The organism is Acetobacter sp. (assembly GCF_052102375.1).
Lineage (GTDB): Bacteria > Pseudomonadota > Alphaproteobacteria > Acetobacterales > Acetobacteraceae > Acetobacter.
Window position 1 is genome coordinate 1 of sequence record NZ_JBQDXI010000016.1, and the last position, 57,671, is coordinate 57,671.

The window sequence follows — 57,671 nt, forward strand, 5'->3', positions numbered from 1 at the left end:
TGGGAAGCCTCATGCTACGCCGAAACGCTCATCCGTGAATTTCCAAAAGGGCTCTTAGCGGTCGAGTGTGGCTGCGGGTGCTTCCGTTGTATCCTGCTGCATGGAGGCATCCATTTTGTGGCAGACCTCCAACTGACTTCTGGCTTTCGCATCCAGTTTTTTGTTCTGTTGCTCTGCCTGTTTCAGGCTTTCACACACTGCCATTTGCTGGTCCATGCTTAATCCAGCCATTGGGTCTGTTGTGGTTGTCTGTTTTTGCCCCTGTGCTGCGTAGACAGGAGATGCCGCCAGAAGAAGCGTAAAAACACAGACAGAATAATGCATTTTCATTCTTTTTCCCCTATTTTTCATGATCAGAACCAGCTTCTCACCCCAAGTGTAAAGCGAACAGAACCCGTATCTTCTCCTTGAGCGTGGGCAATATGACGCGCCTGAGCAAGGTATCCCGCGTATGTCACAGCTACATAGGGAGCAAATTTGCGCCACAACTCGTACCGTAGCCGCAAACCTGTATCAATTTCCGACACACCAGCCCCAACCTGTCGCCCTGCATCAGACTTGGTGTAAAAATTGAGCTCTGCCTGCGGCTGAAGAATAAGACGGTTGGTCAGCAAAAAATCGTAAGACCCTTCGGCCCGCGCAGCAAAGCGCCCGCGATCGCTGACATATGCAGTAGCCTGTACTTCAAACTGATAAAGCGCCAAGCCCTGTATGCCCAACGCGCCCCATGTTCGTGTTGGCCCGTCATCCAGATCAACCCGCACACCAGCCTGCACGTCAAAATAGGTGGAAACGGCACGGCTATAAAGTGCCTCATGCTGACCATCGGTTAAACGGCCGCGTTCCAGCGTGCCTTCACTTTTAAGCCACAGCTTATTGTAGTCTGTGCCGTACCAGCCTTCACCATCCCACCTCAGGTCTGTTCCCGTGCTGTTATATCGCCCTTCCAACGCATTCAGAATGCCATGAAAATACGTACCTTGATCCATAACCGGCTGCATGGAGCCCATAATGACCGCAGGTTTGCCCGTTGGCGCATCCGCTGCATGATATATGGGAGAGGCTGACTGGGACTGGGACTGGGACTGGGCTTGCGCTGGCACCGCCAGCACGCAGCCCACGGCACTGAGTGCTGCAAAAAACGCCTTCATTCCACAATCACCGTACGAAACATGCCCAGATCCATGTGGAGCATGAGATGACAATGGTAGGCCCAGTTTCCCGGCACATCTGCCGTAACCAGATAGCTAAGGCGAGATCCCGGCTGCGAAATGATAGTATGCTTATAGGGACGATAATCTCCCTGCCCGTTTTCCAACTCACTCCATAACCCGTGCAGATGAATGGGGTGCTCCATCATCGTATCGTTAATGAGGGTAAAACGGACGCGCTCTCCCTTTTTAAGGCGTATCGGTCCGGACTCTGAATATTTGCGCCCATTAAAACCCCAGATATAGCGCTCCATATTGCCGGTAAGATGCATAATAATCTCACGCGATGGTGGACGTAAGTCGGCCCCTTTTCTGGTAGCACGAAGCTGTTTGTAGGTCAGCACACGGCGGCCATTATTTTCCAGACCATCGCCGGGGCTGCCCAACCGATCAATCGGCATGACTGCGATATTCTGATTTTCAACATTAAGGCGTGGTGGCCCGGGGTCATCAACCTCTAACGCAGGCTTGCTCATGCTGGCATGCATATGCGCCATACTGTGCCCGGCCATTCCCGGCATTTCCGCCATATCATGCTCCGACCCTGCCATCATGCTATGGTCGTGAGGCATGGCCATATGGTCCATAGACTCACCCGGCTTCATGTCACCCATCCCCATATCCACCATAGTCCGCACGGGCCGTGGGTCCATGGGCGGGACAGGCGCTGACAGCCCTTCCCGCGGGGTTAGCGTACCGCGAGCAAACCCTGTTCTGTCCTCACTTTGTGCAAAAATGGTGTAGGCTTTGTCCTCTTTGGGTTGCACGATCACATCATATGTTTCGGCGACACCAATCCGGAATTCATCAATCGGCACAGGCTCCACATCATTGCCATCCGCTTGCACCACCAGCATTTCAAGGCCGGGAATACGTACGTCAAACAACGTCATGGAAGACGCATTGATAAACCGCAGACGTACTTTTTCACCGGGGGTAAACAAACCGCTCCAGTTCATGCCCGGAGAGTTACCGTTAAGAAGGTAGGTATAAATAATACCTGTGACATCAGAAATATCTGTCGCGGCCATACGCATACGGGACCAGGTAAGCCGGTCTTTCAGGGCTTTGAGGGCGCTACCTGCCTGCCTAGCTTCCTTGGGAAAAGACGCCGCAGTTCTCTGCTTGAACACATAATAATCTGATTGCATCTTCAGATTGCTGATCATGTCCGTGGGGGACACATCCGTCCATTCAGACAGCAGAATAACGTAATCCCGCGCACAGGCATTAGGATCTGGGCTAAGCGGGTCAACCACAATAGCACCGTAAAATCCCTGAGCTTCCTGCATGCCTGAGTGACTATGGTACCAGTAAGTCCCGCTCTGATGCAGCCGGAAACGATACGTAAACTGGCCGCCCGGTGGAATGCCTGAAAAGCTTAACCCCGGCACACCGTCCATATCGGACGGGAGCCGAATGCCGTGCCAGTGGATGGAGGTGGCTTCATCTTTTAAGGTATTGGTAACCGTCACCTCTACCACATCACCTTGCCGCCACCGTAAAATAGGGCCAGGCACCGAGCCCTCAACACAGGGGGCGTGCAGAACTTTGGAGTCAATTTCGGTCCGTTTGCGGCCAACAGTCAGGTTCCACACAGCGGAAGAAGACTGAGGCACAACACCTGAAGGCGGTGCAGCCGCATACCCCGGACGAGTATGAGACGCCCAAGCGCCCAAAGCACCTGCACCCGCCACAAAATGTCGACGCGTGAGGCCGCCTCGGACAAGAGACGAACTGGTCATGTAAAATATCCAAACGTGCTGAGCGTTACGGGGTGCGCCTTATAGGGGCATCACCCTCACAAAATTATGCGCTTAGACGGTTTGGAGTCTGGGCGGCCTGAGCAACGGCGAGCGGGCAGCCCCCCGAAGGCCAAAATCCGACACGAAAAAAAACAGACGCGCCCCAATGCCTAACGAAGGCACCTCCTGCTGCGCCACCGGCTGGACTGCGCTGTCTGACAATAACTGATGGATGTGACAGCAGGCATCACCTTGTGGCCCTGCGGCCCCATGTGATGAATGTTGGTGTGCTGGATGCCTCTTTACATTATTCAGCGTACTGCAAAGCTCATGCTGCACGGCCGAGCGAGTGTGAGAAAGGCCAAGCATAGGGGCGTGCTGAGCCCGTGCAGGAACGATGGCCATAAAAAGCCCAACCTGCATAAACATACAGGCTATCAGACCTATCCATTTTCTGGCCGAACGCTGTGGCATCACACCCTGCATTTCCGAATGAGCAACTCTTTGATCACGGCGCAAAATATACCCCCAGGGGGGATATAGCGCAAAGTCTTTTTTTCTTGAGCCACCGGCCCAGCACTACAAAATAATCATCATTTTTTGCAAATGAGAGTCGTTATTATTTAAGATGGCATTATTGTTATAACGTGCCATAAAGCTGAAGAACACAGCCTTACGTCAGGAGACCGCCAATGATTATCTCTGCCCCAACCGATTACCGGGAAGCCGCACGCCGCAAGCTACCGCCTTTTCTATTTCACTATATCGATGGTGGGGCGTACGCAGAACGGACCATGCAGCGCAATGTGTCTGATCTGGCTGATTTGGCGTTACGGCAGCTTATTTTGCGGAATGTCTCCAACCTTCGCACGGATACAGAACTGTTTGGCCGCAAGTTCGCTTTTCCCGCCGCACTGGCACCCGTTGGTTTGACTGGCATGTATGCACGGCGGGGTGAAGTACAGGCCGCACGCGCCGCCGCAAAAACGGGCATACCCTTCACGTTATCCACAGTATCAGTGTGCCCCATTGAGGAAGTGCAAAAACGATCTTCCGCCCCCATCTGGTTTCAGCTTTATGTGCTCAAAGACCGTGGGTTTATGAAAAACGTTCTGGAACGCGCCAAAGCTGCGGGCATTACAACGCTGGTCTTTACCGTAGATATGCCCACACCGGGTGCCAGATACCGGGATGCCCATTCTGGCATGTCTGGCCCTTATGCGTCCCTCCGGCGCTATGCGCAGGCTATAACACACCCTCAATGGGCGTGGGATGTCGGGCTGCTGGGCCGCCCGCATGATCTGGGCAATATTTCCGTCTATCGGGGCAGCCCCACCAAGCTGGAAGATTACATCGGTTGGTTGGCTGGCAACTTTGACCCATCCATTGGTTGGAAAGACCTTGAATGGATCAGAGAGTTCTGGAACGGCCCCATGATCATAAAAGGCATTCTGGACCCACAAGATGCCAAGGATGCCGTTACCTTTGGTGCCGATGGCATTGTTGTCTCCAATCACGGTGGCCGACAATTGGATGGTGTGCTGTCCAGTTGCCGCGCGCTTCCCCCCATCACCAAAGCGGTCAAAGGCAAACTGAAAATTCTGGCAGACTCCGGCATTCGGTCCGGGTTGGATATTGCCCGCATGATTGCTTTAGGCGCTGATGCCGTTCTGCTGGGCCGCGCGTTTGTCTATGCTTTGGCCGCTGACGGCCAGAAGGGTGTGGAAAATGTTTTGTCCCTGATGGAAAAAGAGCTTCGGGTTGCCATGACGCTGATGGGAGCCAGCACTATTGCCGATATCACGCCCGATAGCGTTGCCAGACTTGATGCAACAGAAGTCTAAACGCCTTACCAACCCCTGACCGGCACAGGAAGGGTAACCGAGCTGTCGGTCATGAGGGATGGAAAGAGTTTCTTCCTTATTTCTTCCACGTACTGGATTTTCTCTGGCGGTAGGGCCTTATCCTGCTCCAGCTTCTGGAGAAAGTCCTGCCAGTGCGCAACTGTCAGCCAACTTTGTCCCTCCAACCCGTATGCAGGGACAAATGTAAGCCGTGCAGACCACGCCAGATGCAAGCCGCGCCACTGGCCAGTGATGCTCTGCACCAGAACATCTGGCGCTCTCTGTGCATCCGGCAACACATCACCCTGCTTTGGGCTGCCCGTATCGTCCAATCCTGCATTGCTGAGCAGGTGCGACCATAGAACACTCCGGTCAGCAACGGTGCCGGGCACAGAAACCACCACCGCAACATTTGATAGGCTTTGGGACAACGGCATGAGCGCCGCCTGATCTGCCGTTATGGCTACCCCCAGAAGACTGGCCTGAGCATCTGCCTGAGCGTTCCATCGCAGCGTACCAGCAAGGTGAGTCAGGACCAGACTGTAGGGGGCCAACCGCCCCTCTGCCGCGGAAACTTTGATAAAATCAGCCCAGAAGCCAACCTTCTGCCCAACACTGCGCGACCACAGCGGCAATGAAACCGTAAAAGGCGCGCCCCCTGCGTGGAGCACAGTCCGGTTCCGAGTGCCCAACGCAAGCCCACCCATCACCTGAAGATGCAGGGAGAGCGGATGCCACGCAGCAAGTTCCACCTCACCCTGCGCCAAAGAAATTTGAGAGAGCGGTATTGCTCCTGCGGAGCAGGTTAAAACCGCGCCTGTGTAAACCTGCCGCACAGCCCAAAGAGTATAGTGCCATTTCTGGCTGGCAGACGTAAGAGTGCACCCAGACCGCACTTGTAATGACGCGGATAGATGGGATGCATACACGGCAGCACTCCCCCACCAAGCTGCATACAGCAGGAGGGAGCCCGTTACTGCACACCATAAGCGCCGTGGCATTCTCACTGGTTTTTTCGTCTTCCTAAAAGCATGTTTCCTACTCACTCTGTTTAAGAGTGGTCGTTTTATCCACACATATTCGCCAGAGCGGGATGTTAAGATCCAACATGTTTAAGAAAATATTCATTATACATACACGATCAAACTCACCCAATGAAAAACTTAACAACTCTTTATTTTTAAATGACTTTTGAGGAAGGCGGAAAAGCACACCCCAACCCAAAACCAAGCTGTTTTATGTCATTTTTATGTAATTGTTACAAAAGACATCAATCAGAACAGTAACGACACAAATAAAGAGACACGAGATCCACATACTTATCCACACCCCACGCACGAAGACACCGCCCCCTTAATGCGTAACATGCTTATCAGCCTATCTGCTTTTCCAAGGTGCGCCATGCAGCTTCAATTTGAGGAAGCAGCACTTTACGGCTTGCGGGGGCCAATGGCTCCCCAATAACCACGTGCAGGACACCTGACCTTTTGAAAAAAGCATTCCGGCCCCAGAAACGGCCGGAGTTGGTAGCAACCGGCACAACTGGCAGGCTCGTATGGGCGGCCATGGCAGCAATGCCCGGTTTAAGGGACACATGCTCCCCGGGCGCTGCGCGTGTGCCTTCCGGGAAAATAATGATCTGTTTGCCAGCCTGTGCTGCCTTCTCCGTCTCCTGCAACAAAGCACGGAGAGCCTTTGCACCATCGGCTCTTTCAATGGGCATCATGCCTGCCAGAATAAGCATAGGCCCCAGAAGCGGAATACGCCGCAACTCACCTTTCATGACGTAAGATGGGCGAGGCACCAGCAGCATCCAGATAAGGGTATCAAAGGCCGACTGATGCTGAGAAGCGATGAGGAATGGTCCGTTAAGTTTGGCAAGCCTCTCCTGCCCGCTAATCTGCACCCGCACACCGCAAACCGTGCTGAAAAGCTGGATCATCAACCGTGACCAGAGCTTGGCGTATGCCAGAGCTTGCCCGCGGGCAAACCAGCGGATGGGGAACGCCCCTATGCCCATGACGACCGTGAGAGCGAATGCCAGAATATTGAACAGAAATGAGCGAATAACAGCCATGACCGCGCCTTATGACCTTTCTGCAGCATGCTTTGGAGGCCTTTTGCAGACCAGAAAATACCTTACCATGCAAGCCGCAGCCCGTATTAAACACGAAACAGACCGGTTATAGCTGGCCTGTACGCCGCTCACACTGTATAGAAACGCACCATTACGACCTATAAGATACAGGACAGACATGACTGACTATAAGGTAAAAGACCTTTCCCTGGCAGAATGGGGCCGCAAGGAAATTTCCATTGCCGAAGGCGAAATGCCCGGCCTGATGGCTCTGCGCGAAGAATATGGTGCAAGCCAGCCCCTTAAGGGTGCGCGCATTGCAGGCTGCCTGCACATGACCATTCAGACTGCTGTTCTGATTGAAACATTGACCGCTCTGGGTGCTACGGTTCGCTGGTCTTCCTGCAACATTTTCTCCACGCAGGACCATGCTGCGGCTGCCATTGCTGCTGCTGGTATTCCCGTATTTGCGTGGAAAGGCCTGACGGAAGAAGAGTTCAACTGGTGCATTGAACAGACCATTAAAGGTCCGGACGGCTGGACCCCCAACATGATTCTGGACGATGGTGGTGACCTGACGGTCATGATGCACGACCAGTACCCAGAACTGCTGGCTGACGTAAAAGGCCTTTCTGAAGAAACCACAACAGGTGTACATCGCCTGTGGGAAATGCAGAAAAAAGGCACGCTGAAGGTTCCTGCCATCAACGTGAACGACAGCGTTACCAAATCCAAATTTGATAACCTGTATGGCTGCCGTGAAAGCCTTGTTGACGCCATCCGTCGTGGCACGGACGTCATGATGGCTGGTAAGGTTGCCGTTGTTGCTGGTTATGGTGACGTGGGCAAAGGCTCTGCCGCTTCCTTGCGTAATGCTGGTTGCCGCGTTCTGGTCACCGAAGTTGACCCGATCTGTGCCCTTCAGGCCGCCATGGAAGGCTATGAAGTTGTGACCATGGAAGATGCAGCCCCACGCGGCGATATCTTCGTGACAGCAACAGGCAATGTGGATGTCATTACGGTTGACCACATGCGCGCCATGAAAAACCGCGCCATTGTGTGCAACATCGGCCATTTTGACTCTGAAATTCAGATTGGCGGCCTGCGTAACTTCACATGGGACAACATCAAACCGCAGGTTGATGAAGTTGTTTTCCCTGATGGCAAGCGCCTGATTGTTCTGTCAGAAGGCCGTCTGGTGAACCTTGGCAATGCTACAGGCCACCCGTCCTTCGTGATGTCTGCTTCCTTCACCAACCAGACGCTGGCACAGATCGAACTGTGGACAGCACCTGCTGGCAAGTATGACGTTAAAGTCTACACTCTGCCGAAGAAGCTGGACGAAAAAGTAGCAGCCCTGCACCTTGCAAAAGTTGGCGCACAACTGAGCAAAATGAGCCAGACACAGGCTGACTACATTGACGTGCCAGTAAACGGCCCGTTCAAACACGAAGAATACCGCTACTAAAAAACATCCGGCACGGCCTGCTTTTGCACCGTGCTGGATAAGAACGCAGGGCGTCATGCCCTGCGTTTTTTATGATGCAGATTCAAAATAAACTGCATGTATTGATAGAATGCATATAACTGTGTTGTTCAGAAATACAAAAAACAGATAAGAACCAAAAAGCTTATTTGATTAACCAAAGTTAATTTAAACTTTTATTTCTCATCCTATGCAACCCTAGGCGGTGTTATATACTTGAACCCGCACAAGCCCTGACGTCATTACGCCATATTTTTTGGCCACTATGTTGGGGTACTATTAGCAAGGAGAACTTGAGCATGAGCATTTTTGGCTCCATTCTGTCTTCCATTTTCCACCATGCAAAAGCAGCTACACCTGACAGCACAACAGGCGCAGCAGCAGTAGCCTCTGCTGCTGTCCCTACCGATGCATCCGCTGGCGCCGCAGCAACCCCACCAGCTGGCACACCAGTAAACATTGATGCCGTTCTGGCTGACATGGCTGCGAAAAACGGCCAGAACCTGAACTGGAAAGAGTCCATCGTTGACCTGCTGAAACTGCTGGGCCTCGATAGCTCCCTCGACTCTCGTAAAAAGCTGGCTGGTGAACTGGGTTACACCGGTGACACCAATGATTCTGCAACCATGAATATCTGGCTGATCAAACAGGTTCGTCAGAAACTGGTTGAAAACGGCGGCAAGGTTCCTGCTGGCCTGTAAAACCTGACTGTTTCTACTGTCTTTCGCTTACTGAAAAAGTAGAAATACTCTGAGTATAAAAAAGCGTGCAAGGCTTTCGCTTTGCACGCTTTTTTTATGCTGCCGCATCCCCGCCCCAAAACTAAGGAGCGGGAAGAAATGCTTAAACGCTTTCCGCGACCCAGTTGCGCTTTTTGGTTGCCTGCCCAATGCCGGGATTAAAGCAGTTGCATGGGTCCAGTGTACGATAGTGCGCCAGCATGTCTTCTGGGGCCTCGTACAAATGCCCCACATTATGTTCCGCAGGGTAACGGGCTCCGCGCTGGTCAAGCCCCGGCAGCATGCTGTGCTCAACAGCAACGGCGTTATAACCTTTTTTAATGACGTAATCCTGATGCATGACGTGGCACAGGAAATGACCGTAATAGAGTTTGACGATAATCTTGTCTTCAATCTCCTGCGGCAATGTTTCAAACCACTCACGGTCATTCCGCCGTAGAGCCACATCCAACGCCACAATATCTTCCGCCTCACGGTGATGTACGGCACGATACCGCACAGCCGCCCCGGCCGCTGCAAAGCGATGCAGGAATGCGCGGCTCCCTTCATCGGCCGTACATTCAAAATATGCGCCAGACACGTTGCCAAAATAGTCAGCCAGATAGGTGCGCATGGCAGGAGCAAGCGTTTCCGTCACTTTAAGCATCAGGTGATGCTCGTACTTATCACGGTAGTCGAGCATCCGTTCTGGCAGCTGGTTAGGAATGAAGGCACTGAACGCCTGCATAATACGATCACTGAGGTTTTCAGGCAGAAACCCAAATTTTTTCGTAAAAATATCCAACCGGGATTTCATGGCAAACATTTTGGGCAGGAAAGCCGTGCCAAATTTGCGAATAATCGCAAAGGTATCCTTGCCGTATTTCTCCGCAATATTAAACGCATCACGGTGCATATACTCGCCAGCAATCGGCAGTTCATCAAACGCTGTCAGAACATGCCGACGCAGATCCTCCAGTTCATCTGTGCTGTTGGTGCCAATATAGAAAACGCCGGCGTTCTTGTTGGCAGGAAACGTATCCAGACGTACGGCAAACACCACCAGCTTGCCTGCACAGCCTGCGGCCTCGTGCCAACGTGCCGGGTCAGCGTTGTAGCGTGCCGGTGTATCGGCATCTACATCACGCACGTGGGTAATATAATGGCCATCATGGCCATGCCCCGCATCCCACTGGATATCGGCATCACTGAAAGTACCAGCCTGCAATTTTGCAAGAATACTTTCCGGGTCATTGCCCAGATCAATGCCCAGATGGTTGACCAGACGGAGCTGCCCATCTTCCCCCACCTGCCCAAAAACCGCCATCTCGGTATAGGCCGGACCACGCTGTACCAGTGCGCCGCCAGAGTTATTGCTGATCCCCCCAAGCACCGAAGCCCCAATGCAGGATGACCCGATAACAGAGTGGGGTTCACGCCCTATGGCGGCCAGCTTGCTTTCAAGCTCATACAAGGTTGCACCGGGCAAGCAGACAACCTGTTTGCCCTCACCAATCAGATGGCTCCCTGTCAGCCTGAGTGTGCTGATCAACACAATCTCACGGTCATAGTTGTTGCCATCAGGCGTTGAACCACCGGTAAGCCCTGTGTTGGCCGCCTGCATAATGATAATTTTATCTGCCTGAACGCAGGCCTGCGCCACGCGCCATAGCTCAATCAAAGAGCCGGGCTGCACAACCGCCAGAACATTCCCGGAGCCAAACCGAAAACCATGCCGGAAGCGATACGTCTCAGCCTCTCCCGTCAGCACATGATGGCTGCCAACAATGGCGTTAAGGCTGCTGAGTAAAGACTGGTCAGCCTGAGGCTGGATCTGGGTCATGGAAGCGGGAACTCCGGTAAGGGAAAGTACTCTAAACGCGTGCTGTTACAACACCTGCTTACCGTTATACCACTCTCCTTACGGGATGCCTGCCTCTCACTGCCTGTTGAGCTTTAAATATCCGTTCACATTTCTGAAAAAAACCGGCCCCGCACGTGGGGGAGCCCGGCCTCAAGACTGTTAACCTCTTGAAGCCGCACCATGCGGTTTGGTCGTGGCCTTGGCATCTGCTGTATTCACACTCATAACCTCTGGCATATCTGCGGTATCCACCACGACGACAGTAGCCCCAGCCAGCGGAGATGGCGTGCGGTCAGGCCGCAGGAGCGCCTTGAAGCGCTCATCGATCGCTGACATGCGCTCATATTCCGCATCAATCAGGCCATGCTTATCAAAAAATACATTGAGAGCTGCCGGAATACGAATGCAGCCTTCTGACGCCGTGTGCCCTAACCGGCTTTCCAAATAAACGGGGTCTGTCGCGTGCATCTCCAGCCGGATCTGCCCTTTTTCACGGCTGGGTAGCCAGCCTTTTTCGGCCCATTGCCACCCGAAGTCCCACACGCGCATACCCTTGATGCCGTTGCCCATAATACCATTTTCATTCTTGGTGCCCAAAGCACGATAACCAAGAATATCAGCAGTATTCTGGAAAACACCCGTAGGCGTAATGTAATAAAATTTCCGGCCTGTTGTGCCTGTAGAGACCTTTGTACTGCCTATGACCTGCCAGTCAGAACTATGCGGCAACGCTAGAAAAATGCACAGCCGCTGCACAGCCGGGTTACGATCAACCCCAACGACAACCTGAGGCCGGTCAAGCGGATAGCCGGATTCCGTCAACTCCTTCTGGGCAAGGGCAACCCATGCCTCTTTCCGCACAGTTGGCACCTTAACGGCAGCAGGTACTTCATGCCTGAAGGCGTGGTTGAGCACTGTGGCTTCCACACGCGCCTGCTCCTCCGTCAAAATCGGAAGGGATGGAATTTGCAGCGCAGGCGCTGCCTCTGTAACCGATTCGGGAATAATAACGGGAGAGGGTGCCCCCTCCCTGTCTGCTGCGGCCCCTTGGTGCCCAGCAGTATCGGCAACAGGTGGCAGAACCTTAGAGGTATCCTGCTCCTGCGCCTGAGTGAGTTCTGGCACAAGGAGCAAACTGCCCGCCAGAAAAAGCAAGATCGGACCTTTTGCTCCGTGCACGCCATATACTCCTGTCATTCATGCCAGAAGACTATGGCACCCCTTCCCCTAAGAAGGAAATCTTCAAATATTCAGTGACCGGCCATCAGCCCCCAAAGCGGCTTCTTTCACGGCTTCGCTCAAGGTTGGATGCGCGTGGCATACGCGGCCAATATCTTCAGCAGAAGCGCCAAATTCTATCGCCATAGTGGCCTCTGCAATCAATTCACCCGCTGCGGGGCCAATGATATGCACGCCCAGTACACGGTCTGTTTTCTTACAGGCCAGAACCTTCACAAATCCGTCTGTCATGCCCAGCGCCCGAGCACGCCCGTTTGCCATGAAAGGGAATTTACCGGTTTTGTACTCGGTCCCTTTTTCCTTCAGTTGCTCTTCTGTCAGACCGACTGATGCAACTTCCGGCCATGTATAAATAACGCCGGGGATGGCGTCATAATTAACATGCCCAGCCTGCCCTGCCAGAATTTCAGCCAGAGCAACGCCTTCTTCTTCTGCTTTATGGGCCAGCATGGGGCCTGCAATCACATCCCCAATGGCGTAAATGCCGGGTACATTGGTTGCAAAATGGGCATCTGTAACAATGCGGCCCCGCTTATCCAGCTCAATACCGGCTTCTTCAAGGCCCATATTTTTGCTGGCGGCCGTGCGGCCCACTGCCACCAGAACAATGTCAGCTTCAAGCGTTTCGGCCTGCCCACCGGCTGATGGCTCAACCGTCAGGGTAACGCCAGTCTTGGTTTTTTCGGCTTTGGTCACTTTATGACCCAGCTTCATTTTGAAACCCTGTTTCACCAGAAGTTTCTGGAACTGGGTAGCAACTTCCTTGTCAGTACCGGGGACCAGACGGTCAAGAAACTCAACAACCGTCACCTCTGCTCCAAGGCGGCCCCACACGCTCCCAAGTTCAAGGCCAATCACACCGCCGCCAATAACCACCAGCCGCTTTGGTACGGCTGAAAGCTCAAGCGCACCTGTGGAGGTAACAATAACCTTCTCATCAATTTCAATACCGGGAAGGTTGGCACTGTCACTGCCGGACGCAATGATAATGTGTTTTGCCGTAACGGGCTTGCCATCAACCGTGATCCGGCCTGTGCCTTCAACCTTACCGTGGCCTTTAAGCCATGTGATGCCGTTTTTCTTGAAAAGATATTCAACACCTTTGGTGTTGGCTTCCACAATATCACTTTTGCGGGCCTGCATTTTTGCAAGGTCCAGCTTCACGCTATCAATCACAACGCCATGGGCTGCAAAATCATGGCCGGCTGCATGGTAGTTTTCAGAAGACTGCAAGAGTGCCTTGGAGGGAATGCAACCCACGTTCAAGCATGTGCCACCAAGGGTTGCGCGTTTTTCAACGCAAGCCACCTTGAAGCCAAGCTGCGCGGCACGAATGGCGCCAACATACCCACCGGGGCCAGACCCGATAACAATAACGTCGTAGTCCGTCTCTTTCGGAGCTTCTGCTGCGGGTGCAGCTTTGGCTTGGGGTTCTGCTGGCTTTGCGTCCGTTTTAGCAGGAGCAGCCTGTGCTGCCGGTTTTGCGCCTGCCGCGTTTCCGGCTGCACCTTTTTCCAACACAGCAAGAACTGCGCCTACATCAACCTCATCGCCTTCCGCAACGGCGTGGCTTTCCAGTCGGCCATCGGCAGGGGATGGTACTTCTACACTGACCTTGTCTGTTTCCAGTTCTACCAGTGGCTCATCTGCCTTGACCGCATCACCAGGCTGTTTCAGCCATTTCCCGACCGTGGCTGTGGTCACGCTTTCCCCAAGGGAAGGTACTTTAATTTCGATTGGCATGAATCTCGTCTCGCTTGCGTTCAGGGTCAGATAAGAGAAAACAGGCGGGGCCATGATCACCCCCGCCTGTCACCGGCTCTCAGACGTCGATCAGAAGGCGGCGTGGGTCTTCCACGTTCTGTTTAATACGAACTAGGAAGCTGACTGCTTCTTTCCCGTCCACAATGCGGTGGTCATAAGACAGCGCAATATACATCATCGGACGGATAACAACCTGCCCTTTTACGGCTACAGGGCGTTCCTGAATGGAGTGCATGCCCAGAATACCGGACTGCGGCGCATTCAGGATTGGTGTGGACAGCAGAGACCCATAGATACCACCGTTGGTAATGGAGAAGGTGCCGCCGGAAAGGTCATCAATCTTCAATGTCCCTTCACGTGCTGCCTTACCAAAACCGCCAATGGCTTTTTCAATCTGTGCAAAACCAAGTTTGTCAGCATCACGGATGACTGGAACCACCAACCCGTTTGGTCCGCCAACGGCGATACCAAGGTTGACATAGTCACGGTAGATCACGTCCTCGCCGTCAATTTCCGCGTTGATGGCAGGAAACTCTTTCAACGCAGCAATAACAGCGCGGGAGAAAATGGACATAAAGCCCAGCTTCACGCCGTGTTTTTTCACGAATGAGTCCTGATATTCTGCCCGTAGTTCCATAGCGGCGGACAGGTCAACCTCGTTAAAGGTTGTCAGAATAGCAGCAGTGTTCTGAGCGTCTTTCAGGCGGCGGGCGATGGTCCGGCGCAGGCGCGTCATCTTCACGCGCTCTTCACGTGGGTCATCATTACGTGGGGGTTTGGGTGCCGCCTGTTGCTGGGCTACCGGAGGCTGAGACAGGAAGCTTTGCACATCACCCTTCGTGATGCGCCCGTTCAGGCCTGAGCCCTGACCAACCTGATCTGCGCTCAGGTTGTTTTCCGTCATAAGTTTACGTGCTGCGGGGAGAGCGGCAGCGGCATCTATTGCCGGAGCTGCTTTTTTGTCGGCTGGCGCAGCGGCAGGGGCCGGTGCTGCTGGAGCAGCCTGTTTTTCAGCCGTTTTTTCAGCAGGCGCTGGCTGTGCTGAAGGCTTGTTGCCACCGGCACCGGGTTCAAGGGTTGTCAGCACCGCACCAACTTCCACTTCATCCCCTTCCTTAACGGCTGCCGTGCCGAGCACACCAGCTTGCGGGGCAGACACTTCAACGCTGACCTTGTCTGTTTCAAGCTCAACAATCGGTTCATCCGCGGCTACGGCATCACCGGCTTTTTTCAGCCATTTAGCAATGGTTGCAGTGGTAACGCTTTCACCTAGTGTCGGCACCTTGATCTCGACTGACATCTCTATCCCCATTTTCTTCAAACATGCACCGGTGGGGTTTTATACACCAGACCCCACCTGTCGTTTCTCACCCGTTTTCCAAGCATGGATGACCTGCTTAGATAGTTTCGTATTTCAGTCTGTTTTCTTCACGCCCAACGCTCTGGCAATAAGGTCAGCCTGCTCCGCAGCATGAATACGGGCAAGGCCCGTTGCAGGGCTGGCGGCCGCAGCACGACCCACATAAGCTGGACGACCTGCTTTATGTTTGGCAGCAACAAGCGCTTTTTCGATACGTCTGTCAGCAAAGTGCCAAGCTCCGCCGTTTTCCGTTTCTTCCTGACACCACACAACCTGTGCGTTCGGGTAGCGCTTCAGTTCAGCAGCCAAGGCGGCTTCAGGGAACGGATAAAGCTGCTCAAGACGCAGGATGGCTACCTTGTTCAGCTCTTTCTCGCGCCGTTCTGCCAGCAGGTCATAATAGACCTTGCCAGAACACAGCACGACACGTTCAATCTCGGCATCCGCAGCCAAAGCGTCAATTTCTCCCAGCACGGGCTGGAAGCGCGTACCAGGCCCAAAGTCCGTCAGAGCAGAGACTGCCAGCTTATGACGCAGCAGGGACTTTGGCTCCATAAGGATCAAAGGCTTACGATAATCCAGCTTCAACTGGCGGCGCAGGGCATGGAAGTAGTTTGCTGGCGTTGTAATGTTGCAGACAAACATGTTGTCTTCCGCACACAACTGCAAATAGCGTTCCAGACGCGCAGAAGAATGTTCCGGCCCCTGCCCTTCGTACCCGTGTGGCAACAGCATGACCAAGCCAGACATACGCAGCCATTTGGTCTCACCCGAGGCTATGAACTGGTCAATAATAACCTGTGCACAGTTGGAGAAGTCACCAAATTGAGCTTCCCACAACACGAGGGTTTGCGGGTTACGGAGCGAGTATCCGTATTCAAACCCGAGCACCCCGTACTCTGAAAGAAACGAGTTCCAGATTTCAATTTTTGCCTGCTCAGGCTGAATATGATTGAGTGGCGTGTACTGGGACTGGTTGGTCTGATCAATCAGTGTGGCATGGCGTTGGCTGAATGTGCCACGCTGGCAGTCCTCACCAGACAGACGCACACGGTGGTTTTCCAGCAGCAGGGAACCAAAACCCAGCGCTTCACCCGTGGCCCAGTCAAACCCTTCGCCAGTCTCAAACATAGCCGCTTTGGCTTTAAGCTGACGGGCAATTTTTGAGTTCAGGTCAAAATCATCAGGAACAGTGGCCAGCGCTGCCCCAATGGTTTTCAGTTTATCCTGTGCAATCCCTGTTTCCGGGTAGGCGCTTTCCACCTTGCCGGTTGGCGCTGTCAGGCCGGACCAGCCGCCCTCCAGCCAGTCTGCCTTGTTCACTTTATAGGACTGTGCAGCTTTATAATCCGCATCCAGCCGTTCAAAGAAGGCATCCCACTGGGCTTTTACATCATCTTCCGTCACCACACCTGCGGCAATAAGACGCTTGGAATATAGTGCGTGGGGCGTTTCATGCTCGGCAATGGCTTTATACATAACCGGCTGTGTAAAAGCTGGTTCGTCCGTCTCATTGTGCCCGTGGCGACGATAGCAGACGATATCCAGCACGATGTCACTGGCAAATGCCTGCCGGTAATCTTCTGCCAGACGGGAGGCGCAAATTACCGCCTCTGCGTCATCACCATTCACATGCAGCACAGGCGCTTCAATGGCTTTGGCAACATCTGTTCCGTAAACGCCGGAATGACCGTTTTCCGGGTTGGTTGTAAACCCAACCTGATTGTTCACCACCATGTGAATGGTGCCACCCGTACGGTACCCTTTGAGCTGAGACATGGAGAATGTCTCATACACAATGCCCTGACCGGCAAAAGCTGCGTCGCCATGGATTACGATACCCATGTGCGCTGAGCGGTTTTCCGTATCGCCCGTGTCATCCTGAATGGCGCGCACTTTGCCGCACACAACCGGGTCAACCGCTTCAAGGTGAGACGGGTTGGGCTGGAGAGAAATATGAACGGAGTGGCCGCCCACTTCTACATCAGTTGAGGAACCCAGATGATATTTCACATCGCCTGAGCCTGCGACATCATCCGGTTTGAAAGACCCGCCAGCAAATTCATTAAAAATGGCCACATAGGGCTTGCGAACCACATTGACCAAGGTGTTCAGGCGGCCACGATGCGCCATGCCAATGGTCACAGACCGGACGCCCTGACTGGCCCCCTGATCAATAATGGCGTGAAGAGATGGAATGGAAATTTCCCCCCCTTCAAGCCCAAACCGTTTGGCACCTACATACCGTTTCTGACAGAAGGACTCAAAGCCCTCGGCTTCGGTCAGGTTCTTCAGAATGGCTTTCTGCTCTTCGGGTGTAACAGCCTTCTGCCAGTTATCGCCTTCAAGACGTTGGCGGAACCACTCACGCTGCTCCTCGTTGCGGGCATAGAGATATTCCGCGCCGATTGTATGGCAATAAACCCCGCGCAAGGCAGCAACAACGTCCTTGATCTTGGCGGATGGCCCCTTAAGCAGAGGTTGAAGCAGCGAGCCTATATAGACCTCGCGATTCTGGTCCTTATCGCCAAAACCATAGGTGGCGAGCGCAAGCTCCTTACGGGGCTGAGGCACTTTAAGGCCAAGCGGGTCCAGGGTGGCTTCAAGGTGCCCATATTCCCGGTAAGCCCGCACAAGGCGCGCAATTGCCAAGCTGTCTTCAGCAGCCAAACCACCTGCGGCACTGGCTTTAGCCCCTTTTGCGGGGGACTCTGGCTCGTCACCCGTAATAATGGAAGCACGGGGTGCCCATGAAGGCCCCACAGCGTCTTTCAGGACGGCGGCTTCTTCCTCTTCCAGAGAACTGAACAGTTCATCAAAAGAGGGATCTACTGTTTTGTGATCTTTGGCCCACTGGGCATACAGATCAGCAAGATAGGCAATATTGGCCCCATTAAGCGCCGTTGCCAGTACATCTGAAGCTGCCATGTCAGACTCCTTCCCGTTGCGGGGCCAGCCCGAACTGGTGGCCTTGCATTGTGTCATTCCCGAACAAAACCCGGACCATGTTTTCCTTCATCCCACATATCAGTGCAGGATGCCCTGCCTTGCCCTGTCGTGACGAAAAGGTGCCGGTTATAGCGCTACACATGCTGCCCCTGCATCCTTCCTGCACTCATGCATTCGTTCTTCCGGCCAAAGGCGCTGTGCCTCTGGCCACTCTGTGATTTTGCTAGACCGCTGCTGCATCGGGAACAAGAGAGCGGCCTGTCACGCTCTTGAGAGGCCATGTGCGGCCTGCGCGGCCTTGGCACCCTGTGCCAGCCAGCTCTCGCTCCCCATCTCAGCAAGACGTGATGCGGTACGGGCAAAAGCATCCGCGCCGTCACCGGTGGTAAAGAGCTGGTCAGGGGTAGCTTCCGCCGTGGCAAACAGCAGATTCCCGTTGTCATACAAGGCATCAATCAGGGTAATGAAGCGCCGTGCGAGGTTGGCATCATCCTGTCCCATTTTGGGAATGTCATCTATGACCAAAACGGTGAACTGCTTTGCGAGGGCCAGATAGTCGTTTGGCCCACGGGGCTTTCCACACAAAGAGTTGAAATCAAACCGGGCCACGGGGCCTGCGGCCTGATCCACTTCAAAGCTGCGGCCACTGAACTCCAGCGTAACAGACTTGGGCTTTTCCTGCCCGGCATAACGGGCAAAAATCTCGTCCAGCCTTTGTTTGCCGCGCTTGTCTGCGGGCACGAGCCATGTCTCCCGGTCCTGCTGCCGCCCGCGCCGGTAATCCCGTTGCGAATCAAGCTCCACTGTGTCCAGTTCTCGCTTGATGATGGCGATAAACGGCTTGAAGGCATCCGCCCCCGGCTTGTTCTGAAACAGCTCACCCGGGTCTGTATTGGATGTGGCGACAATAATAACATTGGCAGCAAAAAGAGCTTCAAACAGCCGCCCCAAAATCATGGCGTCTGCGATGTCATTCACCTGAAATTCATCAAAGCATAAAAGCTGTGCTCGACCCGCAATGGTTTTAGCCAACGGCGGGATAGGGTCTGTCATGCCGGGGTTGGCCGCCTTGAGGGCATGAAGCTTCTGATGCACGTCCTGCATGAAGCGCAGAAAATGAATACGCTCCTTCCGTTGCACCGGCGCACAGGCAAAGAACAGATCCATCACCATGGTTTTGCCGCGTCCAACGCGGCCTACAATATACAAGCCACGCGGGTGCTGGGGTGGCGCTGGCGTTTTAATGCGCCGTACAAGCCCGGCCAGCAGCCCTTTGGCCTGTGGCTGGGGAACTGGCATGTGATCCAGCTCCTGCCAAAGCTGGTCCAGCCGCTCAATTACCCGTTTCTGGTCTGGGTCACTCGTAAGGTCGCCTGACGCAATGCGCGCCTGATAAACCGCCATAGGCCCTTGCTGTGCCACCGTGTGTGCCTCGTTCTTGTTATTCTCGCTCATACCTTACGCCGATAGCGGGGAGCCACCCCACTGAGCAAGGGGCCTGAACCTCTCCTAACCGTGTCGTGACAGGCCATGATGCTTTCTGCTGCATTCTAGAGGGTTTTTGTTCACAAAAACAGGACACAGCACATGACTGACTGGAATGCCTACCGTACGCACCTGAGCCAGAACGTAAAAGTACTGGCCAAACTGTCCCCCAATACCCTCAAAGGGTTACAGACCCTCGAAACCCCGGAACCAGACAAAAAACATCTGGACGACAAAACGCGGGAGCTGATTTCTCTGGCAGTGGCGGTTACCACACGCTGCGATGGGTGCATTGCAGTTCATACCGTTGGTGCCAAAAAAGCAGGCGCAACAAAGGAGGAAATAGCCGAAGCTCTGGGCGTGGCAGTAGCGCTCAACGCCGGTGCAGCCCTTGTGTATTCAAGCCGAGCGCTGGATGCGTTCGACACTGTGAAGGACTAAACTATAGCCAAACTGCCAGCAGGGCGTTTTCTCACAATAGCGTGTTGCTCAAGCAGCATCACGTTGTCCTGCTGGTGGTAAAAAGAGTGGCTAGATTCTGTTAAGTTTTTTATTCCGGCTGCGCCAAAGGCAAATTAGGCACCCCATGCCCTCCGGGTTTTAAGACCCATGGTCGCGCCCCCTGCCATGCCCGGTCTGTCTTAAGATCAAGTGCTTTTGCGGTCACAAACACAGCCTGCGCACCGTTTCGCCATGCAGAAAAACGATCCAGCCGCAAAGGCACATCCGGGCAGGACTGGCGTAAGGGCGCAGAACTGATAATGGCATCCACGCCCCTACAAGCGCTATCAGGCAAGTTTTGCATACCATCTGACCTGTCATGCAACCTTAACAAAAAGACCTTGTTAGCAGACGAGAAAAAACACAGCCCTGCTTCCCCGTCATTATCGCAGCTTAACGCGCCATCCAGCGCCTCACCCCGCACGGGAAACGGCTTGATGGTTTGCGCGGCAACGGCCTGCTGCCATGCAGCACTTAGCCACGCCCCGTCTCGCGACTGACCGCCTATCCACAGTGTTTTTTGCTGATACAGCCCGACCATTCCTCCATCCGGGCTAATCATCATGGTCGGGCGCAAGACCAGAAACGGCACCAGCAAACCAACACCTATTGGCGCAAAGCCCCAGAAACGCCACCTTTGCCGCCATAGGCACAGCCAACACAGCCCCAACACAATAAGCCCCAAAGCCCATGACGGCATTGCGGGCACCATAATGCGGGCAGCAGGCCACTGCGCCACCGCATGGGCTGAAGCAATAATCAGCCGTACACCCCATCCCATAGGAATAAGAGCCAATGCCTCACCATGAAACGGCATCAGAACAAGGACCATCAGCCCTAGCGGCATCACCCAGAGCGCCATTACAGGCACGACAAGCAGGTTAGCGATAATAAAGAAGGGTTGTATCTGGCCAAAATGCGCCATCACAACAGGCAGAGTTGATAAACCAGCCAAAAGGCTCGTCAGACCCAAAACCAGACTATGGTGTGCAGCCTTGTGGGCAAGTTTTAGCCAGGCTGATTTAAAAACGAGGGTTCGAAAAGCGGTAAGTTTGGGCCCGGCAACTTCATAGCCCGCAGCAAGCGCCATCACTGCCACAAAGGACATCTGAAAAGCCGCACTCAGCACATACTCAGGGTGCCACACCAGCATACCCAGTGCTGCCAGTGCCAACCTTCGCAACGACACGCTCCGCCGCCCGATAGACACCCCAACAACGACCACCGTTGCCATGACCAAACTGCGGATAACAGGCAGATGCAAACCGGTAAGAGCTGCGTAACCAACCCCTCCGCCCAGCGCAACAAAAGCAGAAAGCGCTTTGCACGGCCAACGCAAACTTGCCCATTCCCATCTGGCAAAGGCCAGTCTGGCCGCAACCATAATTACGGTCATGACAAGACCCAGATGCAGCCCGGCAACTGCAAGCACATGAGCCAATCCAGAAACCGCAAATTCCTGACGGATATTTTGCGGAATGGTGGCGGCTTCTCCTGTCAGCAAAGTAGTAGCCACAGCTCCTACAGCGCCAGGCAATACGGCACGAATACGCTGATCAAGTGCTTCCCGCATAGGCTCAAGCCGGAATGTCAGCCCAACACTTGGCTGCGTGGCTGTAGTCAGGCGCTCAACGGGGTCCAGCACGCGGCCATATCCAGCAAGGTCTGCAAACCATGCATCGCGTTGCATGTCCCGCCCTCCCGGATATGCCGGAAAAGGCGGGGGTGTCAGCATGGCTCGTAGCCACACCGTGTCCCCGGGAAAGAGGGGCTGGGTGTCATCCGGTCGTAATTTCAGGCGAAGACTGCGCGAAAGAGGTGCCATTCCCGAATCGAGAGGGGTTTCAAACTGTGCCGCCACCACTTCGATAGTGCGGGTTGCAATCCCTGTTTTTGGCGCCACTCCTTGCGTCACACTCCTGACCGTGCCGCTCAGTTCAATCGCGCGGCGGGGGAGTTCCGGCATGGGGGCATGGCGATGCGCTGCCCCCCATGCCGCTGCAAACCCAATAGCCACAGCAGCACACCCTGTGCCCAGAACACGCCCCCAAACCGCGCCCCGCCACATCCACAGCACAACACTGCTGCCGCAGGCCACACCAAGAGGAAGAACCAGACCGCAGAGTGCTGAAGGCTCGGTTTGAAGAGCGAAGTACCACACACTCCCCATCGCCACCGCCACGGGTACCCACAATACCAGACGTCTATATTCAGCCAGCAGGCGAAGTGTCATGCGGTCAAACACAGGCAACACGGCCACCGCCTGTGCACAGATGGGCAGCCGTTACCCCGCCACAGCGTATGGCTACCCGCGCCCGTGCGTGATATGGGTGCGCCTTATGACGACCATCCGTACACGCTTCGCTCCGAGTCCGACCGGCCTTTTGCACATTGGCAATGCCCGCGCGGCCCTGTTCAATTTTCTTTTTGCCCGTCATCACGGCGGCGAGTTCCTCCTGCGCATTGAGGATACCGACCGTGAGCGTTCCACCCAACAGGCAGTAGACGTTATTTTTGACGGTCTGGCCTGGATGGGCATTACGGCAGATGAAGAGCCTGTTTTTCAAAGCACGCGACAGGCACGCCATGCTGAAGTAGCGCTGGAACTGCTGGCAAAAGGTCTGGCTTACAAGTGCTACTGCACACAAGAAGAACTGAAGCAGATGCGGGAAGACGCCATGAAAAATGGCCAGCCCCCTCGCTATAACGGCATGTGGCGCGACCGTGACCCCTCTGAAGCGCCTGAAGGGGCTCCCTACGCCATTCGTATCAAAGCCCCGCGTGAGGGCGAAACTGTTCTAAACGACCTTGTGCAGGGCGAAGTCCGCGTGGCCAACGCGGAAATGGATGACATGATCATCCTCCGCTCTGACGGCACGCCCACGTACCAGCACGCGGTTGTGGTGGATGACCATGATATGGCCATTACCCACGTTATTCGTGGGGATGACCACCTGACCAACACATTCCGTCAGGCCATGATCTACCGTGCCATGGGGTGGGATCTGCCCCGCTTTGGGCACCTGCCGCTTATCCACGGCCCGGATGGCGCCAAACTGTCCAAACGTCATGGCGCACAATCTGTGGTGGAATTCCGGGAACAGGGTTATCTGCCCGAAGCCCTGTGCAACTACCTGCTGCGTCTGGGCTGGGGCCATGGGGATGCTGAAATCCTGTCCCGTGAAGAACAGATCAAACTGTTCGACATTGACGGCGTTGGCCGCTCCCCTTCCCGCATGGACTACGCCAAGCTGCTTCATATCAATGCCGTGTGGCTGCGTCAGGCAGATGATACCCGCCTGACCGATGATGTAATGAACCGCCTGAAGGCCCTTGAGGGTGTGCAGACGGATGAGACAGTACGCGCCCGTGTTCTGGCTCTGATGCCCGGCTTGAAAGAGCGTGCCCGCACCTTGGTGGAGCTGACGGAAAGTGCAGCCTTCCTTGGCCGCCATGTGCCGTTGACCTTCAATGATAAAGCCAAGAAAATTCTGACCCCGGAAGCCCGGACCATTCTGGACGGTCTGGCGCGTGAACTGGCAGCAGTAGAAGACTTCACACCAGAAGCCATTGACGCTGCTCTGCGCCGCTTTGCCGAGCGTGAAGGCCATAAACTGGGTCAGGTGGCCCAGCCTGTACGCGCTGCCGTAACCGGGTCCAACACGTCCCCCGGCATTGATGCCACGCTCTTTGCCTTGGGTAAGGACGAAACTCTGGCCCGTATTGGAGCAGCCCTGCATGCCTAGCTTTCCCGGCCGGCACACCCAGCATCTGCTTGGCCTGCAAGGCATGACGCCGGACCAGATTGAGCCGCTGCTTGATCTGGCCGAAAGCTATGCCCTGCTCAACCGGTCCCGCAAGGTCTCGCGGGACGTGTTGCGGGGCCGCACCCTGATAAACCTGTTTTTTGAAGACAGTACCCGCACCCGTACCTCGTTTGAGCTGGCGGGCAAGCGGTTGGGGGCAGACGTTATCAACATGTCTGTCGCCCAGTCTTCCGTAAACAAGGGTGAGACACTGCTGGACACGGCAGCAACCCTCAACGCCATGCAGGCTGACCTGCTGGTCGTACGCCATGCTCAGTCCGGTGCACCCGCCTTGCTGGCACAAAAAGTAGAAGCCTGCGTGGTGAATGCCGGGGACGGCACACATGAGCACCCAACTCAGGCTCTGCTGGATGCCCTGACCATTCGCCGCCATTGCGGCCATCTGGCTGGCCTGACCGTTGCCATCTGCGGAGATGTTGCCCATTCCCGCGTAGCGCGGTCAGACATTCACCTCCTCACCACCATGGGCAGCCGCGTGCGAGTTGTCGGGCCACCCACTCTGGTGCCAAACGCCCTTCGGCATTTGGGAGTGGAGGTTTTCCATACAATGGAAGAAGGCCTGAAGGACGTAGATGTCGTCATCATGCTCCGTCTGCAACGCGAGCGTATGTCCGCAGGTCTTATTCCCAGTGCGCGTGAGTACTTCCGCTTTTATGGTCTGGACAACCGCAGGCTTGCGCTGGCCAAACCCAATGCCTTGGTAATGCACCCCGGCCCCATGAACCGTGGTGTGGAAATTGACAGTCAGGTCGCGGATTCTGACCAGAGCGTGATTCAGGAACAGGTGGAAATGGGCGTTGCCGTGCGCATGGCCGTGCTGGACCGCCTGACACGCAGCAGGCACTCAGCATGAGCACTCTTCTTTTTGAAAATGTCCGGCTTCTGGACCCGTCCGCAGAACTGGACCAACCGGGCCGTCTGCTGGTCCGCAACGGGGTTATTGAAGCCACGGACAAAGCCGGTGCTGAAGGCAAGCCTGAAGACGCACAAATTATCGACGGTCAGGGAGCGGTCCTGTGCCCCGGCCTTGTGGATATGCGCGTTGAAATTGGTGAGCCGGGGCACGAATACCGTGAGACCATAGCCTCCGCAGCACGTGCGGCCTCCGCCGGTGGCATCACAACCATTGCCGTACTGCCAACCTGCGAACCCGCCATTGATAACCCTGCCCTCGTGCGGCTGCTGCGTGGCCGTGGTGAGGAAACTGGGGCTATTTCCATTCTGCCCTACGGCGCTTTGACCAAAGGCTGCAAAGGTCAGGAACTGGCGGAAATAGGCCTGCTGAACGAAGCCGGGGCCGTTGCCTTTACAGATGGTGCCCGCGCCATAGATCCAGCCCGCCTTATGCGTCAGGCCCTGACCTATGCCAGCGGCTTTAACGCCATGGTTGTCCAACACCCTGAAGAACCATCCCTCGCCGGGTCTGGCTGCGCAACTGCGGGTGAGCTTGCCACCCGCATGGGGCTGGCGGGCATTCCAACTGTTGCAGAATCCATCATGATTGCGCGGGATATAAGACTTGCGGAACTTACAGGTGGCCGCCTGCATTTCGGGCATGTTTCAACCGGTGAAGGGGTTGAACTCATCCGTCAGGCCAAGGCGCGTGGTGTCCCTGTAACCTGCGATACCGCGCCCCACTATATTGACCTGAACGAAAACGCGATTGGTGACTTCCGTACTTACGCCAAGTTCTCGCCGCCGCTCCGGTCCGAAGCTGATCGTTTGGCAGTGTGTGCTGGGTTGGCCGATGGCACAATTGACGCCATAGCCTCCGACCACCTGCCACGCGATGCTGACGACAAGCGCCTCCCTTTCGCGCAGGCCGCAACAGGCGGTACGGGGATGGTCACGTTGTTAGGTGTGACATTGGGCCGTGTGCACGATGGCACTTTAACCCTGCCACAGGCCATTGCCCTGCTGACGCATAAACCCGCAGGTCTGCTGCGGTCAAAAGCGGGCACTCTCGCCAAGGGTGCCGCAGCAGACCTTTGCCTGTTTGCACCGGAACGCAGTTGGCTGGTTGAAGCGGGCGCTTTGCCGGGTCGTGCACAGAATACACCTTTTGATGGCCGTGCGCTGGAAGGCAAAGTGCTGGGCACATGGAAAGCGGGCCGTCCTGTCTATGGAGCGACAGCGGCATGACGGAAAACCTGCCTACCTACGCGCTCTGGCTCATGGCTGCCATGGCCTTCCTTGGTTACTGCCTAGGCAGCGTACCTTTTGGCCTTATTCTGACTAATCTGGCTGGCGCGGGAGACCTGCGCAAAATTGGCTCTGGCAACATTGGTGCTACCAATGTGCTGCGGACAGGCCGCAAAGACCTTGCCGCAGCCACGCTGGCATTAGACGCGGCCAAGGGCTTTCTGGCTGTCGTGATTGCATGGATCATGACACCGCCGGATTTTGCCGCGCCTATTACCGCCGTTACAGCGCTGGCGGTGGTTTTTGGGCATTGTTTCCCAATTTTTCTTGGGTTCCGCGGCGGCAAAGGGGTTGCAACAGGGCTTGGGGCCTTACTAGCACTCTCTCCTCTCACTGGGCTGGTGGGATGTGCCGCATGGCTGGGCTTTGCCAAACTGACCCGCATTTCTTCAGCGGGGGCCATTGCTGCATTTGTTATCATGCCTGTGGTCATGCTGGCCCTGCATGATTTCAGCTTCCAGACTTCACCCAAACCAATGGCAACACTGCTCATCAGCTTGCTGGTGCTCGCCCGCCACCACGCTAATATTGGCCGCCTCCTAAACGGGACGGAACCTCGGGTTGAACGCAAGGTAAAATGAGACAGCCTGCGTGACAGATCTTCTGGCATGCCTGCGCCTTGCCCGGACGGACGGTATCGGGCCGGGGCGTTGGCGGCAGATGATAGAACGCTACCATACGCCCCAAGCGGCCGTTGAAGCCCTACCCCATGTGCGTATCAAGGGCCGGGCACCTTTCGCTCTCCCCTCCGTTGACCACATAACGCATGAAATTGAACAGACCCTGAAACTGGGCGGCCAGTTTCTTACCGTGCTGGACCCTGCTTACCCCCCGCAACTAAGAGCCTGCCCAGACGCACCTCCCGTGTTGTCTGTTTTGGGAGACTGTACCGCACTGAGCAAAGCGGGCGTTGGTCTGGTGGGGGCACGCAATGCGTCCGTGCATGGTGTCCGGCTAGCAGAAAGTCTGGCAACGGATCTGGTCAAAGCAGGACTGACAGTCATTTCAGGGTTGGCACGTGGCATTGACCGAGCCGCCCACATGGGCGCGCTACACCGTAAAGGCGTGACAATAGCGGCCATTGCGGGCGGGCTGGACCGTCCGTACCCGCCAGAAAATGTACGCCTTCAGGCAGAAATTGCAGAAAAGGGCGTGGTTGTAACGGAAGCGCCGCTTGGCACCATTCCAACCGCGCGCCATTTCCCGCGCCGTAACCGCCTTATCGCCGGATTAGGATTGGGGTGCGTGGTGGTGGAAGCCGCCTTGCATTCCGGCACCCTTATTACCGCACGGCTGGCGCTGGACTATGGGCGAGATCTTTTTGCCGTTCCCGGCACGCCACTGGACCCACGCAGCCGAGGTAGCAATGACCTGCTTCGGCATGGGGCCATTCTGACAGAAAGCGCGGCGGACATTCTGGCACATCTGCCGCCCCTCTCCCGCTTCGCTTCCTTCCCGGTCAGCGCGCTGACACAAGAAAATACGAGTCAGCGCGTTTTTTACTCTCCTCCTGCTGAAACCCTGTTTACGTCACTTCCCGCCTCAGGCCAGCCTCACCATATTTCGGGCCAAAAACCGCCTAAATCTGCTGAATTTCAGTCACTCCCTTCCGCTGATCCTGTGCAAAGTCCCCCTCCTGCACAGCCCATCACCGTGCAGGAAAAATTACTTGATCTGCTCTCCTTTACGCCCATACCGGTTGACGATCTGGTTAGGCACTGTCAGTTCTCAGCTTCCGCCGTCTTGACTGCGCTGACAGAACTTGAGTTGACTGAGCGCATTACGCTCCTTCCCGGAGGGCGCGTTGCCTTGGCAAATGAGGCAGGCAAGAGGGCTGATTGAAGTGCTGCTTCCGGCAGGTCGGAGAGACTATGACTGACGTTGTGGTGGTCGAATCGCCAGCAAAGGCGAAAACGATCAACAAATATCTTGGTGATGGCTACACGGTACTGGCTTCCTTTGGCCATGTCCGGGATTTACCACCCAAAGACGGATCCGTACGGCCGGATGAAGGCTTTGCCATGTCCTGGCAGGCAGATGAGCGCGGTACCAAACAGGTTGCCGCCATCATCAAGGCTTTGCGCGGGGCCAAGACACTGTATCTGGCCACTGACCCGGACCGTGAAGGTGAGGCCATTTCCTGGCACGTCCGGTCCATGCTGGAAGAAAAGAAGGTCCTTAAAGGCGTTGATGTTCAACGTGTGACCTTTAACGAAATTACCAAAAGCGCCATTAAACACGCCATGGCGCACCCGCGTGAGCTCGATTTCCCACTGATCGAAGCCTATCTGGCACGCCGCGCGCTGGACTATCTGGTGGGTTTCACGCTCTCTCCTGTGCTGTGGCGCAAACTGCCTGGCTCTAAAAGTGCTGGTCGTGTGCAGTCTGTAGCGCTGCGCCTGATTTGTGAGCGGGAAGCGGAAATTGAGGTTTTTCAGCCACGCGAATACTGGACCGTAGCCGCCGCCCTGACCACACCCGCCGGTGCCCCGTTTACCGCACGCCTGACCCACTTAAACGGCAAGAAGCTCGACCAGTTTGACCTGAATACGGCGGATTTAGCCGAGGCTGCCCGGAAAACGGTTGAGGGCGAAACGCTCTCCGTGTCCTCTGTTGAGCGGCGCAAGGTCAAACGCAACCCGCAGCCACCGTTCACAACCTCCACCCTTCAGCAGGAAGCGTCACGTAAGCTGGGCATGGGGGCGCAGGTTACCATGCGCACAGCCCAGCAGCTTTATGAAGGGATTGAACTGGGCGGTGAGACCGTTGGTCTTATTACCTATATGCGTACCGATGGTGTGCAGATGGCACAGGAAGCCATAAACGCCATCCGCAGCCATATTGGTAAGCAGATTGGCCCGGACTATGTCCCGCAGCAGGCACGGCATTATTCGTCCAAAGCCAAAAATGCGCAGGAAGCCCACGAAGCCATCCGCCCGACAGATGTGTTCCGCACACCATCGTCCGTTGCTGGATATCTGACACCAGATCAGCGCCGCTTGTATGAGCTGGTCTGGAAACGTGCCGTAGCCAGCCAGATGGAATCTGCAGCACTAGATCAGGTGGCTGTTGATATCTCTGGCCCCTCCGGCCAGACCGTATTGCGTGCCAACGGCTCCATCATCACGTTTGACGGCTTCCTGCGCCTTTACACTGAAGGCCGGGATGATAGCGACAAAGCAGCCGATGATGACTCCCGCATGTTGCCACCCATGCAGGAACGTGACCCGCTGAAGCAGGAAAAAGTAGAGGCCGATCAGCACTTTACCCAGCCTCCTCCGCGTTTTTCCGAGGCCTCGCTGGTGAAAAAAATGGAAGAGATCGGCATTGGCCGCCCTTCCACGTATGCCTCCATCCTGACTGTGCTGCGAGACCGCAACTATGTCATGCTGGAAAATCGTCGCTTCATTCCTGAAGCGCGTGGGCGTTTGGTGACAGCTTTCCTTGTCTCCTTCTTTGAGCGCTATGTAGACACCAAGTTTACTGCAAGCCTTGAAGAGCTGCTGGACGATATTTCAGCCGGTCAGGCTAACTGGAAAGAGGTTCTGGCCTCCTTCTGGCAGCATTTCTCTCAGGCCGTCGCTGACACCAAAGACCTGACCATTACCGATGTGCTCAATGCACTCGATAAAGACCTTGGACCCTTCTTCTTCCCGCCTCGGCCAGATGGGTCAGACCCACGGCATTGTACAGCCTGCGGTACGGGCCGCCTTGGCCTGAAGCTGGGCCGGTATGGTGCGTTTATTGGCTGTTCCAATTATCCGGAGTGCCAGTTCACCCGCCGTTTGTCTGCTGATAGCGCTGAGGATGGTGAGGGCAGCGAAGGCCTGAAAGATGGTATGCGCGTTCTTGGCCAGCATCCTGAAACGGGCGAAGATATTACGGTCCGCCAAGGCCCATGGGGGCTCTATGTTCAGCAGGGTGAACCAGACCCCAATGATAAGAAGGCTAAACCCAAACGGGCTTCTCTCCCCAAAGGTGTGGAAGGGGACAAAATCACGCTGGACACGGCTGTGGGGCTTCTCTCCCTTCCCCGCCTTGTCGGGCTACACCCTGAAACTCAGGAACCAATCGAGGCTGGGCTTGGTCGCTTTGGTCCTTATGTCAAAATGGGAGCCATCTACGGCTCTCTGGACAAAGACGACGATGTACTGACCATTGGCCTAAATAGAGCGGTGGATGCACTGGCCAAAAAACTGGCCTCCATCCGCACTTTGGGGGCACACCCCAAGGACGCAGAGCCAGTTATGGTGCGTAAAGGCCGCTTTGGCCCCTATGTGCAACATGGGCAGATGGTCGCCACTCTTCCCCGTGGCACAGATATGGATGATGTCACGCTGGATGATGCTGTGGCTCTGTTGGCGGAAAAGGGAAAGCCTTTGAAAGCCAAAGGGGCTGCTGCCAAAAAGAAGACAGCAACCAAGACCGCTGCCAAGAAAACCACCACCAAAGCTGCCAAAACAGCCGAGGGAGACGAAGCACCGGCAAAAGCCAAAAAAGCGCCTGCCAAGAAAGCTGCGCCCAAAAAGGCAAGTACCGCCGCCACGCGCAAGAAAAAGGCCGAATAAACCATGCGGAAGGGCAGCGGGCCTTTGCCCCTGTCCGAGCATGGGGCCATTCTGCACGCATTGGAAGCTGGCAGTGCCCCTATGGGGCTTGCTGATATCCTCCATGCTTTAGGGTTGCCCCTTAGCCTGAAGGCACGGCTGCGGACTGTGCTGCATGAAATGGCACTTGCCGGGGAACTGGCAACGCTGCCTCCATGCAGGCTGAAAGCCATTACCGGCCTGCCCGACATAGTGCGTGTCACGTTGGCACACCTGCGGTCTGACGGTTGCGCCTACGCCTATCAAAGCCATACACCTGACACCTCGATTCTGCTTGTCTCAGGCCTGTCAGATGGCACCTTCCTGCTACCCGGAGATGAGGTCCTCGTCCGGCTGCGCCCGAGTACGGGCCGCAACCGTTTACGGGAAGGACGCCCCATTCGTCTGCTCTCACGCCAAATCAGCAGCTTCCCGGCACACCTGACGGCCTGTTGCCTTCAGGCAGACACAACATGTCTGGCTACGTTTGAACCCTGCGATGGGCGTATCGACCTGACCGTTACTGTGAGTGTCACGCAGGACAACGCTTTTTTCACAGCCTTGAAGCCCGGTGTCATCGCTTTACTCGATACCACCCTCCCACAAACGAGCAAAAACGCTCCGTTCGTGATTACCCGCCTTTTAGGAGACTGTGATGCGCCCGACATGGCAGCCACCCTCAGCATTCTGACACACGCCCTCCCAGAAAATTTTACTCCAGAATGCGAGGCGCAGGCCCATCTTGCCTCCCAGTCCCCAGCCGCTTTGGCAAAAGCCGACCGGCGCGATCTGCGTGATCTGCCACTCATCACGATTGATGATGACACAGCGCAGGATTTTGATGACGCCATTTGGGCAGAGGAGACGGTAGAGGGTTTTCATCTGGTCATTGCCATAGCAGATGTCAGCCATTACGTGCCTGAAGGCTCCATACTGGACCAAGAAGCCCTTATACGCGGCAACTCTGTTTATTTGCCGGGCCATGTGCTGCCCATGCTCCCGGAAAGCCTCTCGGCTGGAGCATGTTCCCTCAAGCCGCATGAAGACCGGCTTTGCGTCTATGTTGACCTCACTCTCACGGCAGAAGGTCACTGTGTGTCAGGCCATCTGGGCAGGGGTCTTATGCGGAGTGCGGCACGTTTAACCTACCAACAGGTACAATCCGCACTGGACGGGTGTGAGAGCCCGTTCCCCCCCCCAAACACACTTCCACACACACTCCTGCGCACGTTGGCAAAAGCCGCTACTGCCCTGCGTGAAGAGGCCTTGAGCAGAGGAGAAAAGAGCGAGAACACACACGCGTCGGATGCCTACAGCATTGCGTTTGACCAGATGGGGTATCCCGTTGCGTTCAAACCCCGCCCACAGGGTCTGGCACAGGATATCGTGGCGCGCTTCATGATAGCCGCCAACCGCTTTGTGGCAGACTTCATGCAGCAAAAAAGCGTTCTGGGCATGTTCCGCACGCACGCAGCCCCTAAAGCTGGGCAGCAGGTTCGCCGTGTTCCTGCACACTATTCTCCCGTCGCGTCCCGCCATCATGGGTTAGCCTTGCCAGCCTATGCACACTTTACCAGCCCCATACGCCGCTATGCTGATCTGGTCACACATCGTGCCGTTATTGCAACATTAGAGTCTAGCTCCCGTCCCGACCGATCTGAGGGTGAGACAGCGGCCGAGTCAGGTTTGCAGAAAATGCAGATTTTACATGCGCTGGCAGGGCATCTGCATTTTACGGAGCGCCGTGCTGCCTCTGCCACACTGGCATGCCAAAACCGGCTTGCAGCGCTCTTTCTACGCCCCTTGTGCGGTCACGCCATGACGGCTTATGTGACAGGAACAACACGCTCGGCCGTCACCCTGACATTGACGAAGACGGGAACTCCGTCTTTGCTTTTCCGTAGCGCTTTGCCGGATGATTCAGGATTGTATGACGACTCGCACACCACACACGCACCTTGGCGGTCTGAAGCAACGCTTCAGCCAGGCTGCCTGCTGTCTGTTGTGCTCAGGGCAACAAACCCGGCGCGGGGCACCCTTACTCTGGCAGCAGATTCCGATGCGCACTAATACAGCCCTGCGCTTTGTCCCCCCCCTCCGGCGGGCTTTTCCCTGCATGCTGGTGGCAACCCTTATCCTGTGCCAGCCTTCGTCACTCAAAGCAGCAACGGCTCCTTCCTTGCCGTCTGGCAGCCGCCCTACAGCCGCGCCAGACACGCCTGTGGCAACGCCACCAGCACTGTCACCGGCAGGAGCCCCCACGCCTAAAAACGCAGCAGCAGCAGTTGCTGACGCCCTGCCCTCAGCCGCTACGCAACCGGCAGCGACTGTTACAGCCACCCCAGACACCAGCATTGATCTGGCTATGGTGCGCACGGTTATTGCTACAGCGTTGGAATTTCTCGGCCCCCGTACACTTGAAGCCCATTCAAGCCGGGACTTTACGCTCTGGGGCCTTGGCGCGCTCACGGCTCTGGACCCCACGCTTTCTCTGGATACACGCGGGGCAGACATCCGCCTTCTGGCCGGGCAGACATCTCTTTTCTCCCGCCCCGCGCCTCCCGCCAACCATGATGACGAATGGGCGCATCTGGCTGTAGAATTTATCTCGGCGGCACGCACTCACTCAGAAAGCGTTCGAGCTGCGGCGCGGGAAGATCTGGTGCAGGCGTTTTTTGACGAGTTGTTCAATCATCTGGACCCGTATTCCCGCTATATTGGTCCCTCCTCTGCCACAACAGACCGCCATGCCCGCGTAGGCGGTGAGGCCGATGCTGGAATCAGCCTGACACGCAAAGGTCGAGACATCATAGTGTCCGCCGTTAACGCGAACGGCCCGGCATGGACCGCAACCGTAGATACAGGCGACAGGCTGCTTGCAGTTAACAACAAACTGACGGCAGGGCAGACCGCAGAAACTGTTACCCAGTGGTTGCAGGGAGAAGAAGAATCCCGCGTGAGCCTGCGTTTGCTCTCACCTGGCAAAAAACGCGGGCACACTGTTGTGCTGCGCCGCGCGAAGGTTCCGCCTGAAACTGTTTTTGCATTTGCCAGTGGCTCCCTTGTCGTCCTGCGCGTGACCTCATTTTCTTCCGACACAGCAGAGGAAATGAGCCAGTATCTGGATCAGGCAACGCAGGATCCAGGCTTAAAAGGGCTGATCATAGATCTACGCGGCAACCGTGGCGGGGTCTTGCAACAAGCCGTTACCGCAGCAGCCCTGCTGTTGGACCGTGGCGTGGCCGCGGTAACGGACGGGCGGGATGCACAGGCTAATCATATCTGGGCCGTACAGGGCGGAGATATGACCAACAATCTGCCCATTGCCATTCTGGTGGATGGCCGGACGGCCAGTGCAGCAGAAATTCTAGCAGCCGCGTTGGCGGACCATCGCCGCGCCGTTGTGATTGGAAGCTCCACCCTTGGCAAAGGTCTTGTGCAAACGGTTGCGCAGCTACCTGATGAAGGGGAGCTTTTTGTAACCTGGAGCCGTGTTATAGCCCCTCTGCACTGGCCGTTGCAGGGCCTGGGGGTCATGCCCCAGATCTGCACAAGCCTTGGGGAGGCAGATACCAGCAGGCAGTTGCATAGTCTGGCCCACGGCACACTGGACAACCGCGCCGCAGTGCTTGCGTCCCGCGCTGCCCGTTTCCCGCTCACTGTGTCGCGTATTTTGGCTATTCGCCGCGCCTGCCCTGCTGCTCTTGGCAGTGATCGGGACGTTGAAACAGCGCGGGCGGTGCTCGAAAACAAGGCGTGGTACAGAGCTGCCATTGCTGCAATGCCTGAAGACCCGGCCGCCCTTCCGGCAGCCTCCAAGGAATGACCTCACCACGCCTGAAATCGGATTTTGTGGCACGCGCCATCCTTAGGCAGGCCGCGCAAAATGGGCAGTCTGCCATGCTTTTACGGAAGGGCGATGCAGATGCAGGCAGCATTTTGGTGGTTTTACTGGAACGAAATGGCTCCGCCGTTGTTCTGAGCCAAACACGAACGCCAGAAGGGGAAGCCGCATGGCTCAGGTCGTCAGGTGAAAATCCGCTCTCACCCGCAGAAATCAGCCTCTACCTTGAGCGCCAGACCCGTTTTGACCCCGACCTGTGGGTTCTGGAACTTGAAGCCCCGGAGTTTAAACCGCCCTTCACCGCGACTCTGCTCTAAGGACACGAAAATATGTGTGACTTATGTCACACGCCAGATGGCCTGATACCACGCAAAACAGGCACCTATGTGAAAACAGAGCGATGTGCCTGTTGCACATGACGCAAGTTTACAGCAAAGAAGACAAGCTTATGTGCTTTATCTGCACACCTACCCACATGCCCGGCCACTACCGAACCAGTGCCACAGCAGGGAGAATAACATGAAGCTGCGCCAAGGCCTCCTCGCGCAAACACTGCTTTCTGTGCCTTTGGTCGCAGGGCTTTTACTGTGCGCGGCCCCCGTTATGGCTCAACCGGTACAGGGCCTGTATGTTGGAGGGGAAGGCGGCGCAACCTTCAATCAGGACCAGATGGTCCGCAGCTCTCCCATGTTTCCGCATGGCCGTGACCGGTGGCGTACGGGCGGCGTTGGTATTGGCTCGCTTGGCTATGGGCTGGGCAACGGCTTCCGGGTGGAAGTTGAAGGCGACTACCGTAGCATGGCCTACAAGCAGTTTGTGGGCAGCCCGGCCACAGGTAGGGCAGATGGCCGCCGCCAGACCTACGGCGTTATGGCAAATGCCCTGTTTGATATGGACATAGGTAAGCCTTGGCTGTTCCCGTACTTCGGCGCTGGTGTCGGCTATGGCTGGACACATCTGAACACCAGCCTGACTGGTAACCAGATCAGCCAGCATATGGGCGGTACATTCGGCAACTTTGCCTATCAGGGTATTTTTGGCCTGTCCTTCCCCACACCGTGGGTGGTCGGTCTGTCCATGACAGCGGAATACCGGTTCTGGACCATGCTTGGCCCGCAGTCCCATAGTTCCACTGCATGGGGCACGGTTGGTGGTGCCAACTTGGCAAAACCCTATGGGTTTGCCAGCGGCAACCGCGACACCAAGACGGACTTTAACCACTCCCTGATGCTCGGCTTGCGGTATGAGTTCAACCCAGCTCCCCCACCGCCCCCACCGCCAGCAGAAAGTGCGGCCCCGGCCCCTCAGGCAGCGCGCAGCTATCTGATCTTTTTTGACTGGGACAAAGCAGACCTGACAGACCGGGCGCGCTCCATTGTGTCTGTTGCGGCGCAGGCCTCAACGCACACAACGCTCACGCGCATCACCGTGTCTGGATACACTGACAACTCCTCCGCTCATCCTGGTGAGAAACGAGGCCAAGACTATAATATGAAGCTCTCCCTGCGTCGTGCAGAGGTGGTGAAGGCTGAGCTGATGCGTGATGGTGTGCCTGGCACAACCATTGACCTGCATGGCTATGGGGAAACCAACCCGCTGGTGCATACAGCCGCCAACACCAAAGAGCCTCAGAACCGCCGCGTGGAAATTATCTTCCAGTAAAAACCGGCCATACTGTTTGGTTTCGGTGCCGCTCTGGCTTTGGTCAGAGCGGTTTTTTATTGCTCGTGGCAGATATTGCCCTTTCCCTCCTGCACTGCCATTCAAACATGATGACACACACGCCTGACTTCGAAATTTTTCTGGCTACCACGCCCGGCCTTGAGGACATTTTATGTCAGGAAGTGCGGCTTAAGGGCTTCAAAAACGCCAAGGCTGTTCCGGGCGGCGTAACCATAAAAGGCGGCTGGCCTGAAGTCTGGCGTGCCAATCTGTGGGTCCGCGGTGCCAACAAGGTCCTTGCGCGCCTTGTGAGTTTCCCCGCGCGTTATCTCACCCAGCTTGAACGCCGCACCAAAGCTTTTGAATGGGCTCGTATTCTACGCCCTGACCTCCCATTTCGGGTTGAGGCTTCCTGTGCAACCTCCCGCATTTATCACGCAGGCGCCGCTGCAGAGCGTATTGCCGCTGCCATCTCCAGCTCTTTGGGGGTAGCAAGTACAGAGACTGCCAACATTGTTATCAAGGCACGCATCGAAAATGATGTCTGTACTCTCAGCCTTGATACCTCTGGCGAACTGCTCCACCGTCGCGGGCACAAAGTGGCCGTTAACCGTGCTCCCATGCGGGAGACTCTCGCCTCTCTTTTCCTCACACAATGCGGGTATAGCGGGGCCGAGCCCGTGCTGGACCCTATGTGTGGTTCCGGTACATTTGTGCTGGAAGCGGCCGAAATAGCGGCACGCCTCAACCCCGGCCGCCTTCGTTCCTTTGCGTTTGAGCAACTTGCAACTTTTGACGCCGCCGCGTGGGCGCATATGCGGGCCGTTAAAAGCCAACGCACACCCCCACACCGCTTTTATGGCAGCGACCGAGATAGCGTTGCCATTGAGATATGCGCGGCAAACGCCCAGTGTGCCGGTGTGTCAGATTTTTGCGTGTTTGAGCAAAAGCCTGTGAGCGAGGTGCGCCCCCCCGCCAACGAGCCTCCGGGCCTTGTGATCTGCAATCCCCCGTACGGCACGCGTATAGGGGATAAGGAGCAACTGGCGGCACTTTATCGTGCTTTTGGCCAAACCATGCTTGACCATTTTTCCGGCTGGCGTGTGGGGCTTATTACCAGTGAGCCCACCTTGGCGTATGCCACGCACCTGCCTTTTCTACCCAACACAGCGCCCATACCCCATGGCGGCTTGCGCGTGGCGCTATACCAGACAGCGCCACTGCCATAGAAAACGGGGGCAAAATACTGCCCCCGCTAACCTCTTGGGTAAGTTTTACAGCCCGTTAAACAGGGATGTAGAGAGATACCGCTCCGCAAAGGACGGGGCGATGGCAACAATGGTTTTGCCTGCATACTCTGGCTTGCGGGCCAGTTGCAAAGCAGCATGCAGTGCAGCGCCGGAAGAAATACCAACCGGAATACCATCCAGGCGTGCACACCGCCGGGCAGCAGCAATCGCCTCCCGCTCAGAGACCGTCAGCACACCATCCAGAGATTTCGTGTGCAGCGTTGCCGGGCAGAAGCCGGGACCAATGCCCTGAATGCCATGTGGCCCCGGTTCATCCCCATTCAGGATGGCGCTTTCGGCTGGCTCCACACCGAAAACCTGCAAGCTTTTACGGCGGGGCTTGAGCGCTTCCGCAATGCCTGTTGCTGTCCCACCTGTACCAACACCAGCAACAATGGCATCCACCTGCCCGTCCGTATCAACCCAGATTTCCTCAGCGGTCGTTGCAGCGTGAACAGCGGGGTTGGCCGGATTGTCAAACTGGTCCGGCATCCAGGCATCCGGGGTTTCGTTCAAAATTTCGTTAGCACGGGCAATGGCCCCGGCCATGCCGAGGCGCGCTGGAGTAAGCTCAACCTGTGCGTCCATAAGCCGCAGCATACGGCGGCGCTCAATGGAGGCACCTTCGGGCATGGTTACAATCAGCCTGTACCCACGCGCAGCGGCAACAAAGGCAAGGGAAATGCCGGTATTGCCAGATGTTGGCTCAACCAACACAGTACGGCCCGGCGTAATGAGACCAGCTTTTTCAGCGGCCAGCACCATAGCTGCGCCAATGCGGTCCTTGACCGACCCAAGCGGATTGAAAAATTCCAGCTTCAGCAGCACGCGGGCTTTCAGCTTATCTTCCTGTATCAGATGCGGCACAGCCACCAGCGGCGTGCCACCGACAACATTGGTAATGGAGTCGTAAATACGGCCGCGGGGAGCCGCAAAGCCATATGTCTCGCGGGAAAGATCCGGAGCTGTCATGAAAACGCCTTTTCGTCTGTCTGCATTTCTGTCAACATTATAATACGAAATAACCGCGTAGATAAACCGGACAACCCCTGCTATATGCGGGACAGCCCAGACGTAACGTTACATTTGCCCTTTTTTGAGGTGGAAGGAAACCGGATCATGATCCTGCGCCGTGATAGAGCCATGACGGCTGTTCTCATTATGCTGGACGTTGCATTCCACGCAGGCCGTTCCGGTACAGTCAGTGCTGCGGATATTGCAGAACGTTCCAATCTGGCCCGCCGTGGTATTGAGCCCCTGCTTCAGGCTCTCTCCCGGACAGGGCTTTTGGAAAGTATTCGTGGGCCGCGTGGTGGTTACCGGCTTGGCCGCCCCCGCCGCGATATTTCTCTGGTCGATATTATCAACGCGGTTACGCAAGACGACCAGAACCCGGAAGACGGACCACAGGGTCCGCTTTTTGCCAAGGTGATAGAACCAAGCTGGAAACAGTTTGATAAAGACCTGACCGTGCAGATGAAAAAAACCAGCCTTGATGATCTGGTCAAAAAAGCTGAAACATCCGGCCTGAAGCGCCCCTTGAGCGAGCCTATTACCTTTTCTATCTAGTTATAATAGCCGCTTTCTCCATACAAAAACCCCCGCAGCATTTTCTGCTGCGGGGATTTTCTTGTATCTACGCAATTTTTACGGGTGGCTTGTTTACTAATTTCTTAAACAGGCCACCCTGTATCGTATTATTTTTTGCGCTTAGCTGTCGTCACACGGCGGCGTGCAGGCGCTGCTGCTTTTTTAGCCGTAGTCGGGGCTGTCACGGCAGGAACAACAGGCTTGGCCATAACCACGCCAGTTGCATCTACCTGAGCAGTTACGGTCAGGCGTGTACGCTTCTGCCCGCCACCCGGGATCAGGGTAACAGTGAAGCTGTCTGTACCAGCATAGCCCATATTCGGGGTGTAGCTGACGTGCGTGTCATCATCCAAGCTATACAGGAAAGCTTTCCCGTGCTCTGGCGCAGGTGAAACACCAAAGGACGCATAGGCCTTGCCAGACGGTTGGGAGAGCTTCAGCTCACACAGGCCATCGTCGGACCGGACGGTCATGGTGGTGGAAAGCTGGCCATCCGCACCCGTTTTCACGGGGGTTGTGCTACAGACCGCAGACTTTTTCAGATACCCGAACGGGTTAGGTGTTCCAGTCCGAACGGGACCACTGGTGGTCGCACAGCCGGCAAGCAGACCACCTGTTAGTGCCAGAACGGCTATTCCTCGCAAGCGCACTGTCAGCTCCACTCATTCATCAATTATTACAAAGGATGAACCCTGTGCGGCCGGAGGCAAACTGGCTGAAAGAGTTTTCGGCCCATAAGCGCCTTGCGCACCATGATTCGCTTTTGCGTTTAGAACATCCGCGCCTTGGAAGAAAGGGGCTAAAAAATTCAGGGCTTTCTGTTTTCTGCCGCTTAGTAAAATGCGGCGGCCCAACCATCATTTTGCCCCAAATGTGACGTTTTAAGAGGAAATCTGCGTCGGCGGAGAAAACAAAGTCTTTGAAGGCTTATATGGTATTCAGCCTGAAACACTGACTGACCACTTAAAAATGCCTCTGGCTTTCTCTCCTGAATACGCTATTTCGTGTCGTCGAACCTTTATAAAGACCGTCTCGTATGCTGGACCGCGGGCAACACCTTAACGTGATGAAAAACGCCAGCCCCGGCATCTATCGGAGGAACCGCATGTCCTGTTTTTCTCGTCTTCTGGCCGCAGGCGTTCTCGCTGCGGGCGTACTGCATAGTTCTTACAGCCTAGCGGCTACACCGTGCGGCCACTCCCCCGCACATGAAGCCTTTGATGTGCAGGCCCTGAAGAGCGAGTTGATGGTAACCGCCCTCTCCTGCAGCGCGCAGGACCGCTACAACTCATTTGTCGCCAAATTCCGCAGCAACCTGCTGGATGAAGAGCAGAAGCTGAACACGTATTTCCGTAATACGTATGGCCGCAGCGCACAGCGTGAGCATGACGACTATATTACCCAGCTTGCTAACGTGCAGTCTGAGAAAGGCCTGTCCGCTGGCACCATTTTCTGCCAGCAGCGTTTGGCCATGTTCGACGAAGTGAATGCACTGGACACCACGGAAGATCTGGCAAACTATACAGAAGCCAAGGATGTAACGCAGCCTGCCTCCTTTGAAACCTGTGCAGCACCTGCCACCCCAAGCCGTGCCACACGCCCGACAGCCCGTAAGACACGGTCCGTACGGAAAGCTTGATATAGGCGGTTCCTTTCTTCATTCTGACCCACTTAAGGCCGCGCTCTCCGCGGCCTTATTTTTCCGTACTCGACTCGTATACTCCATAAATTTCCAGCGCGGATGTTCTCTTTTTGTACCTATTTTAAAGAAGAGTAACGTCTAACGCTTGACGAATCCTTCACAAAGCGGGACAGACCGTAACCATGAGCGACCTGTTTTCCGAGCCCCCTCCGCCCTCCCGCCGGTCTGCCGGAAAGGCAGCGAAGCCTGAAGCCGACAGCACGCAAGCCTATGACGCCAGCGCCATTGAAGTGCTGGAAGGGCTGGAACCAGTACGCCGCCGCCCCGGTATGTATATTGGCGGCACGGACGAGACCGCCCTGCACCATCTGGCCGCTGAAGTGCTGGATAACGCCATGGACGAAGCCGTGGCAGGCCATGCCTCCACCATTGATGTCAGCCTTGAACCCGGCAACAAACTGACAATCAGGGATAACGGGCGCGGTATACCCGTAGACGCACATCCCCGCTTTCCTGACCGCTCCGCGCTGGAGGTTATTCTTACGACCCTCCACGCGGGTGGTAAGTTTTCCGGCAAGGCTTATGCAACGTCTGGCGGCTTGCACGGTGTTGGCTCCTCAGTCGTGAACGCTCTGTCTTCCCGCATGGATGTGGAAATTGCCCGTGACCGCGCCATATGGCAGCAATCTTACGAACGCGGCATTCCCGTAACCGCGCTGGAAAAAACCGGAGCCACCCAGAACCGTCGCGGCACACAGATTGCTTTTGTGCCCGATACCCAGATTTTTGGGACGCACCATTTTGTGCCCTCACGGCTTTATAAGCTGTGCCGGTCAAAGGCGTTTCTTTTCCGTGGTGTGACCATCCGCTGGAACTGTGATCCATCGCTGATCAAAACTGGCGACGACACACCAGCAGAAGCAGTGCTGCATTTCCCCGGCGGTCTGGCTGACAGCCTGAGTGATGAACTGGGAGCCTCAGCTCCCCTCCTCACCCCCATGTGGGCGGGCGATGCCGCCCTGCCGCCTGCGGCAGACGGGCGCGACAATGGGCGCGTAGAATGGGCTGTCGCGTTTCTGGAAAGCGGTGCGGCGTCTCTTGCCTCTTACTGCAATACCATTCCGACCCCACAAGGCGGCACACACGAAACCGGGTTCAGGAATGCTCTGGTAAAGGGCTTGCGTGCCTGGGGTGATCAACGCTCCAATAAAAAAGCAGCAGCCATTACGGCGGAAGATGTGCTGGGCAGCATAGCGGCGCAACTCTCGGTCTTTATCCGTGACCCGCAGTTTCAGGGCCAGACCAAGGAAAAGCTTACATCGTCCGAGGCCAGCAAGCTGGTTGAAACTGCCTTGCGGGACCGGTTTGACCACTGGCTGGCGCAAAATCCGCCGCAGGCCGATGCGCTTCTGACCTTTATGATTGAGAGGGCGGAAGAACGCCTTCGCCGCCGTGAGCAGAAAGAAACACCGCGTAAGAGTGCCACACGCCGCCTCCGCCTGCCCGGCAAACTGACCGACTGCACCCGCGAACGTGCTGAGGAAACGGAGATCTTTCTTGTTGAGGGCGACTCCGCTGGGGGCTCTGCCAAACAGGCGCGCAACCGTGAAACACAGGCCGTTCTGCCATTGCGCGGCAAAATTCTGAACGTAGCCAGTGCCACGACAGAAAAATTACGCGCCAATCAGGAACTGCGGGATCTCATTGAAGCGTTAGGCTGTGGGTCTGGCGACAAATTTGAGCTGAGCAAACTACGTTATGGCCGCGTCATCATCATGACCGACGCTGACGTGGATGGCGCACATATCGCCTCCCTGCTCATGACATTCTTCTACCGTGAGCTGCCGGAGCTTATCCGTGCGGGGCATCTCTACCTTGCACAGCCGCCGCTCTACCGGCTGACGCAGGGCGCCCGCTCCGTGTACGCCATGGATGATGCCGACCGAGACCGCAAAATTAAGAAAGAATTCAAGTCTCGCGGTAAAATTGATGTCTCCCGCTTTAAAGGTCTGGGGGAAATGCCCCCGGCGGACCTCAAAGAAACAACAATGGACCCCAAGCGCCGTACGCTGCTGCGTGTTGTTGCTCCGGCGGAAGACCGTCTCGCCACCCGTGAGCGTGTTGAAAGCCTGATGGGCCGCAAACCGGAACTGCGCTTCGCCTTTATTCAGGAGCACGCGCAATCTGTTGGAGAACTGCTGGATGTTTGACCCACTGCTTCCTGCCGAATGAACAACACCGATCTGACAGTTAAAGAGCGCGCCGCCGCTCTGGCACAATTAATTGGCGGCATGGTGTGTTTGCAGTTTGGCTCTTCTACCGCCAAAGCGCTTTTTCCCGTCTTTGGTGCTGCGGGTATGGTGGGGTTACGCTGCTGCTTTGCCACCGTCGTACTGATGTGCATTTTCAGAAGCTGGAATGTTCTATCCTGGCGAGTGCTCAAGCTGGCCTTCCCTTATGGGCTGGCCATTTGCGCCATGAATCTGTTTTTCTATTTGGCGCTCCAACGTATTCCGCTGGGCATTACCGTCGCCATTGAATTTACCGGCCCCCTCTTCCTTGCGTTTATGGGGTCTCAGCGTCTGGCTGACATCGGGTGGCTTGTGCTGACCATTGCCGGGTTGGGATTATTGCTCAACCCTTCCTCCTCAACAGCGCCGGATGCCTTGGGAATTCTTTTTGCCATGGGGGCGGCTGTTGCTTGGGCGCTCTATATCGTGTTTGGCAAACGCTTTAGCGGCAAGCTTTCTGCCGGGCATGCCTGCACTATCGGGCAATTATGCGCCAGCATCGTGCTGTTCGTACCCTGTTTTCTACCTGCATTTTCAACGGGACTAGGCCAGCCCAAACTGTTGTTTCTCAGCTTGGTGGTAGCCATTTGCTCCTCTGCACTTCCCTATGCGCTGGAAATGCGTGCCATGCAGCGTTTGTCTGCACGAGATCTTGGGGTTTTTTGTAGCTTGGAGCCTGTCTGCGCCACGCTGGCTGGCGTTCTCATTTTGCATGAAACGCTACCTCTCAGTCGCCTATGCGGTATCCTGATGGTTGCAGGAGCCTCAGCAGGAACTGTTCTCACGCCACGGCGTAGAAAAAAGCCTGACGACCTGCCCGAACTGCCACAATAACAAAACCCTGACAGCGCGCGTTTTAACGCGCTGCCACAGATAAAGCCGCATGGGGTGTATTTTGCACAACAGCGTTCGTGCTGCCATGAATGGCCTGCATGACCAGCGGGTCAAACAGCCGGGTGAAGCTACCCGGATGTACCCCCATCCATACTGTCACGACAGCCAAAGGCACCAATACAGCCATTTCCGCTGCAGTCAGGTCACGCAGTAGACTGACGGTACCCTTTACGCTGCCAAACAGCACATGCCTGTAAAGCGAGAGCATATAGACGGCACCCATAATCATGGTAGCCCCTGCAAGGAGCGCTACCCAGAATGAAACATGGATAGCCCCCATAAGAACCAGAAGCTCCCCAACAAAAGACCCCGTGCCCGGCAGCCCTATATTGGCCATTGTAAACAGCATAGCCAGAAGGGCCAGAACAGGCATCTGCTTGGCAACGCCGCCAAGAGCCTGAATGTTCTGTGTTTCGGCGCGCCACGTAACGGCAGATACGCAGAAGAACAGGGCTGCAATCACCACCCCATGTGAAAGCATCTGGTAAATTGCGCCATCAATTCCCTCCGCAGTAAGGGTGAATAGCCCTACAGCAACCATGCCCATGTGTGAGAAAGAAGAATAAGCAATAACGCGCTTCATGTCTGTTTGGGCAAAAGCGACAAAGGCCGCATAAATAATGGCCACCACCCCCAAAGCCAGCACATAAGGTGCAAACGCATGCATGGCATTGGGGAACATGAGCACACCAAAGCGCAGTAACCCGTAGGCTCCGGTTTTAGACAGCACGCCTGACAGCATAGCAGAAGCTGGCGCAGGGGCTTCAGAATAGGCATCAGGTAACCATGCATGGAGCGGGAACAGCGGCAGCTTGACGCCAAACGCTAGAATGAAAGCCAGCAGCAGCCACCCCTGCATAACCGGGGAAAATCCTGCCTGCATAAGACCCTGTATGTCTGTAGTACCCGCCTGTAGCCACATGGCGACCAGCGCAATGAGCATGAACAGAGAGCCACCGAACGTAAACAGGAAGAACTGGAGGGACGCCCACATCCGTCTGGCCCCGCCCCATACGCCAATCATCAAGCTAGCTGGAATAAGCGTTGCTTCATAAAAGACATAGAACAGCACCAGATCCTGCGCTGAAAATAGGCCAAACAGCGCCGTTTCAAGCAGCAGGAATGTGATGGAAAAGGTACGCACCTGCGTTTGCACCGTGCGCCAGCTTGCAGCCAGCGCGAGCGGGGTGAGAAATGCAGTGAGCAGGATAAAGACCAGAGAAATACCATCTACACCCGTATGGTAGGAAATCCCTTGGTCTGCCATCCAGCCTAACCGGGTTTCAAACTGCAAACCGGGACGGGTTGGGTCAAATTGTGCCCATAGAACGGCACTGAGCCCCAGCACCAGAAGACTGGTCCAGAGGCTGAGCCATCGTGCGCTACGCCCTTCGTCTGCCCCTCCCCGCCCTAAAAGAAAAACCAGCCCTGCGCCAGCAAGAGGGAGATAGGTTATGAGCGAAAGCAAGGTGGGGTACACGGCGTTCTTACCATCCGGGTTACATCACGGTAGCGCTAACTGTGCGCCTTTTTGGTGCTGCAAGCCAGAGAAGCGCTGTTCACGTTCCGCCGAGCAGGTTTCCGGCACTCACCCTATCAGCGGCGGCCGAAAAGCTTTTCCAGATCCTTTTTGCTCAGTTTTAACCAGGTTGGTCGCCCGTGGGAGCATGTGCCGGCCCGCGGTGTTGCTTCCATCTGGCGCAAAAGGGCATCCATTTCTTCACGTGTCAGGCGTCGCCCTGCCCTGATACTGCCGTGGCACGCCATCCGGGCAATGACAGCATCCATCCGGCTATCCAATGAGGGCATTTCTTCCGGGCTGCCATTATCGTCCGCTTCCAGCTCATCAGCCAGATCACGCAGGAGACCTACCGAGTCGCTGGTGTTCAGCATAGCCGGAAGTGCACGGACCAGAATGGCACCGGTCCCGAACGCCTCAACCTCTATACCCAGCTTGGCCAACATCCCTTGCCGCGCGGCCAGAAGCTCCACCTGCAAGGGTGGCAGGTCCACAACATCCGGCACCAGCAGGCGCTGACTTTGCACAGTGCCGCTTAAAAATTGTTCCCTCAGCCGCTCATGGGTCAAACGTTCATGCGCTGCGTGCTGGTCCACCAAGACAAGGCTTCCGTCTGCGGCCACAGCAATGACATAGGTATCCAGCACCTGCGCCACAGCAGCCCCAAGTGGATGATCTGCTAAAGAGTCTCCCGAAGTAGGAACGTAAACGGGCTCCGGCTCGCCCCCCACAGACGAACCGGCTACCAGACCCTGAGCGGATTCTCCCCCAAACCTGTCGCCCAGAGGGGGCAACATACGGGCTGTCGGAGCATCTCCCAACCTGAGGCGAGGCTCTGCCACTACTGTTCCCGCCCGCAAAGGAAGAGTTGACGCCGCACGCCCCGGTGCTGGGGGAGCAGGCACTACTGGCCCGGCAGAGGTTTCTGGTGGATACCAGATACGCCCCGGCTTTACGGCTGAGAAGGAGGGCCTGACACCGGCATTTCCAGCCCCACCCTCCAAGGCACGGGTCAGGGCACCAATCACCAGAGACCGTACAGCGGCCTCATCTGCAAAACGTAGTTCCGTTTTTGCCGGGTGGACGTTCACATCCACCCGGTCGGGGGGGATAGTGAGGGTAAGGGCCACAACAGGGTGGCGGCCATGTTCTATAACCCGGCGATAGGCCACTCTGACTGCTGTTTTCAAAACGGGATCAACAACAGGCCGACCATTCACCAGCATGAACTGCCCTGTCGCTGTAGCCCTGTGCACGGACGGCCCACACGCAAAGCCGGACAGCACCATGCCATCCCGCTCCCCATGAATACTCAGAAAGCCATCAGCTTCGTTCGCGCCTAGCAAGGCAGCGGCACGGGCCGCCATGTCCTGCGCTGGCAGGTCAAACAAAAGCCGGTCATCCATACTAAAACGAAAGGCTGTTTCCGGCACAGCAAGGGCCAAGCGCCTTACAACACTCTCAGCGTGATTACCTTCCACCCGTGGGCTTTTAAGGAATTTCCGCCGTGCTGGGGTGGCAAAAAACAGGTCTTCCACCACAACGCTAGTCCCAACGGCACCAGCACTTGGCTCTGGCGCTGAAACCTTGCCCCCTGCAACATGAATACGCCACGCCCCGCTCTCCCCTTGTGTACGGGAGGTTATAGTCAACCGCGCAGCCGCGCCGATAGAAGGCAGCGCCTCCCCCCGAAACCCAAGGGTGCGGATATGGACCAGCGATTCATCCTGAAGTTTGGACGTGCAATGCCGCTCAACGGCTAAAGCCAGTTCATCCGGGGTCATGCCGCACCCATCATCTGTGACGATGATGCGGTCTATCCCGCCACGTTCCAGACTGACATCCAGCCGGGTGGCACCTGAATCTATGGCGTTTTCAACCAGTTCCTTCAAAGCGGCAGCTGGCCGCTCTATGACCTCACCCGCCGCAATGCGGTTGACCAGAACCTCTGGCAAGCGGCGCAATGTTGGGCGACGCGGCGCGGACGCAACGTTTTCTGAGGGAACCGAAGAAGAGGAAGATAAAAAAGAAGGGTCTGACATAGCCAGACCCTTTGTATCAGAACGGCTGCCTATTTGGGAGCGCGTTGTGTGGGGGTCACCCCGTGTGTAGGAGATTTGCCCAGAGCGGCATTTGTTTTCAGGCGGCGGTTTTCTTCATCCGCATCCACCACGGCACCGGCTTTACCGCCTTTCCAGAACATAAGCTGTTCTACAAAGCCTGAACCGGCCTGCCCCAACTCACCCTGATCTGGCGCGTCAGCAGCCTGAGAGGCTTCTGTCACCAGCATGCTCTGGCCATCACTGTTGGAGCCGCTCTCACCGTGCAATGCGACATCAGGCGAGAGGGTTTCAAGCGCCTGCAAGCGTTCGCTCTCGTCCTGCGGACGCTCTGCACCGCTCACGGGTTTTGCCAGTTCGTCCATTGGCGGCATAGAAAGCGGTGCCCGCGTGGTGACGGTATACTCATCCGGCATACTACGTTCGAGACCGAACGCCCGCGCTGCCTCGGAGCCGGAGCACCCGGTCAGCAGCACACATCCGCCAAGAAGCAGCAGCGGAGAAATCAGTGTCGAAACTCGGCGTGCCATCTTCTGCCTTTTATCCTTCCTGCCCAGCCTGCCGGAGGGCAGGTCGCTTTTTCTCAAGTTGTCTGGTGCTCTTTGCCCATAAGGACATTTTGCACCAGTAATACGCAAACTGAGCACACTATCGCGGAATCAGCTACGTTAAATACATACCATGACCATCCAAACGCATGGGCATGGATAAAATCCACTACCGCGCCGTACCGGACACGGTCCATCACATTCCCAATGGCACCGCCAGTAATGGCCCCCACACAGGCTGCGGTCAGCCTGCTTGGTGTGCGTGCCATCCATACCAGCAAAATGCAGGCCACCGCTAGAGCAATGACCGAAAACACTATGCGCCCGGCCCCGCCTAACCCACCAAACATGCCAAATGTCACGGCGTGGTTCCACACCATGCTGAAGTTCAGGAAGGGCAGAATGGCTATGGACCCTTTATCGGGCAAATTCAGCCCGTAGAGAATCCAGTATTTGCTCAACTGATCTGCTGAGAGCGTCAGCATTAACACCAAGGCTCCCAGACCAAATGGCCGTGCTATGAGAGGCTTGCTCACACGCCCCCCTGCATACTACCGGCTTTACCCAAGCCCGCCTGCTCTACAACATCGGCGCAGCGCAGGCACACACCGGGATACTCTTGGCGGGTACCGGTTTCTGGCAGAACTTTCCAGCAGCGCACACATTTCTCACCCTCTGCCACACGCACAACAGGTGCACCGTGCAACGTACCGCCCTCAGCCCCTTCCACATAGAGAGAGGCACTTTCCGGGTCGACCAGCACATCAACGTGAGACACAATGGCAAGCTCGCTCCAGTTCACACCGGTAAACAGAGCAGCCTCTTCCTGTGACAAAGTCAGTTCGACCTGTGCCTGAAGGGAAGACCCGATGGTGCCATCACGCCGTGCCCCTTCAATCTCGGTGGTGATGATACGGCGGACAGCACGCAGGCGGGTCCAGCGGTCATCAAGCTCCGGATTGTTCCACTCTGCTGGCAGATCAGGGAAAGGCTGCATGTGCACACTTTCCTCATCCCCAAAGCGGGCGGTCCATGCTTCTTCTGCCGTAAAGACCAGCACCGGAGCCAGCCACGTGCTCAGGCAGCGGTGCAGGTAGTCCAGCACGGTGCGCGCAGAGCGACGGGTATGGTTATCTGGCCCATCGCAATACAGCGTATCTTTCCGGATATCGAAATAGAAGGCGGACAAGTCTGTTGTGCAGAAGCCATGCAGCGCCGGGTAAACCCCAACCCACTCGTGCGTTTCCACTGCACTCGCAATCAAACCGCCAAGGTCCGTCAAACGGTGCAGTACCCAACGTTCAAGCTCTGGCAGTTCTGCATAGGGCACAGCTTCTTCTGCTGTGTAACCATCCAGCGCCCCTAGCAGCCAGCGCAGTGTGTTGCGTAACCGGCGGTAAAGCTCACCCTGCTGCTTAAGAATTTCCTTGCCGATACGCAGATCCTCATGCGTGTCGGAATTCATGACCCACAGGCGCAGGATGTCCGCCCCAAGGCTGTCATTCACGTCCTGCGGCGCAATGACATTGCCGAGAGACTTGGACATTTTACGGCCCTGCTCATCCAGCACAAAGCCGTTGGTCACAACAGCTTTGAAGGGAGAAATGCCGCGCGTACCCACGCTTTCCAACAAAGAGGACTGGAACCAGCCGCGGTGCTGGTCAGACCCTTCCAAATACAGATCAGCCGGGAAGCTCAAATCCTGCCCACCCAGAACGAAGGAATGGGTGGAGCCACTTTCGAACCACACATCCACGATGTCGAACACCTGTGCGTAGTCATCGGGGTTACGGTCCGGCCCCAAGAAGCGGGACGCTGGTGCACTGTACCAGACATCTGCGCCTTCATCCCTGAAAGCATCCACAACGCGCTGCATAACTTCGGCGTCCCGCAGCACTTCGCCCGTACGTTTTTCAACAAACACCGCAATAGGCACACCCCACGCGCGCTGGCGGCTGATGCACCAGTCCGGGCGGTTTTGTACCATTGAGGTCAGACGGTTGCGGGCCTGCGCGGGGACAAAAGTTACGTCTTCCAGCGCATTGAGCGCCTTTTCACGCAGGGCCCCTTCCCCATCCATGCTGATGAACCACTGTGGGGTTGCACGGTAAATAATGGGCGCACGAGACCGCCATGAATGGGGGTAGGAATGAACAATCTCACCCCGTGCCACCAACCCTGCCGGCGCTGTGCCCGCAGCGTTGGCCTGTTCCATGGCGTTTGTCAGAGCAATGCAGACCGGGTCTGCCGCCTTGAACACATGCACACCAGCAAAGCCCGGAACCCACGGAGAGTAAGTGCCGTCATCCTGCACTGTCTCCGGAACTTCCACACCGTAAGTACGGCACAGTCGGAAGTCATCTTCACCGTGAGCAGGGGCCATATGCACAAGACCCGTACCGGCATCGGTCGTGACAAACTCACCGGGAAGCATGGGCACATCAAAATCATAACCGGAACCACGCAGCGGATGAGCACATACGGCCCCTTCCAGTGCGCTGCCCGGCAGCGTGTAGAGAATGTGATGCGCTGTAACGTGTGCTTCTTTGCAGAAGGACTCGACCAAAGCTTCCGCAACCAGCAGTTTGTTGCCCGGCTCCAGCAGGGCACCTTCTGCCGTATCGTCTACGCGCAGTACAACGTACGTGACCTCCGGCCCGTAAGCCAGCGCACGGTTACCCGGAATGGTCCAAGGGGTTGTGGTCCAGATAACAACGGAAACATCCGCCAGTGCATGAGCCGGGGTTGGGTCCTTAACAACCGGGAAAGCCACCAGAATGGTGGTGGATTTGTGGTCGTGATATTCAATTTCGGCTTCGGCCAGAGCAGTCTTTTCAACCGGGCTCCACATGACCGGGCGCAGGCCACGGTACAAGCCACCATTGAGCAGAAAACGGCCAATTTCCGCTACGATAGCGGACTCGGATGAAAAATCCATTGTGGCATAGCGGTTGGCCCATTCGGCCTGCACACCCAGCCGTTTGAATTCTTCCATCTGGATAGCCAGCCATTTACCTGCATAAGCCCGGCATTCCGCCCGGAACTCAAGCACCGGCACACTGTCTTTATCGCGCTTGGCCTTGCGGTATTCTTCCTCAACTTTCCATTCGATGGGAAGGCCGTGGCAGTCCCAGCCCGGAATATAACGCACAGCATAGCCTGACATGCGGTGTGCGCGGTTAATGACATCCTTACCAATCTTGTTCAGGGCATGGCCAATATGCAGGTGGCCATTCGCGTAGGGCGGGCCGTCATGCAGTGTAAAAGGCTGCCGCCCTTGCGCTTGCGTTTTTATCTGCTCATCCAGCCCAATTTCTGCCCACCGCGCCAGCCATTCCGGCTCACGCTTTGGCAGGTTCCCACGCATGGGGAAGGACGTGCGGGGCAGAAAAACCGTATCGCGATACAAATCGGCGGGAGAAGTTTTTTCTGTGTCGCTGCTGGATGTAGACATGGAACGGCAGGTGTCACTCTGGTTCGGGTTCAACTCAATGCGCGGCAGGCACAGATGTGCGAGCGCTAAGCATGGTTATCAGAGCGCACGGGCGGCGGGTCAAGCGGCTCCGGCGCAAATGGGCTCGTTTTGCGGTTAGAAAACCGCATTAGGCTTAAACAGCCTTACCGTAGGTCGCCGTTTTTATGCCGGTATACAAGGTCGTTCAGCAAATACGTGACAACGGCATAGGTAAAAAGACCGGCTATTGTCGTTTCAAGATACTGCCGCGGGGGCACAACCGCATAGAGCACAAACGCCAGAAGCGGCAGGCCTATGGCGTAAGAGGCGACCCGTAGAAGAATAGTCATACAGCCGCAGCTCCCGCACTGAGGACAAGCCGGGCTACCTGTGCATCCTGCGCAATTTGCGCCTTCAGGGCATCCAACCCGTCAAACCGCTTTTCCGCCCGCAACATCCGGTGCAGAACCACAGAAAGCGTCTGGCCATACAGATCTCCCTGATAGTCAAACAGATTGACCTCCAGCCTGCTTTCCTGACCATCGTTAATGGTCGGCCTGCGGCCAATATTGGCAACACCGGGCTTTGTGCTGCCATCTGGCAGGCGCACGGTGACAGCATACACACCGCGGGCTGGCTCCAGATGCCTGCCAAGCGGGATATTGGCTGTAGGGAACCCCAACAGGCGGCCGCGCTTGTCCCCATGCTGCACCACGCCCCGAATGGACCATGGCCGCCCCAGTTCATCCCGTGCGCGTTCAGGATAGCCTTCCTGCAAGAGCCGCCGGATGCGGGTGGAGGAATATGGCCCGGCAGCATCAGCCAGTGCTGAAACAGAGGTAAACCCCATCCCCAGTTCCGCCGTCCGTTCTGCCAGAAAAGGCACGGAACCACCGCGCCTGTGACCAAACGCAAAATCTGGCCCACAGGCTACGTGCTTTAGCCCCAGACCATTATACAGCACGTCCTCTACAAACTGCTCGGCTGGCATGAGAGAAAAGGCTTCATCAAACGGAATCTGAAACACATGTTTCACGCCAAGCGCGCCCAGAGCAGCGAGACGTTCATCCGAAAGAGTCAGGCGAAAAGGTGGGTCCTGCGGGCGAAACAACTCACGCGGGTGCGGGTCAAACGTTACCACGGCCAGAGGCAGATCTGGCCGTGTAGTATGCAGGGTGTGAACCAGATGGGCGTGCCCAAGATGCACACCATCAAAGTTGCCCAGCGCCGCAGCACAGCCCCGTGCCTGCTGCGGAATAGTCAGCCAGCTTTCGTGCAACTGGGCATGCATGGTCAGGCCTGCCCTACACCGGGCAACCCGAACAGGGACGCCGCTTCAATCAAATTGCCTGCCACAGGGTACTCAGTTCCGGCCACCGTACCATCTTCGGGGCGCACAATCTGGCACACGAGTAAGCCCGCCTGCGCTGCGGCATCCAGTTCCGCCGTTACGTCAGAAAGGAACAACACGTCTGCCGCTTTCCAGCCTGCCTCCTGAAGCAGAGCAACGTAGCTGGTCGCCTCTTTTTTGCCGCCTACGCGCAGGTCAAAAAAACGGGTGAAAAGCGGGGTGACATCCCCTTGTGCTGTATGTCCGTAAATCAGCTTCTGGGCAGGTTCTGAGCCTGAGGAATAGACGGCCAGTTCAATACCCGCACGGTACCAGCTTTCCAGCATAGGCACGACATCAGGGTACAGGCGCGCGACGAGAGCGCCACGTTTATAGCCTTCCGCCCAGACAAGCCCTTGCAACGCTTTAAGGGGGGCTACTTTGGCATCCTCATTCATCCAGCGTTCAAGCTGCTCAAGGGGTGAGACGCCGGGGGCCAGCTTTTCCGTCTCAGCCAGAGCAGCCTGCACCGCAGGGTCAGATTTCCGCTCTTCCAGCACGCGCGCCATGTGCGTGCGGGCATAGGGAAACAGAACATCATGCACGAAGGAAACCGGCGCTGTTGTGCCCTCAATATCAAGCAGCACAACACGTGGGGCAGAAACAGCAGTTTTCATGAGGGATACGCCAAAAATTGATGGGCAAGGTCCGTACCGGTATAATCGGCTATCCAGCCTTCCTTGCGGGTGAAAATACGCAGGGTCACAAAATCTGGTACCGGGCCACCATCAAACCAATGTTTTGTGCCTTCTGGTACGGAGATCAGGTCTGTCTGGGTGCATTCCACATCATAAATGCGGTCCGCCACATGCAGGATGAAGTGCCCTCCCCCATGCACAAAAAACCGCACTTCATCTTCGCTATGTGTATGCTCAGACAGGAACTTGCCGCGCAGTGTGGGCCAGTTGGGCGTCTCTGGCCCAACGAGCAGAACATCGGCAGAGCCTGCGCCCGTCTCTCCCATCAGCTTATCCAGAAAAGGCCGATAAGCGGCCAGAACGGTCTCCTCTCCCGCATCACGGGCAGGAATTTCCGGGCCTTCCCACCGCTCAAACCTCACACCCATAGGGCTTAGCTCTGCGGCTATTTTGGCGGGGTCAGACGTGACCAGCACAGGGGTTTCCGGCACTGTATCCTGAAAAATAGTGAGACGGCTCATACACCCAGCTTCCTTCGTTCCAGAAGGCAGGCCAAAAGAAACTCCAGCCCTTCCAGTCTGGCCAATGCGGTTGGCATATCCTTGCCCCACACATAAACGCCATGCCCCCGAATGATGTAGCCCGCAGGCATGGCCCCAAAATGCGGAGCAACCTCCCGCGCCAGCCTCGCTATATCCTGATCATTCCTGAAAAGAGGAATGGCGAGAGAGGCATCATGAGTGGTCTGCCCCTCAAACACCTTCTGCACTTCGTAATCAGAGAGCAGCAACGCCTCTGTAGGCTCGATCATGGAAAGCACGGTCGATGCCACAGAGTGGCCATGCAACACGGCTCCGGCAGAGGGGTCCTGCTGATAAATCTGGCAGTGCAGCAGGGTCTCGGCACTGGGCTTGTTCCCTGCATCATGCGGTTTGCCGCTTTCATCAACCGTGATGACATCCGCTGCCTGCAAAAAGCCCTTATGGCCCCCTGAGCGCGTAATGGCGATACGGCCATCTGCCAACCTACGGCTGATGTTTCCTGCTGTAGCAGGCACCCAGCCGCGGCTATCCATACGCTGCCCTGCTGCAAGAATATCCTGCACAGCCTGCGCAAAATCCGTCATGAACCCTGCCCGACCTCTCTCATGAATGAATGTATGACTACCTGCGTCCCTGCTCACGGTTCTGCTGGCGCACACGGCACCACCAGCCCGGTAGGGGCCTCAGGGCTGGCGCGTTTTATCTCGCTGTGCAGCCTGATCCACCGATGTAGCGGACGGCGCAGGAATATGGCCGCCGGGGCGTGTGGCGCTCTCATCCATCGGCTCATCATCAGCCATATGCTTTTTGAAAGACTTAATGCCTTTGGCAAAGTCACCCATCATAGAACTGATTTTACCGCCGCCACCAAACACCACCAGCACAACAATAAGCACGATCAGCCAGTGCCAGATGCTCAAGCTACCCATTCAACAGTCCTTTGTTTCCCTGTGACACAGGCTGGACGGCCCAGATACCCTGTGTCTGTCCTTCTTTCACATGGCGGCCATTGTGCTGTCATGCAAGTCTGTTCTGTCTTATATCAGACAGCAGGCCCGCTGTATGCCCCAAGCACAATACCTCACCTGAGCCTGAACAGGCTTATGGTTCTATAAAACCATAAGTCGGGTAGATGGTTTTACCCATCCCCTTTATCGGGCTCCACCAGACACGCACACGCGTCCAGTCATTTGCAGCAGAAACATCTTCCACGGGGGCGCTGCGCGTTATGCGGCCCGGCTCCCAATTGGCGTGTTCAACCAGCACCCAACGGGCACTTTTAACCTGCTGCACAACAGAAACATGCCCCGATGGCAGGCGGCGCGTGGACCGAAAAACCAGCACATCGCCTCTGCGGGGCGTATTGCTGCGACCATAAACCCTACCTGCCTGCCCCCACCAACTGGCTGCGGCGCCGCGCAGATTAACCGCCGAGTGCTCACGGGCATAAGGCGCACACTGCACTGAGCCATTCCACCCACGGCCGCCCGCGCAGGCGGCCAGAAAAAGAGGCACTACGTAAAAAACGGCCCGTTTTACGACTCGGACTTTAATCGTTCGACCCACTGTGCCGCTTCCTCCGGATCCATATCCAAAACCTGTTCTGCAATATCGCGCCCAAAACCGGAGCGTGCAAAAACACCCAGCGCTTTCTGCCGTTCAGCCATAACGCGTAAGCGGCGCTCTTCCTGCGTTTCTTCGCCTTCAGCATGTGGGGCGTCTCGCCGCAGGCGTGGCAGGCTGGCAAATGGCCCCAAACGCCGCTTGCGGGCGGCTGTCAGGGCAGCAGAAAGCTCAGTTTCCCGCGCTGAGAACCCTTCCACTACGTCCTGTAATGCTGCGGCCCGTACCTCTGCCTCAACACCCTTGGCGGCCAGATGGGCCTGTACGGCCTTGCCTGACCGCCCCGAACGGGTAAGCCGCTTGGCACGAGCCCGGGCAAAGGCATCATCATCAATAGCACCAAGCTGTACCATGTCTGCCGCAACAGCCTGCACAACAGGCCGCAGGGCCGCCATATGCACAGCAATATCCTCACGGTCCGCTCCGGCTTTCAGGGCCGCACGCTCCCACCGCGCTACACGGCGCAGCAATACCTGCTCCAACCCGTGCTGGGTTGTGGCAAACCGGGCCAGATGCGCCAGTGCGGCTTCTCTCAACGCCGCTTTATCCGGCGGGGAAGGACAATCAGAAGGTAAATGAGACAACGCCATACGCGGTTCTATGCCCCAAAACAGAGTGCTATGGCCACTTTGTGCCGCCACAAAGCAACAATAGGCAAGAATTGCGCCAGTTTCATGAAAGAATTTCGATCTCAACGTTTGACACCGGGGGGCGGCCGTTGTCATCATGGGGTTGCAACGGATCGCCCGCTCCAGCACGGCAGCGGGCTTTTTTCGTTTTGCACCTGTTTTTCATTTTTCACGCAATGACCGCAACACAAAGACAAAGTTCATGATTCCAGCCCTGACCCCGACCTACAACCGCGCAGACCTCGCTTTTGAGCGTGGCGAAGGCGCCTGGCTGTACACGACGGACGGGCGACGATTTCTGGACTTTGCCGCGGGCATTGCCACCTGCTCCATAGGGCACGGGCACCCGCACTTGGTGCAGACAATTCAGCAGCAGGCTGCCAAAGTCATGCATGTGTCCAACCTGTTCCGGGTACCGCAAGCTGAAAAGCTGGCCCAGCGGCTGGTTGATAACAGCTTTGCGGATAGCGTGTTCTTCTGCAATTCCGGCGCTGAAGCCAATGAGGGCATGGTCAAGTTTGCCCGCCGTGCACAGGCGCTGGCTGGCCACCCGGAACGGACAGAAATCATCTGCATGGATGGTGCGTTTCACGGGCGGACGCTGGCCATGCTCTCCGCCACCGGAAACCCCAAATATCTGGAAGGCTTTGGCACACCGGTTGCTGACTTTGTGCATGTACCTTTCAACGATATCGAGGCCGTAAAAGCCGCCATTGGCCCGCGTACTGCTGCCGTCATGCTGGAACCCATTCAGGGGGAAAGTGGCATTAAGGTTGCTTCCACCGCGTATCTGCAAGCTCTACGCGCCTTGTGTGATGAAACCGGTGTGCTGCTGGCGCTGGATGAAGTGCAGTGCGGCATAGGCCGTACCGGCAAGCTGTTTGCACATGAATGGGCAGGTATTACGCCAGACGTTCTGTCTAGCGCCAAAGGTCTGGGTGGCGGCTTCCCCATCGGGGCTGTGCTGGCAACAGAGGCCGTTGCCAAAGGCATGACGGCTGGCACCCATGGCACTACATTTGGCGGCAACCCCCTCGCCTGCGCCGCCGCAAACGCCGTGTTGGATGTTCTGCTGGCCCCCGGCTTTATGGAACAGATTCAGGCGCGTGCCACCCTGCTCGACGGCCTGCTGGATGACCTGATCAAACAGGCTCCGGGCGTTTTTGCGGAGCGTCGCGGTCTTGGCCTGCTGATCGG

At 56.2% G+C, this 57,671-nt stretch carries 47 protein-coding genes (1 of these 47 running past the window's edge); 20 read left to right on the top strand and 27 right to left on the bottom strand.

All coding sequences use genetic code 11. The features are described from left to right. Positions 1-54: 54 nt before the first annotated feature. The 3 genes from ACTIDN_RS08435 to ACTIDN_RS08445 are packed head-to-tail and all read right to left on the bottom strand — an operon-like array spanning position 55 to position 2,956. Entirely contained in the window at positions 55-324 is a 270-nt protein-coding gene (locus tag ACTIDN_RS08435; RefSeq protein WP_441376696.1) for a hypothetical protein, read from the bottom strand. 29 nt (positions 325-353) lie between these two features. Continuing rightward, on the bottom strand, positions 354-1,151 hold the full coding sequence (locus tag ACTIDN_RS08440) for a copper resistance protein B (RefSeq protein ID WP_441376697.1): 798 nt from the start codon (positions 1,149-1,151) through the stop codon (positions 354-356). Further along, entirely contained in the window at positions 1,148-2,956 is a 1,809-nt protein-coding gene (locus ACTIDN_RS08445; RefSeq protein ID WP_441376698.1) for a copper resistance system multicopper oxidase, read from the bottom strand. The genes ACTIDN_RS08440 and ACTIDN_RS08445 overlap by 4 nt, the downstream gene beginning before the upstream one ends. A 692-nt stretch (positions 2,957-3,648) precedes the next feature. On the opposite strand from ACTIDN_RS08445, the gene lldD reads away from it, so the two are divergent. Then, positions 3,649-4,800: an FMN-dependent L-lactate dehydrogenase LldD gene (lldD, locus tag ACTIDN_RS08450; RefSeq protein WP_441376699.1), complete on the top strand. Its 1,152-nt coding sequence runs from the start codon at positions 3,649-3,651 to the stop codon at positions 4,798-4,800. A gap of 5 nt (positions 4,801-4,805) precedes the next feature. Here the strand turns inward: lldD and ACTIDN_RS08455 are convergent, their stop codons facing one another. After that, a complete protein-coding gene (locus ACTIDN_RS08455) occupies positions 4,806-5,801 on the bottom strand; it encodes a DUF2125 domain-containing protein (RefSeq protein ID WP_441376700.1) in 996 nt (331 codons plus the stop codon). Between the two features lie 371 nt (positions 5,802-6,172). Beyond that, positions 6,173-6,877: a lysophospholipid acyltransferase family protein gene (locus ACTIDN_RS08460; protein ID WP_441376701.1), complete on the bottom strand. Its 705-nt coding sequence runs from the start codon at positions 6,875-6,877 to the stop codon at positions 6,173-6,175. A 178-nt stretch (positions 6,878-7,055) separates the two neighbouring features. Between ACTIDN_RS08460 and ahcY the strand changes: the two genes are divergently transcribed. Then, positions 7,056-8,345 (top strand): adenosylhomocysteinase, encoded by a 1,290-nt coding sequence (gene ahcY, locus ACTIDN_RS08465; RefSeq protein WP_441376702.1) that lies wholly within the window; start codon positions 7,056-7,058, stop codon positions 8,343-8,345. A gap of 317 nt (positions 8,346-8,662) precedes the next feature. Further along, positions 8,663-9,064 carry a DUF3597 domain-containing protein gene (locus ACTIDN_RS08470; RefSeq protein ID WP_441376703.1) on the top strand — a complete coding sequence of 134 codons (402 nt, stop codon included), beginning with the start codon at positions 8,663-8,665 and terminating at the stop codon, positions 9,062-9,064. A 142-nt stretch (positions 9,065-9,206) separates the two neighbouring features. Here the strand turns inward: ACTIDN_RS08470 and dld are convergent, their stop codons facing one another. From dld to zapE, 6 genes are all read right to left on the bottom strand, one after another. Then, positions 9,207-10,925, bottom strand: a complete 1,719-nt coding sequence (gene dld, locus ACTIDN_RS08475) for a D-lactate dehydrogenase (protein ID WP_441376704.1) — start codon at positions 10,923-10,925, stop codon at positions 9,207-9,209. A gap of 180 nt (positions 10,926-11,105) precedes the next feature. Then, positions 11,106-12,143 (bottom strand): L,D-transpeptidase, encoded by a 1,038-nt coding sequence (locus ACTIDN_RS08480; RefSeq protein WP_441376705.1) that lies wholly within the window; start codon positions 12,141-12,143, stop codon positions 11,106-11,108. Positions 12,144-12,188: 45 nt separating this feature from the next. Beyond that, the gene (lpdA, locus tag ACTIDN_RS08485; protein ID WP_441376733.1) at positions 12,189-13,928 is read right to left on the bottom strand and encodes a dihydrolipoyl dehydrogenase; all 1,740 of its coding nucleotides are present in this window, start codon (positions 13,926-13,928) and stop codon (positions 12,189-12,191) included. A gap of 79 nt (positions 13,929-14,007) precedes the next feature. Further along, entirely contained in the window at positions 14,008-15,249 is a 1,242-nt protein-coding gene (gene odhB, locus ACTIDN_RS08490; protein WP_415508737.1) for a 2-oxoglutarate dehydrogenase complex dihydrolipoyllysine-residue succinyltransferase, read from the bottom strand. A 114-nt stretch (positions 15,250-15,363) separates the two neighbouring features. Beyond that, positions 15,364-18,237, bottom strand: coding sequence for a 2-oxoglutarate dehydrogenase E1 component (locus ACTIDN_RS08495; RefSeq protein ID WP_441376706.1), 2,874 nt, complete (start codon positions 18,235-18,237; stop codon positions 15,364-15,366). A gap of 282 nt (positions 18,238-18,519) precedes the next feature. Continuing rightward, on the bottom strand, positions 18,520-19,713 hold the full coding sequence (zapE, locus tag ACTIDN_RS08500; protein WP_441376707.1) for a cell division protein ZapE: 1,194 nt from the start codon (positions 19,711-19,713) through the stop codon (positions 18,520-18,522). 132 nt (positions 19,714-19,845) lie between these two features. Here zapE and ACTIDN_RS08505 point away from each other — a divergent pair, with 132 nt between their 5' ends. Continuing rightward, entirely contained in the window at positions 19,846-20,184 is a 339-nt protein-coding gene (locus ACTIDN_RS08505) for a carboxymuconolactone decarboxylase family protein (RefSeq protein ID WP_415508734.1), read from the top strand. A gap of 109 nt (positions 20,185-20,293) precedes the next feature. Here the strand turns inward: ACTIDN_RS08505 and ACTIDN_RS08510 are convergent, their stop codons facing one another. Then, positions 20,294-22,498 (bottom strand): ComEC/Rec2 family competence protein, encoded by a 2,205-nt coding sequence (locus tag ACTIDN_RS08510; RefSeq protein ID WP_441376708.1) that lies wholly within the window; start codon positions 22,496-22,498, stop codon positions 20,294-20,296. Between the two features lie 85 nt (positions 22,499-22,583). Here ACTIDN_RS08510 and gltX point away from each other — a divergent pair, with 85 nt between their 5' ends. The 11 genes from gltX to ACTIDN_RS08565 all read left to right on the top strand — a co-directional run bounded on the left by gltX (position 22,584) and on the right by ACTIDN_RS08565 (position 37,594). Further along, on the top strand, positions 22,584-23,990 hold the full coding sequence (gltX, locus tag ACTIDN_RS08515; protein WP_415508743.1) for a glutamate--tRNA ligase: 1,407 nt from the start codon (positions 22,584-22,586) through the stop codon (positions 23,988-23,990). Next, a complete protein-coding gene (locus ACTIDN_RS08520; RefSeq protein ID WP_048838301.1) occupies positions 23,983-24,924 on the top strand; it encodes an aspartate carbamoyltransferase catalytic subunit in 942 nt (313 codons plus the stop codon). The genes gltX and ACTIDN_RS08520 overlap by 8 nt, the downstream gene beginning before the upstream one ends. Beyond that, positions 24,921-26,213: a dihydroorotase gene (locus tag ACTIDN_RS08525; protein WP_415508732.1), complete on the top strand. Its 1,293-nt coding sequence runs from the start codon at positions 24,921-24,923 to the stop codon at positions 26,211-26,213. Before ACTIDN_RS08520 ends, ACTIDN_RS08525 begins: the two co-directional genes overlap by 4 nt. Next, a complete protein-coding gene (plsY, locus tag ACTIDN_RS08530) occupies positions 26,210-26,854 on the top strand; it encodes a glycerol-3-phosphate 1-O-acyltransferase PlsY (RefSeq protein ID WP_086650415.1) in 645 nt (214 codons plus the stop codon). The genes ACTIDN_RS08525 and plsY overlap by 4 nt, the downstream gene beginning before the upstream one ends. A 10-nt stretch (positions 26,855-26,864) precedes the next feature. Continuing rightward, positions 26,865-28,115, top strand: a complete 1,251-nt coding sequence (gene dprA, locus ACTIDN_RS08535; RefSeq protein ID WP_441376709.1) for a DNA-processing protein DprA — start codon at positions 26,865-26,867, stop codon at positions 28,113-28,115. Positions 28,116-28,144: 29 nt separating this feature from the next. Next, positions 28,145-30,841, top strand: a complete 2,697-nt coding sequence (topA, locus tag ACTIDN_RS08540; RefSeq protein ID WP_415508730.1) for a type I DNA topoisomerase — start codon at positions 28,145-28,147, stop codon at positions 30,839-30,841. Positions 30,842-30,844: 3 nt separating this feature from the next. Continuing rightward, positions 30,845-32,929 (top strand): RNB domain-containing ribonuclease, encoded by a 2,085-nt coding sequence (locus tag ACTIDN_RS08545; protein ID WP_441376710.1) that lies wholly within the window; start codon positions 30,845-30,847, stop codon positions 32,927-32,929. After that, positions 32,919-34,685 carry a S41 family peptidase gene (locus tag ACTIDN_RS08550; protein WP_441376711.1) on the top strand — a complete coding sequence of 589 codons (1,767 nt, stop codon included), beginning with the start codon at positions 32,919-32,921 and terminating at the stop codon, positions 34,683-34,685. Before ACTIDN_RS08545 ends, ACTIDN_RS08550 begins: the two co-directional genes overlap by 11 nt. Continuing rightward, a complete protein-coding gene (locus ACTIDN_RS08555; protein ID WP_415508727.1) occupies positions 34,682-35,020 on the top strand; it encodes a DUF1491 family protein in 339 nt (112 codons plus the stop codon). Before ACTIDN_RS08550 ends, ACTIDN_RS08555 begins: the two co-directional genes overlap by 4 nt. Before the next feature lie 202 nt (positions 35,021-35,222). Further along, positions 35,223-36,365, top strand: coding sequence for an OmpA family protein (locus ACTIDN_RS08560; RefSeq protein ID WP_441376712.1), 1,143 nt, complete (start codon positions 35,223-35,225; stop codon positions 36,363-36,365). A gap of 110 nt (positions 36,366-36,475) precedes the next feature. Further along, on the top strand, positions 36,476-37,594 hold the full coding sequence (locus tag ACTIDN_RS08565; RefSeq protein WP_441376734.1) for a THUMP domain-containing class I SAM-dependent RNA methyltransferase: 1,119 nt from the start codon (positions 36,476-36,478) through the stop codon (positions 37,592-37,594). 45 nt (positions 37,595-37,639) lie between these two features. Here the strand turns inward: ACTIDN_RS08565 and cysK are convergent, their stop codons facing one another. Beyond that, a complete protein-coding gene (gene cysK, locus ACTIDN_RS08570) occupies positions 37,640-38,626 on the bottom strand; it encodes a cysteine synthase A (RefSeq protein WP_441376713.1) in 987 nt (328 codons plus the stop codon). Between the two features lie 147 nt (positions 38,627-38,773). Between cysK and ACTIDN_RS08575 the strand changes: the two genes are divergently transcribed. Next, the gene (locus ACTIDN_RS08575) at positions 38,774-39,223 is read left to right on the top strand and encodes an RrF2 family transcriptional regulator (protein WP_048838349.1); all 450 of its coding nucleotides are present in this window, start codon (positions 38,774-38,776) and stop codon (positions 39,221-39,223) included. Between the two features lie 128 nt (positions 39,224-39,351). Here the strand turns inward: ACTIDN_RS08575 and ACTIDN_RS08580 are convergent, their stop codons facing one another. Then, positions 39,352-39,894, bottom strand: coding sequence for an Ig-like domain-containing protein (locus ACTIDN_RS08580; protein WP_441376735.1), 543 nt, complete (start codon positions 39,892-39,894; stop codon positions 39,352-39,354). A 455-nt stretch (positions 39,895-40,349) separates the two neighbouring features. Here ACTIDN_RS08580 and ACTIDN_RS08585 point away from each other — a divergent pair, with 455 nt between their 5' ends. The 3 genes from ACTIDN_RS08585 to ACTIDN_RS08595 all read left to right on the top strand — a co-directional run bounded on the left by ACTIDN_RS08585 (position 40,350) and on the right by ACTIDN_RS08595 (position 44,011). Next, on the top strand, positions 40,350-40,883 hold the full coding sequence (locus tag ACTIDN_RS08585; protein ID WP_415507946.1) for a hypothetical protein: 534 nt from the start codon (positions 40,350-40,352) through the stop codon (positions 40,881-40,883). Between the two features lie 185 nt (positions 40,884-41,068). Beyond that, complete coding sequence (gene parE, locus ACTIDN_RS08590) at positions 41,069-43,096, top strand: DNA topoisomerase IV subunit B (protein ID WP_441376714.1); 2,028 nt, start codon at positions 41,069-41,071, stop codon at positions 43,094-43,096. Between the two features lie 18 nt (positions 43,097-43,114). Then, positions 43,115-44,011 carry an EamA family transporter gene (locus ACTIDN_RS08595; RefSeq protein ID WP_441376715.1) on the top strand — a complete coding sequence of 299 codons (897 nt, stop codon included), beginning with the start codon at positions 43,115-43,117 and terminating at the stop codon, positions 44,009-44,011. A 22-nt stretch (positions 44,012-44,033) separates the two neighbouring features. Here the strand turns inward: ACTIDN_RS08595 and ACTIDN_RS08600 are convergent, their stop codons facing one another. From ACTIDN_RS08600 to ACTIDN_RS08660, 13 genes are all read right to left on the bottom strand, one after another. Beyond that, positions 44,034-45,551 (bottom strand): complex I subunit 4 family protein, encoded by a 1,518-nt coding sequence (locus ACTIDN_RS08600; protein WP_441376716.1) that lies wholly within the window; start codon positions 45,549-45,551, stop codon positions 44,034-44,036. A gap of 116 nt (positions 45,552-45,667) precedes the next feature. Further along, positions 45,668-47,632 carry a DNA mismatch repair endonuclease MutL gene (gene mutL, locus ACTIDN_RS08605; RefSeq protein ID WP_441376717.1) on the bottom strand — a complete coding sequence of 655 codons (1,965 nt, stop codon included), beginning with the start codon at positions 47,630-47,632 and terminating at the stop codon, positions 45,668-45,670. A gap of 29 nt (positions 47,633-47,661) precedes the next feature. Next, the gene (locus ACTIDN_RS08610) at positions 47,662-48,180 is read right to left on the bottom strand and encodes a DUF3035 domain-containing protein (protein ID WP_415507951.1); all 519 of its coding nucleotides are present in this window, start codon (positions 48,178-48,180) and stop codon (positions 47,662-47,664) included. 53 nt (positions 48,181-48,233) lie between these two features. Continuing rightward, positions 48,234-48,734, bottom strand: a complete 501-nt coding sequence (lspA, locus tag ACTIDN_RS08615; protein ID WP_415507952.1) for a signal peptidase II — start codon at positions 48,732-48,734, stop codon at positions 48,234-48,236. Beyond that, positions 48,731-51,652: an isoleucine--tRNA ligase gene (ileS, locus tag ACTIDN_RS08620; protein WP_441376718.1), complete on the bottom strand. Its 2,922-nt coding sequence runs from the start codon at positions 51,650-51,652 to the stop codon at positions 48,731-48,733. The genes lspA and ileS overlap by 4 nt, the downstream gene beginning before the upstream one ends. Before the next feature lie 164 nt (positions 51,653-51,816). Beyond that, complete coding sequence (locus ACTIDN_RS08625) at positions 51,817-52,002, bottom strand: hypothetical protein (protein WP_415507954.1); 186 nt, start codon at positions 52,000-52,002, stop codon at positions 51,817-51,819. After that, the gene (locus tag ACTIDN_RS08630) at positions 51,999-52,943 is read right to left on the bottom strand and encodes a bifunctional riboflavin kinase/FAD synthetase (RefSeq protein ID WP_441376719.1); all 945 of its coding nucleotides are present in this window, start codon (positions 52,941-52,943) and stop codon (positions 51,999-52,001) included. The genes ACTIDN_RS08625 and ACTIDN_RS08630 overlap by 4 nt, the downstream gene beginning before the upstream one ends. A 2-nt stretch (positions 52,944-52,945) precedes the next feature. Next, positions 52,946-53,659 carry an acireductone synthase gene (gene mtnC, locus ACTIDN_RS08635; protein WP_441376720.1) on the bottom strand — a complete coding sequence of 238 codons (714 nt, stop codon included), beginning with the start codon at positions 53,657-53,659 and terminating at the stop codon, positions 52,946-52,948. Then, positions 53,656-54,201, bottom strand: a complete 546-nt coding sequence (locus ACTIDN_RS08640) for a 1,2-dihydroxy-3-keto-5-methylthiopentene dioxygenase (protein ID WP_441376721.1) — start codon at positions 54,199-54,201, stop codon at positions 53,656-53,658. Before ACTIDN_RS08640 ends, mtnC begins: the two co-directional genes overlap by 4 nt. Next, positions 54,198-54,806 (bottom strand): methylthioribulose 1-phosphate dehydratase, encoded by a 609-nt coding sequence (locus ACTIDN_RS08645; protein WP_441376722.1) that lies wholly within the window; start codon positions 54,804-54,806, stop codon positions 54,198-54,200. Before ACTIDN_RS08645 ends, ACTIDN_RS08640 begins: the two co-directional genes overlap by 4 nt. Positions 54,807-54,905: 99 nt before the next feature. Then, a complete protein-coding gene (locus ACTIDN_RS08650; protein ID WP_415507959.1) occupies positions 54,906-55,151 on the bottom strand; it encodes a twin-arginine translocase TatA/TatE family subunit in 246 nt (81 codons plus the stop codon). 172 nt (positions 55,152-55,323) lie between these two features. After that, entirely contained in the window at positions 55,324-55,737 is a 414-nt protein-coding gene (locus ACTIDN_RS08655; RefSeq protein ID WP_441376723.1) for a CHAP domain-containing protein, read from the bottom strand. A 20-nt stretch (positions 55,738-55,757) separates the two neighbouring features. Continuing rightward, complete coding sequence (locus ACTIDN_RS08660; protein ID WP_441376724.1) at positions 55,758-56,435, bottom strand: regulatory protein RecX; 678 nt, start codon at positions 56,433-56,435, stop codon at positions 55,758-55,760. Positions 56,436-56,676: 241 nt separating this feature from the next. Between ACTIDN_RS08660 and ACTIDN_RS08665 the strand changes: the two genes are divergently transcribed. Then, positions 56,677-57,671, top strand: partial view of an aspartate aminotransferase family protein gene (locus ACTIDN_RS08665; RefSeq protein ID WP_441376736.1) — the 5' portion only. Its footprint extends 208 nt past the window's final position; the window shows 995 of its 1,203 coding nt (coding positions 1-995); its start codon is at positions 56,677-56,679; the stop codon falls past the right edge of the window.

Coding starts and splice junctions, on each gene's coding strand:
- ACTIDN_RS08545 (WP_441376710.1), top strand. CDS start 30,845: ATGCGGAAGGGCAGCGGGCCTTTGCCCCTGTCCGAGCATGGGGCCATT.
- ahcY (WP_441376702.1), top strand. CDS start 7,056: ATGACTGACTATAAGGTAAAAGACCTTTCCCTGGCAGAATGGGGCCGC.
- ACTIDN_RS08525 (WP_415508732.1), top strand. CDS start 24,921: ATGAGCACTCTTCTTTTTGAAAATGTCCGGCTTCTGGACCCGTCCGCA.
- ACTIDN_RS08610 (WP_415507951.1), bottom strand. CDS start 48,180: ATGGCACGCCGAGTTTCGACACTGATTTCTCCGCTGCTGCTTCTTGGC.
- odhB (WP_415508737.1), bottom strand. CDS start 15,249: ATGTCAGTCGAGATCAAGGTGCCGACACTAGGTGAAAGCGTTACCACT.
- ACTIDN_RS08470 (WP_441376703.1), top strand. CDS start 8,663: ATGAGCATTTTTGGCTCCATTCTGTCTTCCATTTTCCACCATGCAAAA.
- ACTIDN_RS08555 (WP_415508727.1), top strand. CDS start 34,682: ATGACCTCACCACGCCTGAAATCGGATTTTGTGGCACGCGCCATCCTT.
- ACTIDN_RS08480 (WP_441376705.1), bottom strand. CDS start 12,143: ATGACAGGAGTATATGGCGTGCACGGAGCAAAAGGTCCGATCTTGCTT.
- ACTIDN_RS08565 (WP_441376734.1), top strand. CDS start 36,476: ATGACACACACGCCTGACTTCGAAATTTTTCTGGCTACCACGCCCGGC.
- plsY (WP_086650415.1), top strand. CDS start 26,210: ATGACGGAAAACCTGCCTACCTACGCGCTCTGGCTCATGGCTGCCATG.
- gltX (WP_415508743.1), top strand. CDS start 22,584: ATGACGACCATCCGTACACGCTTCGCTCCGAGTCCGACCGGCCTTTTG.
- ACTIDN_RS08460 (WP_441376701.1), bottom strand. CDS start 6,877: ATGGCTGTTATTCGCTCATTTCTGTTCAATATTCTGGCATTCGCTCTC.
- cysK (WP_441376713.1), bottom strand. CDS start 38,626: ATGACAGCTCCGGATCTTTCCCGCGAGACATATGGCTTTGCGGCTCCC.
- lldD (WP_441376699.1), top strand. CDS start 3,649: ATGATTATCTCTGCCCCAACCGATTACCGGGAAGCCGCACGCCGCAAG.
- topA (WP_415508730.1), top strand. CDS start 28,145: ATGACTGACGTTGTGGTGGTCGAATCGCCAGCAAAGGCGAAAACGATC.
- ACTIDN_RS08550 (WP_441376711.1), top strand. CDS start 32,919: ATGCGCACTAATACAGCCCTGCGCTTTGTCCCCCCCCTCCGGCGGGCT.
- ACTIDN_RS08560 (WP_441376712.1), top strand. CDS start 35,223: ATGAAGCTGCGCCAAGGCCTCCTCGCGCAAACACTGCTTTCTGTGCCT.
- dld (WP_441376704.1), bottom strand. CDS start 10,925: ATGACCCAGATCCAGCCTCAGGCTGACCAGTCTTTACTCAGCAGCCTT.
- ACTIDN_RS08455 (WP_441376700.1), bottom strand. CDS start 5,801: ATGCCACGGCGCTTATGGTGTGCAGTAACGGGCTCCCTCCTGCTGTAT.
- ACTIDN_RS08645 (WP_441376722.1), bottom strand. CDS start 54,806: ATGACGGATTTTGCGCAGGCTGTGCAGGATATTCTTGCAGCAGGGCAG.
- ACTIDN_RS08595 (WP_441376715.1), top strand. CDS start 43,115: ATGAACAACACCGATCTGACAGTTAAAGAGCGCGCCGCCGCTCTGGCA.
- parE (WP_441376714.1), top strand. CDS start 41,069: ATGAGCGACCTGTTTTCCGAGCCCCCTCCGCCCTCCCGCCGGTCTGCC.
- lpdA (WP_441376733.1), bottom strand. CDS start 13,928: ATGCCAATCGAAATTAAAGTACCTTCCCTTGGGGAAAGCGTGACCACA.
- zapE (WP_441376707.1), bottom strand. CDS start 19,713: ATGAGCGAGAATAACAAGAACGAGGCACACACGGTGGCACAGCAAGGG.
- ACTIDN_RS08640 (WP_441376721.1), bottom strand. CDS start 54,201: ATGAGCCGTCTCACTATTTTTCAGGATACAGTGCCGGAAACCCCTGTG.
- ACTIDN_RS08650 (WP_415507959.1), bottom strand. CDS start 55,151: ATGGGTAGCTTGAGCATCTGGCACTGGCTGATCGTGCTTATTGTTGTG.
- ACTIDN_RS08630 (WP_441376719.1), bottom strand. CDS start 52,943: ATGCATGCCCAGTTGCACGAAAGCTGGCTGACTATTCCGCAGCAGGCA.
- ACTIDN_RS08585 (WP_415507946.1), top strand. CDS start 40,350: ATGTCCTGTTTTTCTCGTCTTCTGGCCGCAGGCGTTCTCGCTGCGGGC.
- ACTIDN_RS08575 (WP_048838349.1), top strand. CDS start 38,774: ATGATCCTGCGCCGTGATAGAGCCATGACGGCTGTTCTCATTATGCTG.
- mutL (WP_441376717.1), bottom strand. CDS start 47,632: ATGTCAGACCCTTCTTTTTTATCTTCCTCTTCTTCGGTTCCCTCAGAA.
- ACTIDN_RS08625 (WP_415507954.1), bottom strand. CDS start 52,002: ATGACTATTCTTCTACGGGTCGCCTCTTACGCCATAGGCCTGCCGCTT.
- ileS (WP_441376718.1), bottom strand. CDS start 51,652: ATGTCTACATCCAGCAGCGACACAGAAAAAACTTCTCCCGCCGATTTG.
- mtnC (WP_441376720.1), bottom strand. CDS start 53,659: ATGAAAACTGCTGTTTCTGCCCCACGTGTTGTGCTGCTTGATATTGAG.
- ACTIDN_RS08660 (WP_441376724.1), bottom strand. CDS start 56,435: ATGGCGTTGTCTCATTTACCTTCTGATTGTCCTTCCCCGCCGGATAAA.
- ACTIDN_RS08440 (WP_441376697.1), bottom strand. CDS start 1,151: ATGAAGGCGTTTTTTGCAGCACTCAGTGCCGTGGGCTGCGTGCTGGCG.
- ACTIDN_RS08505 (WP_415508734.1), top strand. CDS start 19,846: ATGACTGACTGGAATGCCTACCGTACGCACCTGAGCCAGAACGTAAAA.
- ACTIDN_RS08445 (WP_441376698.1), bottom strand. CDS start 2,956: ATGACCAGTTCGTCTCTTGTCCGAGGCGGCCTCACGCGTCGACATTTT.
- ACTIDN_RS08520 (WP_048838301.1), top strand. CDS start 23,983: ATGCCTAGCTTTCCCGGCCGGCACACCCAGCATCTGCTTGGCCTGCAA.
- ACTIDN_RS08435 (WP_441376696.1), bottom strand. CDS start 324: ATGCATTATTCTGTCTGTGTTTTTACGCTTCTTCTGGCGGCATCTCCT.
- ACTIDN_RS08495 (WP_441376706.1), bottom strand. CDS start 18,237: ATGGCAGCTTCAGATGTACTGGCAACGGCGCTTAATGGGGCCAATATT.